Genomic DNA, 56863 nt, shown 5'->3' with positions numbered 1-56863 from the left:
GCTGCATCAATCGCCTGGAGCATCCCACGAGCGGCTCGATTGTCGTTGAGGGCGTGGATGTGTGTGCCAAGGGCGTCGACCTCAATAATGTACGTACGCACTTGGGCATGGTGTTTCAGCAGTTCAACCTGTTCCCGCACCTGTCAGTCAAAAAGAACGTCATGCTTGCGCAGCAAAAGGTGCTCAAGCGCAGTAAGGAAGAGGCCGAGAAGATCGCCATCGAGGAGCTGACCAAGGTCGGCCTGGCCGAGCGCATCGATTTTATGCCGAGTCAGCTTTCGGGCGGCCAGCAGCAGCGCGTCGCCATCGCCCGCGCCCTGTCGATGAACCCGCACGTGATGCTCTTTGACGAGGCCACGTCGGCGCTCGACCCCGAGCTCGTCCGCGATGTATTGGGCGTCATGCGCGACCTGGCACGTGACGGTATGACCATGATCGTGGTAACGCACGAGATGGGCTTTGCCCGCGATGTCGCCGACCGCGTCGTCTTTATGGACGGCGGCGTCATTGTAGAAGAGGGTACGCCGAGTGAGGTCTTCGACCACCCCAAGAGCGAGCGCACCAAGGCGTTCTTGGGCAATATCTCGTAGCCGGTTGATGTAACTGCCGTTACAAAAGAGCGGGGCTGGACTTGAATCCAGCCCCGCTCTTTTGTAGGGATGGGGATGCGCTTTGATGCAGGCTCTTTTGGAAGCCCTGGGTTCGTTACACGAGCTCGGCTCCGAGGGCCTTGCAAGCGGTCTCGCCCTCGTCGTCGGGTGCATCGTAGCAGATGACGGAATCGACGACGTTGACGCCCGCCTCGTCGGCGTCCGCCTTCCAGTTGTCCATCCATTCGCCCTCGGCCCACGAATAAGAGCCAAAGAGGACAACCTTCTTGTCGCCGAGGGTCTCCTTGACCTCGTCCCACATAGGCTGGAACTTATCGTACTCGAGTTCCTCGGAACCCATGGCGGGGCAGCCGAAGGCAATGGCGTCATAGCTGGCGGCCTTGTCTGCGGAGAAGTCGGCGCAGGAGATGACCTCCGCCTCGGCGCCGGCACCGGTTGCGCCCTCGGCAACGAAGTTTGCCATGGCCTCGGTGTTGCCTGTACCGCTCCAGTAGACGACGGCGATCTTGCTCATATGTTTTCCTTTCGGTTGTGCGGCGTGCGGCCGCGTTTTGTATGCTCTATCGGGTTGCCTGGACAAGTTGTCCCAGAGTGCAGCCCTGTTGATAGATGTAGGTAAGGTATTGCGTGCATGCGCGATAGGAATCGAAGGTCGTGAGCGCCTGCTCAACGTTTGTGTATACTTTCCATGCGCCAAAGACCTTATAGTTTTCGCCGTGCTGGACGATAAACTGATGGACATCTTCGTAGGGATAGCCCAAAAAATAGCCAATTTCGTGGGGGAACTCGCACATGCACCCCGTATCGCAGTGCCTATTTCGCGCGAGCGCGCAGACGCTGCCGTCATAGGCGCTCTCTGCGGCATTGCTGCTTGCCAGCGTGATGCGCGCGGCGAGATGCACCAGGGACGCGGGCAGGTTGCGGACATCGTAACCTTCGGCGGCAAGCGCCGTCGTGGCGCGGGGGTCGGAGAGGTATCGCATGAGGTCTGCAGGGCGGTACACATAGATGAGCGCTCCGCAGGGGCGCCAGACCAAAACGCTCATATGGATCCCGAGTGGCTGGAGCTCGCAGTTGCATTGGGCTATGACGGCGAGCAGGCGAGAGCGTCGCTCTTCGATATGGGCGGCGCTGGGTTTTCCGTTTTGGTTGGCGTAAACGCCGGGATAGGTAAAGAGCGAAGCCGGCTTGATACCTGCGAGCGTAGGGGAGCAGTTGCGCACGACAGCCGTTTGGTATGTTGGGATGTCAATGGTTCGAGTCACGATGCCCCTTTCGGGTCCTCAGTTGTTAGCCTAGGAAAACTTATACACGAAAGTAAGCCATGGTCAACAAAAAAGTTTGAAGAGGGAAACTAATTGACCGAACAGACATGATTTTGGGTTAAGATGGGGACACCCCATGGGGGTATCTAGATAGGGCTACTTGAAAGGGGAACGCATGAGTGACTTGCTCAGCCCTGCGAATCTCATCGTGCTTGCCGTGATTATCGTTGGCATGTTCTTTGGCCTGCGTCGCATTGTCGCTTCGACACACGGAAAGAGCTGCTGCAGCGATGGCGCGAGCGGTAAGAAGGCCAAGAAGGTAGTAGTTGCGGATACCGATCCGTCCCACTATCCCTATAGCGATGAGCTGCTCATCGGCGGCATGAGCTGTGACGGCTGCGCTCAGAACGTAGCCAATGCCCTCAATGCACTGGATGGCGTGTGGGCAACGGTGACGTATGCGGACCACACGGCACGCGTGCGCTCTAAGCAGCCGGTTGATCGTGATGTCCTCGAGGCGGCCGTGAAAGACGCGGGCTACTACGTCATGACGCTGTAAGCGTCGCTCTGGATGCGCTTCATTGGCTAGGCTCGTCCGCGCAGTTCGATGTCTTGGATGCCGTCTAAGTCGATGGCGATGTCTCGGAGCTTGAGGAGCTTGAAGGCGGGGAGCGCCTCGTCGAGGATGCCGGTGCGGCTGCGATAGCCGTATGTATCGTAATAGGTGACACGAACCAAGTCGCCACGTTTGAGACCCTCGAGTTTTTTAGAAAGCACGAGGGCTTTTTCTTCCGTGAGCTCACGTTTTGGCTCGATGGTGATTTCCTGCTTGCGCACGAGTTCGTAGTATCCCGTGAGGGCGGCAAAGGGCATAAACTGTGCGGCGCGGTCGGCGCGCGCGGCACCGTTGGCAGTGAGGTTGGGGTCGGCGGCGCGGCGTCTGCCCTCGGGGTCCGCCAGGCGCTCGAAGGCGGTCGGCGGGCGCATGGGCTGTTGTTTGGGTTTAGGCACGGTGTCCTCCAACTTGTTCGTTGCGTTCGCGCGCGGTGGCGCCGGCGGTAAAGCTTAATCCCTTGACGAGCGCGTTCTTGCCGTACTTGCCTTTCACGGCCAGGACGGCGCGCGCCAGGTCGCGCTCGCGCTCATCGGCCTCGATATCGCTGAACAGATCGATGGTGGCAAATTCCTCGGGCATGAGGTTGCCAAATCCCAGGTTGATGCGCTTGACCGGTCGTTTGGGATCGACAGTCTGCGCCCAGAGCTCATCGAAATAGCCCATGATCTTCTTAAACGAATTGGTACGCTCGGGCAGCTTTCGCGAGGCGTTAGAGTGCGCAAAGAGTGCGGCATAGCCACCGCGCGGTTTGCCGCCATGCTCTCCCACAAAGATGCCATCGATTGCCTGCGCTTCGCGCACCAGGCGACGCCGTTCGTCATCGCGCTGGACGGGCTTGGGCGCACGGGGCGCGAGCTCGGGGCCGGCGGATGCGGTGGGTTCGATACTCGATGTGCTCGAGCGCAGGTGCCCGCATCCGTCCACATACTGCGCTGTACCGCTGGCGTCGAGGCGGCGTATGTCGGCGCGTTCGCTCGCGTAGCCCACAAAGAGCGAGATGCTGTCACAGACCACGTGCTTATCGACCAAGTCTAAAACGGCGTTGTCGACCATCTCGCGCAAGACGGTATAGGCCTGTTCGTAGGCATAACCCTTCGAGAGCACCTGTCCTGTGGTGGTCGAAGTTGCTTGCGGGCGATAGGCTTGGATATCGGCGATGGTTGTCGGCTCGCGCCCGAAGGCATGGTCGATGAGATATTCGGCATTGACGCCGAGCTCGTCGTAAAGCAGGTTTTCGTCGAGCGCCGCGACGCCCATCAGATCGTAGACGCCGTATTTCTCGAGGCGGGCTGCCACGCCGGGACCGATGCCCCAGATATCGGTGATGGGACGATGGGGCCAGATATCCTTGCGAAAGGTCTCGTCGTCGAGTATGCCGATGCGGCTGGGTACGTGCTTGGCGGTAATGTCGAGCGCTACCTTGGCCTGGAATAGGTTGGGGCCGATGCCGACCGTCGCCGTGATGCCGGTGCGCGCGAGGACCTCGTCGCGCAGCGTGCAGGCGAACCCTTCCGCATCTGTGTGATAGAGGTCCAGATAGGGCGTCACGTCGATAAAGCATTCATCGATTGAATAGACGTGAATGTCTTGCGGACTTACGTATTCCAGATAGATGCCGTAGATTTGCGCCGACACCTCCATATAGTGCTGCATGCGCGGTACGGCCGTGATGTAGCCGATGCCATCGGGAATCTCGAATAGGCGGCAGCGATTGTGAATCCCTAAGTCCTTCATGGCCTGCGTGATGGCGAGGCAGATGGTCGTGCGCCCGCGCGATTCGTCGGCAACGACCAGGTTGGTGGTGAGCGGATCGAGCCCACGGTCGACGCACTCGACGCTGGCATAAAACGTCTTGAGGTCGATGCAGATATAGGTGTGCTGCTCGTGCGCCATCCGTGTCCTTTCATCAAACACATGTTCTTATCGAATACCTGTTCGATAATACCCGCTCGTCCGGACGTCGTCAAAACCTGTCAAAAAGGGACTGGTTTGTTTTGGTAGGTATGGTCGTGCGGTTGGATCGGGTTTTAACGCAGCTCTAAAGAGTGCGAAACAGCTCGGAAAACCTCGCTTCGTAGCATGAGCCTAACGATTGATACCGCCTATACGCACGGAAGGGTTGTGGAAAAGATGGTCAATTATGGGTTTGGTATGCCGACGCGCCTTGTTGCGGATGGAGACGTGGCTCGCTGGTGCGGACGATTGGTCGCTCACTATGGTGGCACCAAGGCGCTGGTCGTGTTGGGCGGTGACAAACATACGCACGATGAGCTCGTCTCGGCGGCGCTCGGCTCGCTTGATCGAGCTCTGCTCGAACGCGTGCTTTTTCGCTGCGGCTTGGTCGGGGGCGATGGGGGAGACGATTTGGTCGATGAGGCCGTAGCCCTGGCGACCGACGAAGGCGTGGACTTTGTCCTGGCGATTGGCGATGCCGATACTGCCGGCTTTGCGCGCGAGCTCGCGCGTCGCATGGCGGCGCTCGATGCCGGCGAAGACGGCTTTGTGCCTTATGGATGCATTGTCTCGGAGGGCAAGGTGCCTGCTGTCGTGGGCACCGGCGAGGTTCCCGTTTTTGCCATTATCGCGCCCGAACTGCTGGAGGGCATCGGGTCTCCTCTGCGTGAGTTACTCGGTAGCGTCTGCGCCGCGGCCTAATATTTGCCATAAAAGGACGGGTTATTTTTGGTTGGTAAAGCGTTTGACCTGCCAAAATAAGCCTGTCCCTTTTTGATCGGTTGCCGTTTGGGGGCCGATTGGCAACGCTCGCTGATTGTAGTCTTGACCTGCGCTAGAATAGTGGCATCTGAATGTCCGGGCGCATGGAGGCGTGCGCCCGTATGCTGAGGAGGACTCTATGGCAACTGTTGCCGCACCTATCGATGCTACGTCGACTGCCGCTTGGAAGGCACTCGAGGCTCATCAGGAGAAGCTCGAGGCCGATGGTATCAACCTCAAGGCCTGGTTCGCTGCCGATGCCGAGCGCGTGAACAAGCTGAGCTTTGACGCCGGTGACCTGCACTTCGATCTGTCGAAGAACCTGGTGACCGATGAGACCGTCAAGCTGCTGTGCGATCTTGCCCGCGAGGTGAAGCTCGAGGAGCGCCGCGACGCCATGTTCTCCGGCGAGCACATTAACACCACCGAGGACCGCGCCGTCCTGCACACCGCGCTTCGCCGCCCCGCAACCGAGAGGGGCCAGCTCATCGTCGACGGCCAGGATGTCGTCGCCGACGTGCACGAGGTCCTCGACCGCATGTATGCCTTCGCCGAGCGCGTGCGCTCCGGTGAGTGGAAGGGCGTTACCGGCAAGAAGATCGAGCACCTGGTGTCCATCGGCATCGGCGGCTCCGATCTGGGCCCGGTCATGGCCTACGAGGCTCTGCGTCCCTATGCCGACGCCGGTATCGACTGCCGCTATATCTCCAACATCGACCCCAACGACCAGGCCGAGAAGCTTAAGGGCCTGGATCCCGAGACCACGCTCGTGATCATCGTCTCCAAGACCTTCACCACGCTCGAGACCCTCACCAACGCCCGCGAGGTCAAGACCTGGATGCTCGAGCAGCTCAAGGCCCAGGGCGCCATCGACGGCTCCGATGAGCAGAACGCCGAGGCCGTGGCAAAGCACTTCGTTGCCGTTTCCACCGCACTCGAGAAGGTTGAGGCCTTCGGTATCGACCCCGCCAACGCCTTCGGCTTCTGGAACTGGGTCGGCGGCCGCTACTCCGTCGACTCCGCCGTGGGCCTGTCGCTGATCGTCGTGCTCGGTCCCGAGCGCTTCCAGCAGTTCCTCGAGGGCTTCCACGCTATCGACGAGTACTTCTGCAACACGCCGCTCGAGAACAATGCCGTTGCGCTGATGGGCCTGCTCAACGTCTGGTACGTCAACTTCTTCGGTTCCAAGAGCCACGCCGTGCTGCCGTACTGCCAGTACCTGCATCGTTTCCCGGCCTACCTGCAGCAGCTCACCATGGAGTCCAACGGCAAGCATGTCCGCTGGGACGGCAGCGCCGTGACCTCCGACACCGGTGAGATCTTCTGGGGCGAGCCCGGCACCAACGGTCAGCACGCCTTCTACCAGCTGCTGCACCAGGGCACCGTGGTGGTCCCGGCCGATTTCATCGCCTTCGCCAATACCGCCAACCCTGCGACCGACAGCGGCCAGGACGTGCACGAGCTGTTCCTGGGCAACTTCCTGGCCCAGACCAAGGCGCTCGCCTTTGGCAAGACTGCCGACGAGGTTCGTGCCGAGGGCACGCCCGAGCAGATCGTCCCGGCCCGTTGCTTTGAGGGCAACCGCCCGACGACCTCGATCTTCGGCGACACGCTGACTCCGTTCGCGCTCGGCGAGCTCATCGCCCTGTACGAGCACATCACGTTTGTCGAGGGCACGGTCTGGGGCATCGACTCCTACGATCAGTGGGGCGTCGAGCTGGGCAAGCAGCTTGCCAAGCAGATCACCCCGGCCTTCCACGACGACACCGCCAAGGCCGAGCAGGACGCTTCGACCCAGGCGCTCATCGAGTTCTATCGCGCGCATCGCAAGTAGTCGCTGCTGTTAACGCATCGCGCCTTATAGTCAGGGGCCCGTATCCTATCGGATGCGGGTCCCTTTGCTTTGCCGTGGTCCCGGGGCGCACGGCCTTTGTGGAACATCGCCGGGGCGCCGCGCGCTGCGAGAACCCTGCGCCTAGATCTCGGCCTCCGCATGGCCTCGCTGCGCCTCGGGCAGCTCCCCGTAGAGCGGATGGTCTTCGAGCCTAAAGCGCTCGACCTGTTCGGGAGTGCGACCGCGTACAAAGAGCCACGAGCGATCAATCGGCGTCGCCATGAGCGTACTGGGCAGCGCGTCGGCGCGGTCGGAAAACACCCGGGCACTCTCGGGATCCTGGAACGCCAGCACCAGATGCGTGTCGCAGTTGCCCATGATGGAGCGTGCGCGTGCCTCGCCATAGAGCGCATCGAGCTGGTTGGTCGACTGCAGCAGCAGCGTTGCCCAGATGTTGCGGCTTCGGATAATCGAGAGCACGTTGTCGATCTGGGGGATCTGCAGATTTGCGAAGTCATCGAGCATAAAGCGCACGGGCACGGGCAGGCTGCCGTCGGGCTGCCTATCGGCCTCACGAATGAGGCCCATAAACGCCTGCGAAATAAAGAGGCCGGTCAGCGGATCGAGATTGCGGTCAATATCGCTCACGGTTACAAACAGGGCGCAGGGGGTGTGTCCCATGGAAGCGAAGTCCACCTGATGGCACTTACGATAGAGCTGTGCCGCACCGTCGAATCCCAGACACATGACCTTTTCGGCAAGGATGCCGACGATGCTCGCGTGCATGCGCTCGGCATTTTGCGTAATGGCGTAGCGCCGCCATAGCGAGAGGGCATAGCTTTGGGGGTCGGTCGTGATCAGGTCGTCAAACAATCGACCCGTGGCACCGTCCTGCAGGTGCTCGATCAGCTTGATGACCGAGCTGATCGTCTGCTCGTCGGCGGGCAGCTGTTCGGTGACGTAGGCGATAAGACACGACAGCAGGTTTGCCGCCGCATGATCCCAAAAAGGCTGGTTGTTGTCCTCGATGGGGCAGATGGCCTTTGCCACCGAGAGGATGTCCTGCTGGTTGGGCCTGCCGTCCGCCTTGCGGCGAATGTGCCTCAGGGGGTTGTAGCCGCAGCGCTCGATGCCGGGCGCAAGGGCCGGGACGGTGTTGAGGTCGGCGAAGTTGAGACATTGCACGCGGTAACCGTGGGCTGCCAGCACAGGTCCCACTTCGCGACAGAGCGTGCCTTTGGTGTCGAGCACGATGTAGCTTGCGTTCATTTGCAGCAGGTTGGGCTTGAGGACGTTTCGGGTCTTGCCGGCTCCCGAGGGGCCGATCACAAGTGCGTTGTTGTTGAGTCCCGTTTGGCGGGTGTCGCAGGAAAGCGTTCGATCCTTGGCGAGAATGGTGGACGATGCGGACTCAGATGCGGCGAGGCGGCTGGCGAGGTTAGACATGGGCGACCTCCTTGGTGGTCGAGAGGATTTCGTGGGCAAAGCCGAGCTCGACGGCGCGCTCGGCCGAAAGGTAGGTGTCTTTTGCAGTGAGGGACTGGATGCGCTTGGGCGTGAGGCCGCTGCGGTCCGAGAGGATTTGCGTGAGGGTCTTGCGGGTCTGCATGAGACGCCGGCTGGTTTCCTGCAGCGCAAGTGCCGAGCCGCCTGCCCCCTGGGGGATCAGCGGGTCGTGAATCATGAGCTCTGCATGGGGCGCCATACGGCGATCGTCGCCGCCCATAAAGATCACGGCGCCCATGGACGCGGCGAATTCCAGGCAGACGGTGCGGATGGGGCACGATGCGAGGCGCATGGCGTCATAGATCGCAAGACCCGATCGCACGCTTCCGCCGGCGCTGGCGACAAATATGGTGATGGGGCGGCTGGGGTCGGTGGCATCGAGCAGGCGGATCTGCTGGCATAGGTCGTGGGCCATCGGGGTTTCGATGTTTCCCATGACGGAGAGCTCGCGACGGGCGAGCATCTCATCGTAAATGCTGGTGAGCGTGATACCTCGGGCGGATTCACGCATGGTGAGGGGGCTGATGATGGGGGAATGATTGGTGTCCATGAGGACTCCTTTCTGTTGGTTGTGTTGTGGAATAGGATTGTTGCCCGCGGAGGGGCTGGCGGGCTACAGGGTTCGTCCGAGCCTGAGATCGAGCTCGGTTGTGGGACAGGCTGCCTGTTCGTGCGGCTCGCAAGCGCCAAGGGCTCCAAAGCGATAGAGCGTTGCGGCGGGCGTGGTGTAGGCGAGCCGCAGATGATGCTCGACAGGGGCACATCCGTCATTTTTGTAATGAGCCGCGTAGTACTGCGCGATGCTGGCGTTCATCTCGCTGCCATTGCGATGGCGCTCAAACTGGCGTCTGCAGGTCTCGATGATCTTTGCTACCGACTTGGGTGCCGTCGCGGGAACAAGGGCGAGATAGCCCTCAAATAGCTCGTTGATGCTCAGGAGGCACAGCAGGTCGATCAGCGTCCTTATGTCTGCTCCCTCGGCAGAAAAATGCGCGGTCATGCGGTTATATCGGTTGCGGTCGACGATGGCCGCATGGGGTCTTGGAGTTTTCTGCCCCGTGATCCCGGACTTTTGCCGCGCCTGTGTATTGAGCTCGACGTTGCAGCGCTTGAGGCCGTCCAACGGAAGGAACAGTGCGGTGCGCAGGGTGTTCCGCTTGCTTTCGAGTTCATGACGCTCGTCGGGTTCCCATTCGAGCTTGAGTTTCGTGTCGAGCGCCGTAAGCATATGGGCTAGGCAGCCTACGGTAAGAACGTACGAATCGTTGTCGCGTTTTGGGGCATAGGGGTCTGTCAGCTTGCGAATGTCGGGGTCGCCCATGATCTTTGTGCAGCGCTTCAGCAGTTGAGGGTGGTCGGCCAAGATCGTCGCGAGCGGTAGCGACGCGTAGTTCTTGATGGTCGCGGCGGCAAAGGCGGCGTCATATTCGTTTGCATATGCTCGCTCAATGCGGGCATCCAGAATGCTTTTCTTATCGCCGCCTTCGGCGTGGTGGTTTGTCATAGCTTCTCCAATCGGTTGATGTTCGTGCTGTTTGTTGATGTGTTGGTTGTCGTGAGTGATGTGCTTGCCGTGGGTGATGTGCTGACGTTGGGGTGCTATGCGGTTTTCAATGAGCCCGTGAGGCAGTTGCTGCAGGGGCGGGATGGAACGGCCCATGCAAGGCGGAAGGCATCGTGCTCAAAATCGAGACAGCAATGCCCTGGGTGCCTCACATGTGGCAGTTACCTCATTAAGTTGTCATTGCGTTTGGGGCTGTACTTTGCCGATCTTCCTTCTCTTACACGCTAAAACTCAAACTTCATATGCTCGATCTACTTAAAACCGCAACGGCGGTCTTTTATCAACTTATATGTCGGAACGCGTCTTTGCAAGTACTTTTTTGCCTTTGTTTCAAATGGGGTGGTTTTGCAACCGTCATGCGCGCGCTGTGTGAACGTGCCCCGGCTCGGATAAGATAGTGCGCGATAAAAACGATGCAAGGAGGCATATATGGCAATCAAAGCCATCGCAATGGATATCGACGGTACGCTCACCAACGACCAAAAGGTCATCAGCCCGCGTACGCGCGAGAAGCTGCTCGCGGCGCAGGAGTCGGGCATTAAGCTCATCTTGGCTTCGGGTCGTCCCGCATGGGGGCTGCACGCCTTGGCGCAGGAGCTCGACCTTCAAAACCATGACGGTCTGCTAGTTGCCTTTAATGGCGCACATGTGGTCGACGCTCAGACCGATGAGGTTCTTTTTGACCAGGCCATGCCGGCTGACGAACTGCACCGTCTGATTGATCATCTGCGCAATTTCGACGTGATCCCCATCATCTCGCTCGGTCGCGATCTGCATGTCGAGGACTCGTATCGCTGCATGATCACACTGCCGGACGGTTCGCAGAAGAATATCGTCAAGTATGAGCGCGATGCGTGCGACCTTAAGATCCGTGAGGTCGAGAGCTTGCATGAGGTCGTGGACGCTTGTCCCGTGGACAAGCTGCTGACGGCGGGCGATCCAGCCTACCTGCAGGCGCATTACGAGGAGATGTATGCGCCCTTTAAGCAGACGCTTTCGGGCATGTTTACGGCCGACTGGTACTTTGAGTACACGGCGCCCGGTATCGACAAGGCCCGTGCGCTCGAGGGTGCCCTGCCCAAGCTCGGCATCGATGCCAGTGAGGTCGTATCGTTTGGCGACGGCCAGAACGACAAGTCCATGATTGAGTGGGCCGGCACAGGTGTAGCCATGGGCAACGCCGTCGATGAGGTTAAGGCAGTTGCCCAGATGGTGACCGCCAATAACAACGAAGACGGTATCGCGGTGGCACTCGATAAGCTACTGGGCTAGAATCGCCGATAATGCATGGTTCGGGCGCCTGCTTACAGGCGCCCTTTTGTTAGGGAGGGTGCCGTGTCCGCATTTCCGTTCGACGCCGTTATCTTTGACATGGACGGCGTCATTGTCGATACCGAGTATTACTACCTGGGCGAGACTGCCGCGTTTGCCAAGGAGCTTGGGTTGAACCTGACCCAAGAGGAGCTGAACGGGCAGGTCGGTACCTCGCATCAGTTCTTTCTCCGCATGCTGGTCGATTGGTTTGAGCGTGCCGGTAAGGGGCATTTTACTGGCGAGGAAGCGTTGGCCCGTTGGGACGAGTGGGCCCATAAGCGTCCGCGCGACTATCAGACTTTGATTAACCCAGGCGCCGTGGATACGATTCGAGAGCTGCCGCGCCGCGGCGTTCGCGTGGCGCTTGCCAGCTCGTCGCCCATGGATAGTATCGAGGAAGTGCTCAACGCGTGCGGGCTGTCGGATGCCTTTGAGTATGTGGTGAGTGGCGAGCAGTTTAAGGAGAGCAAGCCCGAGCCCGACATCTACCTGCATGCGCTGGACCTGCTGGGGCTGCCCGCGAATCGCTGCTGCTGCGTTGAGGATTCGGTGCCTGGCATCACTGCCGGCAAGCGAGCCGGCCTGACAGTCATTGCCAAGCGCGAGGAGCGCTTCGGCTTTAGCCAGGATGCCGCGGATAAGATTATCGATCAGCTGCCGGACCTGCTGGAACTCGCGTAGGACTTTGCCACCGCGTTCGTCTTGGTCGCATGTGGTATGGAGGACTTCTGGGGGCCACGGAGCGCCGATTTTTGAATAGTTGAGCGGTCCCGGGAAGTCGAATTGTTGTCTTCCCGGGACCCTGTGGGCAAAAAATGCCAAATATGAGTACTGTAACTATTTTAGTAACAGCAAAATCAAGCCTTTGAGGCCCTAGCTGAGTGCCTGGGAGCGATAAAAGCCTGTTTTAAACGGCTTTAGCCATACTAAAACACCTAGATAATGAACGGATGTACATTATCTAGGTGTTCATTTGTCGCAAAATAATGCTACTAGCATTGCAACAGTACTCATATTTGGTGTTTTTTGCCCACCGGGGTCAGCGGAAGTCAAATATGAAGCGCGAATTTTCCAAAACGATCGATTCGGCGCTCTCCACGACGCAGTTTTTAAGTTCGGCGATGTGCCGAGAGACGCTTTTCAGCGATGTGATGAGCTGCTGTGCGCTTGCATCTGCTTGCGGCCGGGCTGGTGCATCAGTCTCGAGCAGCAGGCGGTCGAGTGGAATCTGTCGGGCGTATTCGCGACCGCGCTTGGTGGCGAGCATCCGCTCATTCACGGAAAAATAGCAGCCTGCGTTTCGCGCGCGGACGAACTCGTTCGAGGTACCGCTAAACCAGTGGAAGATGATAGCGGGGGAGTCGGGGCTTGGGGTGAGCAATTCATGTGACCCGAGGACGTCCAGCACGGTTCCTGCCGAACGAACGGCGTGAATTGATATCACGCGCCCGGCAAGAGGGTGCTGCACGAGTGCATCGCAGAGCCGGTCAAATGCCTGTACTTGTAGCGGCTCGCTTCCGGCAAAACGAGCGGAAAAGTCGAGCCCGACCTCGCCGATCAAGCGTTCTTGTGCAGCGACTTCGCAAAGCAGATTGATTTCAGCGTTGCCACATCGTCCGTCGGCGAGCCACCAGGGATGGAGGCCGATGCCGGCAAAGATATTTGAACGGTTGCAAGCGCGCTTCTTGGCGCGTGCAAAGTCGCGCGGATCGACGCCGCAGTCAAATAGAACCAGGTCCAGCGTCGTTGCCTCATCGGCAACGGCGTCCGGGTGAGCCATTAGATCAAGATGGCAGTGTGCATCAAATAACCAGGGCTCCATCTCGGCGCGCTCCGCTAGTCCAAGCGCTGGCCATCGGCGCGCACGCGCTCGGTGCCGCGCCCGCTGATCTGGCGGATAACCTCGCCGGCAATCATCTGACCCATGATGGGTGGCATAAAGCTGGCGGTTCCGAGCTCGGTGCGCTCGTGGATGTTGGAAGGGTCGCGGGGCTGTGTCTTAACCGATTCCTCGCAGCTAAACAGTACATGTAGGCTCTTGATTCCGCGCTTCTTACATTCTTTGCGCATAATGCGGCTCATGGGGTCACGTACCGTATCGAAGATGTCGGCAAAGCGGAGACACTCGGGATGGAGCTTGTTGGCCCCGCCCATGGAACTGACCAAACGAATGTCGTGGTCCTGAGCATATTTGGCAATGGTGAGCTTGGCCGAGATGGTGTCGATGGCGTCGACGACGTAGTCGAGCTTGCCGTCCGTCTGCTCAAAAACGCTCGTAAAGAACTCGTCGATATTGTCGCTCAGCAGATATTCAGTTCGCTTGAGGACGGTGGTGGCGGGATTGATATCGTGGATCATGGCTTCCATAACATCGACCTTGCGCTTGCCGACGGTGCTGTGAAAGGCGATGGCCTGGCGATTGATATTGCTGGGCGCGATGATGTCCTTATCCAGAATGACGAAATGACCGATGCCGCCGCGGGCAAGTGCCTCGCAGCAATTGGAGCCCACACCTCCGCAGCCGAGCACCAGCACCGTAGCATCGGCGAGCTTATCGAGTGCCTCGCGGCCCATGATGATTTCGAGCTTGGTATCGCGCGTCTCGTTGGGAGTTGCGGCTGTGGTTTCAGTCATAGACATCCTCCGATGGGGAAGCGAATCGTGTTTTAGCTATCGTCATTATAGGTATTATCGCCATTCCATTTGAGCCCTAGGGGTTTGTTGAAATGAGGCAGGGATTCGCATAAGATGAAGCAGTTGGCACCCGTTGCCGCGGGTTGGCCAACTCCCAAACACGTTTGTAGCGTGAGAAGTGGCCGTCTTCGCATTACGCGGGGGCGGCTATTTTTTTGAGTACAAGATTAGATAGTTAGACAAACATCTAAATATCGAGTATAGTGTGCACGTCATGAGAGATGATGAGAGGAGGTCTTATGCCGGGAGAGGGTTTTAAAGCGCTGGCCGATCCTACGCGGCGGCGTATTTTGGAACTGCTGCGCGAGGGCAATTGTACGGCCGGGGAGCTTGCCGAGCATTTTGACATCAGCAAGCCGTCATTGAGCCATCACTTGGCGACGCTCAAAAACGCCGGGTTGGTGACCGACGAGCGCCATGGCCAAAACATCGTATACAGCTTAAACACCACCGTCATGCAGGATTTGATTGGCTGGTTTATGGGCTTTACAAACACGGAAGGTGATAAGGATGAATAACGAAAACAAGGGCATTCACCCCACGGGGGTATCGTCGCGCGTGTGGATTGCGCTGGTCGCTCTGTGCGTCGCCAATGTCGTAGCGCACCTCATGGTGATGCCGAGCTTGCCTGCGCAGATTCCCACGCACTGGGGCGCGAACGGCGCCGTCGACGGTTGGGGTCCTAGCTGGATGGCCTCCGCGCTCGGCGTGCTGCCTCTGGCGCTTCTCGCAATGTTCTGCGTGGTGCCGCGCATCGACCCCAAAGGTGAGGCATATCGAACCTCGGGCAAGTTCTACCAGGGCTTCGTAATTGCTTTCACGGTATTCATGTGTGCCATAAGCTGGTTGGGTGAGCTTACGGTCTGGGGCGTGGTGCCGGCGGTTGGTTCGGTTAACGTGCTGATTTCCGGTGTTGTCGGTTTGCTGTTCATCGGCGTAGGCAACTACTTGCCGCGTGTGAAGCAGAACTATACGCTCGGTATCAAGACACCTTGGGCGCTTGCCGATCCCGAGAACTGGCGCCGTACGCAGCGTTTTGGCGGCGCCTGCTTTATGGTGCTGGGTATTGGCCTGATTGTGATGGGCGTGGCAGGCAGCGTGCTTTCGAGTGAAGTCGTCGCCGCGGTGATTGCGGTTCTGGCGTTTGGTTCGGTCGGAGCCATCTACGTCTACTCGTATCTGCTGTGGCGCAAATCGCAGCGAGCCGCTCGTTAAGGTTGCGGAAAACTAGCGTACGCAGTTCATAGTATGTTCCGGGGGACTTTTCCCAGGTAGTATTAGGGGGTGTGGGCAACCATGCCCCTTTTTCGTTACGTTTCAGAGCTGGTTCCCTCATTTCGTTTCCACTAAAGCGAATCAAGAATAGGGAAACAGCAGGTAGAAAGGATAGAACAGACATATGGCGGAGTTTATCTACCAGATGTATCAGGCTCGCAAGGCCCATGGCGACAAGGTAATCCTTGACGACGTGACCCTGAGCTTCTACCCCGGTGCCAAGATCGGCGTCGTGGGTCCCAACGGCATGGGCAAGTCGACCCTGCTCAAGATCATGGCCGGCATCGAGGAGGTCTCCAACGGCGATGCCAGGCTCACCCCCGGCTACACCGTGGGCATCCTGCAGCAGGAGCCGCCGCTCGACGACGACAAGACCGTTATCGAGAACGTGCGCATGGCGTTTGGCGATATGATCGCCAAGGTCGATCGCTTCAATAAGATCGGCGAGGAGATGTGCGACCCGGACTGCGACATGGACGTCCTCATGGCCGAGATGGGCAAGCTCCAGGACGAGATCGACGCCGCTGATGGCTGGGATATCGATTCCAAGCTCGGCCAGGCCATGGACGCCCTGCAGCTGCCCGATTCCGACATGCCGGTCAACGTGCTTTCCGGCGGCGAGCGCCGTCGCGTGGCCCTGTGCAAGCTGCTGCTCGAGGCTCCCGACCTGCTGCTGCTTGACGAGCCCACAAACCACCTAGACGCTGAGTCGATCCTGTGGCTCGAGCACTTCCTTCACAACTACCAGGGCGCGGTGCTTGCCGTCACGCACGATCGCTACTTCCTGGATAACGTTGCCGAGTGGATCTGCGAGGTCGACCGCGGTCACCTTTATCCCTACAAGGGCAACTACTCCACGTATCTGGAGACCAAGGCCGCCCGTATCGAGGCGCAGGGCAACCGCGACGCCAAGCTCGCCAAGCGCATGGAGGCCGAGCTCGAGTGGGTACGCAGTTCGCCCAAGGCTCGCCAGGCCAAGAACAAGGCTCGTCTGGCTCGCTACGAGGAGATGGAGGCCGAGGCCCGCGCAAGCCAGAAGCTCGACTGGACCGATATCCGCATCCCTGTGGGCCCGCGTTTGGGTAACAAGGTGCTCGAGGCCCATCACCTGCACAAGGAATTCGACGGTCGCGTGCTCATCGACGACCTATCGTTCACCCTGCCGCGCAACGGCATCGTGGGCGTCATCGGCCCCAACGGCGTCGGTAAGACCACGCTGTTCAAGACGATTGTGGGTCTGGAGCCGCTGACTTCGGGCGAGCTCGAGGTGGGCGAGACCGTCAAGATTTCTTACGTCGACCAGAACCGTTCCGGCATCGACCCCGATAAGAACCTGTGGGAGGTCGTCTCGGATGGCCTGGACCACATGATGGTCGGCGAGACCGAGGTCCCCAGCCGCGCGTACGTGGCGAGCTTTGGCTTTAAGGGCCAGGACCAGCAGAAGCGCGCTGGCGTACTCTCCGGTGGTGAGCGCAATCGTCTGAACCTGGCGCTCACGCTCAAGCAGGGCGGCAACCTGCTGCTCCTCGACGAGCCCACGAACGATCTCGACGTCGAGACGCTGTCCTCGCTCGAGGCGGCGCTGCTCGAGTTCCCGGGCTGCTCGGTGGTCATTAGCCACGACCGTATGTTCCTGGACCGCGTCGCCACGCACATCCTGGCGTGGGAGGGCACCGATGAGAACCCGGGCAACTGGTATTGGTTTGAGGGTAACTTCGAGGCCTATCAGGCCAACCGCATCGAGCGCCTGGGCGAGGACGCAGCCCAGCCGCATCGTATCCACAGGAAACTTACCAGGGACTAGTTTGATGTGGCAAAGGGACAGCCCCTTTGTCACACGAACTTATGCTCAACCTGGGAAAATAAAAAACGCGGCGAACGTTTTTGTGACGTTCGCCGCGTTTTGCTATTCGTTGGATTCTTCAACCTTGTTGACGGTCCAGGTGGCTCCGAGGCCTCCGGTGGTGTTGCGGCGGATGCGCACGGTGACTTCGTGGCGCTCGCCGGCCTGCGTGTAGCGCAGGGGGAAGCTTGCGCGGTTTCGCGCGGCCTCGATGGTACCGCGCTCGCGGGCGATCCAGTAGTACTCGCCGACGATGCCGAGCGTGTCGGCGCCGTAGGGGAGATAAGTCGACAGCTGGTGTAGCAACGGGCCGGGGCAGAAGACCTCGGTTGCGAAATCGACGGGGAAGTCCTCGGGGATGGAGGGCACTGCGGGTACGGAGGTTGGGGCCGCTGCGGGTACCGAAGCCGGTGCCGGTGCGGGAATTTGGTCATAGACAGGTGCGGATGCGGACTCGATGGCGGGTGCAGACTCGGGCGCCGGTTCCGGCTTAACTGCGGAATCTGTCGGTTCCACGGAGACGGATGTGTCTTCAGTCTCGGTTTTGGCATCGGCTTGCGGGGCGTCCTCCGCCTCGACAGACGGCTTTGCCTCGACCGGTGTGGAGGCCATGGTGGTGATGCCGGCATTGGCGTTCTCGGGGTCATAGACGACCGTGAGCGAGATGGCGGGCTGCGGCGTCTCGGGCTCCGGTGCCGATTCGGTAGCGTCCTGTTCTGCGAGTTCTTCGGGCCGATCGTCCTCGGCCTCGTTGCCAAAGACATCGCTGTTTTGGAACGCAGGCGTCTCGGGTTGGTCAGCGGCTTCTTCGGTTGTCGACTTGGGAGCCTCGTCGAGCTCCGCAGTGGCTTCCTGCTCGGATATGACTTTGGGATCGGTCGTGGTGGCGATTTCGGTTTCGGCTTCTGCCGTTACCTCAATAGCGACTTCGATCTCTGTCTCGGGCTCGGGTTCCGGCGCGGCTTCAACCATGGTTTCTGGCTCGGGACGCTTAACGTGCTTGGGGCGCACGGCCTTGAGGTCCTTCTCACCGCGTTTCTTCTTTTTGTAGGACTGCTTGGCGCCCTTGGCAGCCTTGGGCTTGTCTTCGCCCTTGGCAAGGGCGGTATCCCAGGCCTCGTTGACGATGACGGTGGCATACAGGCGGCCGCCCTTAAAGACGGTCAGCTTAATGCAGTCGTTGAGCTCCTCGAGCAGCTCGCGCGTGGATTCGAAGCCCAGGTCATAAGCGGTCATGTCGCCGGCGGCGAGCGCCTCCTCGACCTGCGTCATAAACGTTTGCTTGCCGCATCCAATCGCATCGCGCAGTAGGCGATACAGATAGATGTGGTTGCCCAGCGAAAGCGTGGGCCTAACTATTGTCTTGCTCATGGCAAATCTCCTCTTTACACATGTAAAGCATCTTACCATCGCATGGCGTTCGCCATGGCGGCGCCCAAGGCAAACGGGCGCGAACCGCTTTCGATTCGCGCCCGTTGTACAGGTTACCTATCTGGGGATGCAGTGCCTAGTTGCCCGATGTCGTGCCTTGGCTTGAGCTGTCAGATGCCGTGCCCGATGTGGTGCCACTCGAATTGCTGTTGCTGCTGTTTGTTGTACCCGTTCCCGACGTGGTGTCGCTCGTCTGGTCGCCCGTGCTCGGCTGAGAATCGTCGGTCGTTTGGCTTGAGTCGGTCGTGCCGGACGGCGTGCCACTGTTGGCCGTAGAGGAATCGGTGCCCTGCGATTGGTTTTGGGTGTTCGAGGACGAATTGGCAGAGGCAGAACTGTCTTGCGTGTCGTCCGTCTGTGTCTGCTGATCCTGCGACTGGGTGTTGCCATTTGCATCGCTCTCGGTCGTGCGCGACGACAGGATTGGCTCGGGACGCTCGCCCAGACCCTCACCGGCAGTGGTGATAAGGATGGCGCCGGCGCAGGCGATGACCGCGACGATGGCGATAGCGATCGAGAAGATGATGACCTTCTTTTGCGTTTGGCTGCGCTCTGCAGCGGCCTTGGCGCGCAGGCTGTTGGGGGCGACGCGCGCCGTGGTCGCGCGCCCCGCAATCTGGCGCATCTCCTGTGTAGTCGCGGCGCCGCCCAGGTGCTCCTCGGCATCAAACTCAACGGGCTCATAGGCGCCGGCAGGGTAGTCGACAGCGGCATGCGTGCCCTTGATTGCTTCGGCGCTGGCGGAGATAAAGTGGCGATAGATCTGCGAGGACACAACGGTGATGACCGAGCTCACGGCGGCGCCGATTACCGATCCGGCGATACCGATCTTGGAGGCAAGCGCCACGCTTGTGGCCGCGGCTGCGGCGCCGGCGATGATCTGAGGAATGGAAATGTCATCGAACAGGCCCTTTTTGGGCGCGATGGCCATGGTCTGTCCGATGGAATGGTTTTCGTGAACGCCGTTGTTGAGCGCGGCCGGTGTCATGACGCGCGTGCGCGGCGCATCGGTGTACTTGGTTGTCATACGGGGCCCTCCCGATGTAAATCTGCTTCGTTTCATGCAGCCATCAGGGTACCCATCAGATGTGAATCGTACGTGACATTTAACAGATACCATCAACTCATCAATAGCTCACCAAGTTGGTGGGATGCGGTTGCACCCGGCGGTTGAACTACAATAGAGCTTGCTAATTGTTGTGAATGGCGTCTACGCACGGGAGCATTCTTATGAATCTTCACCTTTCTCAGTCTGATGGCTTTTTGCGTGTGGCGGCGGCGTCGCCGCGGATTCGCGTGGCCGATGTCGAGGGCAATGCCGAGGTTGCGCTGGCGGCTGTTCGCGAGGCTGCTGAGCGCGGCGTTCGTGCGTTGGTGCTGCCCGAGCTTAACCTGTGCGGCTATACCGCGGCCGATTTGTTCCATAACCGCACGCTGCTTCATGCCTGCGAGGCTGCTCTGGTGCATATCCTCGACGAGACTCGTGAGCTGCCGATTGTCTTTACTGTCGGTCTTCCCGTTACAGTTGCCGAGAATATCTACAACTGCGCCGCCGTGTGCTGCGCGGGCGAGCTTTTGGGTCTCACGGCCAAGAAGTATCTGCCCAACTATGGCGAGTTCTATGAGCGCCGTTGGTTTGCTCCGGCGCCTGCGGATCCCGTGTGGGTTGAATTTGCCGGTCAGGGTCCGGTCCCGCTGGGTTCGGGGCTTGTCTACCGTTGTTGTGATGAGGACGCCGAGGACCTGGTGCTGGGCGTTGAGGTCTGTGAGGACCTGTGGGTGCCGGCGCCCCCTTCGACCGAGATGGCGCTTGCCGGTGCGACGGTAATCCTCAATCCGTCGGCTTCGGACGAGATTATCGGTAAGGCGGATTACCGCCGCAGCCTCATTTCCAACCAGAGCGCGCGCCTGTACTGCGCCTATGCCTACGCGGACGCGAGCGAGGGCGAGTCCACGACCGATATGGTCTTTGCGGGCGAGAACCTCGTCTACGAAAACGGCTCCAAGCTCGCCGCGACCAAACTGCTTACCTGCGATATGGCCATCGCCGACGTTGACCTTGACCGCCTGGTGGCTGAGCGCCGTCGCTCGACGACGTGGACACGCGCGGACGATGCTCCGGAGCCCACGACCGTTGAGTTTTCGTTTGAGGGCGTGCTGGCCGAAGAACCTGTCCTGCGCGATGCCTGCGATATCGACCGCGTCTTCCCCCGCGCGCCCTTCGTGCCTGCCGACCATGGTGACCTGGCTGAGCGCTGCGAGACCATCCTCGACCTGCAGACCGCGGGCCTCAAGACCCGCCTTGCCCATACGGGTACCAAGGCGGCCGTCATCGGCCTTTCGGGCGGCCTTGATTCCACGCTGGCGCTCCTCGTGACCGTGCGTGCGTTCGACGCCTTGGGCCTGCCGCGCACGGGCATCACGGCCGTGTCCATGCCCGGCTTTGGCACGACGCACCGCACCAAGTCGAATGCCGAGTCGCTCGCTCGTGACTTGGGTGTGAGCTTCCGCGAGGTTTCGATCCACGCGGCCGTGGAGCAGCACTTCAAGGACATTGAGCACGATCCGACCGTGCAGGACGTGACCTACGAGAACAGCCAGGCCCGCGAGCGCACGCAGATTCTGATGGATCTGGCCAACCAGGCTGGCGGTTTTGTCATCGGTACGGGCGACCTGTCGGAGCTGGCGCTCGGCTGGGCTACCTATAACGGAGACCACATGAGCATGTATGCCGTCAATGCGAGCGTGCCCAAGACGCTTGTGCGTCATCTGGTACGCTATGCGGCTGATGTCTTTGGCGGGCGTATTGCCGAGGTTTTGCTCGATATCCTCGATACGCCGGTTTCCCCCGAGCTTCTGCCGCCCACGGGCGACGGCGAGATTGCGCAGAAGACCGAGGATTTGGTGGGCCCGTACGAGCTGCACGACTACTTCCTCTACTACCTGCTGCGTTTTGGCTTTGAGCCGGGCAAGATCTATCGCATGGCGCTCAAGAGCTTCGAGGGCGTCTACGACGCCAAGACCGTCCACACGTGGCTACGTACGTTCTACCGTCGCTTCTTTGCCCAGCAGTTTAAGCGCAGCTGCCTGCCCGATGGTCCCAAGGTGGGCTCGGTGACGCTCAGCCCGCGCGGCGATTGGCGTATGCCGAGTGACGCCAGCTCGCGTCTGTGGCTTGCGCAGATCGACGCGCTCAATCCAGTTGACTAAGGTTGGCTAAATTGAACCAATACGGGGGTTGCAAGCGTTACACTTTTGCAATCTGATGACCCGTATCACGCGGCGCTCTTGTCGGAGCGCCGCGTTTTTCATATCGAAAGGTGGCACCATGCAGGCATCGCAGCGTCTCGACCGCTTTGGCGCGGAGGTCTTCGCCTCGCTCAACAACAAGCTTCTCGCGCTGAAGGCTCAGGGCAAGACCATTTACAACATGAGCGTGGGCACGCCCGACTTTAAGCCGTACGACCACGTGGTCGAGGCGCTCACGCAGGCAGCCCAAGATCCCGAGATGTGGAAGTATGCCCTGCGCGACCTGCCCGAACTCAAGCAAGCCGTGTGCGATTACTATGAGCGTCGCTTTGGCGTTTCGGGCATTACGCCGTCTATGGTGCAGTCGTGCAACGGCACGCAGGAGGGCGTGGGCCATTTGGGCCTGGCCCTGCTCAATCCGGGTGACACCATTCTGGTTCCCGATCCGTGCTACCCGGTCTTTGAGGCGGGTGCCAAGATCGCCGATGCCAAGCTCGAATACTATCCGCTGGTTGCCGAGCATAATTACCTGCCCTATGTGGCGGGCATCGATCCCGAGGTTGCCGATCGTGCCAAGTATATGATCGTGTCGCTGCCCGCGAACCCGGTCGGCTCGGTGGGTACGCCCGAGGTCTACGAGGAGATTATCGCTTTCGCCCGCGAGCACGACCTGCTCATCGTCCATGACAACGCATACTCCGACATCGTGTTCGACGGCGAGCCGGGCGGCAGCTTCTTGCAGTATCCCGGCGCGCTCGAGGTGGGCGTTGAGTTCTTCTCGCTCTCCAAGTCGTTTAACGTCACCGGTGCGCGTATCGGCTTTTTGGTCGGCCGAGAGGATGTGGTCTCGGCCTTTGCCAAGCTGCGCGGCCAGATCGACTTCGGTATGTTCTTCCCGATTCAGAAGGCCGCCATCGCCTGCCTGAACGGTCCGCGCGATGAGGTCGAGGCACAGCGTCTGAAGTACCAGGAGCGCCGCGATGCCCTGTGCGACGGTCTTGAGGGCCTGGGCTGGGAGCGTCCCAACGCGCATGGCTCTATGTTTGTGTGGGCCAAGCTTCCCGGTGGTCGCACCGATTCCATGGCGTTTTGCGAGGAGCTCATGGAGAAGGCCGGCGTTGTGGTGACGCCGGGCGCGAGCTTTGGTCCTTCGGGCGAGGGGCACGTGCGCATGGCGCTGGTCCTGCCGCCCGACCAGATCGCTTTGGCTGTCGAGGCCATTCGCGAGGCGGGCCTGTATTAGAAAGGTATTTCGACTCGTCAATAGCTCGAAACCGATTTCGTGCAGTTATTTTACGAATACTGCAAACAATTTCGGTAAACGGTCGATTTTTGGCTGCGAATAGGAGCATAATCAAAGTCCCGATTGGATGTATTGGGATTACGGCAAGCCGCTCGGGTCGTTCCCGGGCGGCTTGTTTGTGGAGAGAGATGGGAGTTTCTAATGGTTAACGAGAAGAAGGTCGCTATTGTCGGCTGCGGTTTCGTCGGTTCGTCTTCGGCGTTCGCACTGATGCAGAGTGGTCTGTTCTCCGAGATGGTCCTCATCGACGTGGACAAGAACCGTGCCGAGGGTGAGGCCCTGGATATCGCGCACGGCATGACGTTTGCCGAGCCGATGAAGATCTACGCCGGCGATTATTCCGATGTCGCCGACGCCGCCATGATCGTCGTCACCGCTGGCGCTGCCCAGAAGCCCGGTGAGACTCGCCTGGACCTGGTCAACAAGAACGTCAACATCTTCAAGTCCATTATCCCCGAGATTAAGAAGTCCGGCTTTGACGGCATTCTGCTCATCGTCTCCAACCCGGTCGACGTGCTGACCTACGCCGCTATCAAGATGTCCGGCCTGCCCGAGGGCCATGTCATCGGCTCCGGCACCGTGCTCGACACCGGTCGTCTGCAGCAGATGCTCGGCGCCCACGTCGAGGTCGATCCGCGCGACGTTCAGGCCTACGTCATGGGCGAGCACGGCGACTCCGAGTTTGTCGCTTGGTCCAGCGCCCAGGTTGCCGGCGTGCCGCTGAACACCTTCTGCGAGCTTCACGGCCACCTGGAGCACGAGGCCGCCGAGAAGCGCATCGCCGAGGACGTCAAGAACTCCGCTTACACCATCATCGAGAAGAAGCACGCCACCTACTACGGCGTCGCCATGGCCGTCAAGCGCATCTGCACTGCCGTCATGCGCGACGAGCAGACTGTTCTGCCCGTTTCCTCGCTCATGGTGGGTGAGTACGGTCTGTCCGATCTTGCTATCTCCATGCCGACGGTCGTTGGCCGCGATGGCGTTGTCTGCCGCGTCCCCGTGCCGCTGAACGATGACGAACAGCATGAGCTCACCGCCTCCGCCAAGGCCCTCAAGGACATCATCGACGGCGTCGACTTCTCCTGCTAAATCAAGCTCGCTAGAGCGAAAAGCTACAATGAAGGCGTCTGAGCCCACACGGCCCGGGCGCCTTTTTGGTGCAAAGTAACCTGACCCCAATGCAGCATAGTTGATGGGAGGGCCATGTCGGATTCGCCTAATTTTTTGACCTATGCCCAGACGGCGTTTTATCCGTTTGAGGAGCAGCCGTTCTGTGCGGTGGATAGCCTGGTCTTTGCGTGGTTGTCCTATTTGCGTTTGCCGGGTGATATGGCGGAGCTGACGGACTGGCAGGGCCTAGACGTACGCGAGTTGCTGCGTGCCGAGTGCTACCGGGACATGATTGGTGACTTGTGGGACCCAGAGGGGAGCAGGGCCTTGTTGGAGGCCGTGGCAGCAAGCCCTCGTTACCGTGGCGTGCGCGTTTGCGGCTATCGTGCCGTGAGCGATGTGGTGGCGACAGAGCAGTTTGCAGCCATGGCGTTCCGGTTTCCGGCGGGGTTTAGTTATCTTTCCTTCCGGGGGACCGACAGTACGATTGTGGGCTGGAAAGAGGACTTTAACATGGCATTCCGGTGTCCTGTGCCGGCCCAGGAATCCGCGGCGCGTTATGTGGACGAGGCGGTGGATGCGATTGACGGGCCGCTTTTGTGCGGAGGTCATTCCAAGGGTGGAAACCTTGCGGTGTACGGTGCAGCGATGTGTTCCGATGTCGCCCGTGAGCGAATTGAACGGGTGTATTCCCATGATGGTCCGGGCTTCGTCGAGGAGTTTCTGAACGGCAACGCCTTTGCCGATCTTTCCGGTCGAATCGACAAGACGCTACCTCGGTCGTCGATCTTTGGCATGATGTTCGAGACACAGGAGGACTATGCCATCGTTGAGAGCACCGAGTTCAGCCTGCTGCAGCATAATCCCTTTAGCTGGGTGGTTGATGGTCGCGACTTCGTGTACTGTGAGCGCCTGTCCGCCGGTGCTCGATACGTTGATGGCTCCATTCGCGAGATGTTGCTTGCAGTGTCACCTAGCGAGCGCGAGCGTTTTGTAGATGCGTTGTTCTCCGTGTTTGAGGCTACGGGTGCTGAGCGGTTTGCGGATATCGCCGGAAATCTGCGCGAGAGCCTGCCCGTGATGCTCCAGGCTGCGCAAGGCTTTGACGAGGATACGCGACGCTTTGTCTCGCAGACCATCGCGGCAATCCTTAAATGCGCACTGCTGCCCAAACGACCTCAGATCGACATGCCCGCTGCCGGCAAGAGTTTGGCAGAACAGCTCGAGGCTTGGCAGTCCGAGCTCCTGCGCTAACCATTGGTGCAAAGCAACCTGTCCCCGATGCATCAAGCTTCGATGCGCCTGGGGCGGGCTCGACCGCTATACTGGTTCGTGCCGAAATCGATCTAGAACGGAATGCCGTATATGAAAATCAATCACGCGATTCTGCATATCCTGGACTTTGACTCTGCCGTCAACGTCATGAGCCAGCGCGAGCTCGATATCGAGAGCCGTACCGTGCGCAACTTTGTGACCACGCATCTGCGCCGCGCACGAACCTCGGCCGACAATAAGCGCGCCACGTTTGCCGAGAACTCTGCGTTTGGCGGCGAGCTCAAGGGCTATTTCTTTGGCGAGCGCGAGTTCGTAGACCTGTCGCAGCAGATTGCGGAGTTCATTTCCTCCGAGCTTACCAAGGCCGAAAAAGCCGAGTCCACCGATGTGCTCGTGGCCGACTTTGACGACGACGAGGATGCCCGCTGGTTTGCCGTGATGCTGCTGGGCTCCAAACAGGCCTTTATGCACGAGGTGGGCCGCGAGGAGGGGGAGGTGCGCAACGACATCGCGCGCCACTACGCTATTCTGCCAAACCCCTCGCAAAAGGTGCCGAGCTATGCCATCGTGCGTGCGAGCACCATGGAGATCGGTTACGTGGACAAGAAGCGCAAGATTGCCGGCGAAGACCGTATGCTCATTCCCGACGGTCTGCTGCAGTGCGATACGGGCGTGTCGGGCAAGGAGGTCATCGACACCGTGACGCGCGTGGTCGAGGAAGTCGCCGAGGAGCACGGTGCCAATACGGCCGTGGCGCTCGCCAAGGTCAAGGCTGCCGTTGCCGAGAAAGTCGAGGATGACGAGGAGCTGCCGCCTTGGGATATCGTCGATGAGGTCTTTGAGGACGAACCGGTTATCAAGGAGAGCGTGCGCGCGGCACTGACTGAGGAGAAGGTGCCTGAGCGCGTTCCCGTGGAGCGCAAGCAAGTTGAGCGCGCGGCCGTGCGCAATCACAAGATCCGTACCGACACGGGCATCGAGATCAGCTTCCCGGCCGAGATGGGTTCGAACTCCGAGTACATCGAGTTCGTCAATGAGCCCAACGGCCTCATCTCCATCGAACTCAAGAATATCGGGTCAATTGAGAATCGATAAACTGCGCTTGGACGCTGCAAAAAATAAAGGCCGAAGCCCCGGATGAGGGCTTCGGCCTTTTTACTTGGGGCTGAATTACGCTACTGGTTGAGCATAAGTCAGCGAAAACGCGGTTTGTCAAAACCGCGTAACTATTAAAGCTGGCGCAGGCCCTCTTCCAGGCCGGTCTTGCTGTCGGTCTTCTCGTCGCGCATCTTGATGACGCGGGCGGGGACACCGGCCACGACGGCGCCGGCGGGGACGTCCTCGACGCACACGGCGCCGGCGGCAACGACAGCGCCCTTGCCCACGCGCACGCCCTCCAGGACCACGGCGTTTGCGCCGATCATGACATCGTCCTCGATGATGACGGGCGTGGCACTGGCGGGCTCCACAACGCCTGCCAGCACGGTGCCGGCGCCGATGTGGCAGTTCTTGCCCACGGTGGCGCGACCGCCCAGCACGGCGCCCATATCGATCATGGAACCCTCGCCGATAACGGAGCCGATGTTGATGATGGCGCCCATCATGATGACGGCACGGTCGCCGATCTCGACGCGGTCGCGGATGATCGCGCCCGGCTCGATGCGGGCGTTGATGCCCTTAAGGTCGAGCATGGGCACGGCGGAGTTGCGGCAATCGTTTTCAACGTCGTAGTAATCGATGGAATCGGCATTGGCATCGAGGATGGCCTTAAGCTCATCCCAGTCGCCAAAGACGGTCTTGCCACGACGACCGCCGTAGACATGTGCGTTGCCCCAGGCAACCTTCATGCCCGGCTTCTCGCGCACGTACAGCTTGACGGGCGTCTTTTTGGGCGCGGTGGCGATGTAGTTGATAATCTCTTGTGCATCCATCTCGGCTGCGTTGCTCATTTGCTATCTCTCCTTTGGGTGGATTCGGTTGATACCCGGTTAGGCAAACATGACCTTGTCGAACGTATAGAAGCCGGGTTCGTGGGTGACGAGCTTCTGCGCGGCTGCCAAGGCGCCGTTGACAAAGATCTGACGGCTCGTGGCGCGGTGGGTGAGCGTGACCTCCTCGTCCTGGCCAAAGAAACTAACCTCGTGCACGCCGGCGACGGTGCCGCCGCGCAGCGAGTGCATTCCGATCTCCTTGGGGCCACGCGCGCCGCACATGCCCTCGCGGCCATAGACGGGGTGGTAGCCTGCCTCGGGTTCAGCTTCGACGACGGCGTCGAGCAGTAGCTTGGCGGTGCCGCTCGGGGCGTCGACCTTTTGGTTGTGGTGCGTCTCGACGATCTCGCAGTCAAAGCCGGGCAGCTCGCGTGTGGCCTGGGCCACTAGATGACGCAGGGCTGCGATGCCGATGGAGTAATTGCCCGAGTGCATAACGCGGGTGTTCTGGCCCAGCTCACGCAGGCGGTCCATTTGCTCAGGTGAATAGCCCGTGGTGCCGGAAACGAGTGCGGCGCCCGTGCGCTCGACATAGGAGACGACGGCATCGAAGGTCACGACGTTCGAGAAGTCGATAATCACATCGGCAGCCGGTGCGTTTTCGAGCTCGCTCAAATCGAAGCCAATCTGGGCCACGATATCAAAAACGGGCTGACCGGCGGCGTCGACAATGCCCTCGGCGGTAGTGCGGATGAGCGAGCCCATGCGGCCCGTTCCCATAATGACGGTCTTAATCAAGCAGACCAGCTCCCTTCAGAGCATCGGTAAGTGCGGAGCGCGTGTCGTCTGCCATGGGGCACAGCGGCATGCGGTAGTTTGCCTCGATCATGCCCATCTGGGCGAGCGCTTCCTTAACGGGGATGGGGTTGACCTCGCTAAAGAGGGCGTTGATGAGCGGTTGTGCGGCAATCTGGATATCGCGGGCGCGCGCTACGTCGCCGTCCAGATAAGCGCGGCACATGTCGTGCACGAGCTGCGGCTGTACGTCGGCCCACACGCTGATGGTACCCGAAGCGCCTAGGCTCATGAGCGGCACGGTGAGTGCATCCTCGCCCGAGTACATGCGGAAGTCGTCTGACAGCAGGTGGGCGATCTTGGCCGCGTAGGCGACGTTGCCCGAGGCCTCCTTGATGCCGATGATGTTGGGGTGCGCGGCCAAGCGCTCTACGTTGCGCTCGCTGATACCGCAGCCACAGCGGCCGGGGATGTTGTACAGGATGCAGGGGATGTCCACGGCATCGGCGACGGTCTTAAAGTGCTGGTAGATGCCCTCTTCGTTAGACTTGTTGTAGTAGGGGGTAATGAGCAGCAGGCCGTCGGCGCCCAGGCCTTGGTAAGTGAGCGACTTGGTGAGCATGGTTTGCGTGGAGTTGGAGCCCGAGCCGGCGATGACGGGGACGCGTCCTGCAACATGCTTGACAACGGCGGCGACGACGGAGTTGTCTTCGTCATCGGTCATCGTGGCGCTCTCTCCGGTGGTGCCCAGGGTGAGGATGGCGTCAGTGCCATTTTGCAGGTGGAAATCGATAAGGCGCTCAAGCGCGTCAAAGTCGACACTGCCGTCCTTTTTAAACGGCGTGACAAGGGCGACGATTGAGCCCTCGAGATTGCGGATATCCATGTTCTTCTCCTTCGCCTCCGCGATCTGGATGCGTTTGTTCCATTGGGCGGCGACGGCCAGGCGTTCGTCCTGGGCACGGCGACGGGCGCTTTCGGCGCGCGACTTTGCCAGCAGCTCGCGGCCGCACGGCAGCACGTCGAGCGTGGCAAAGTAGTCGCCCGGGCGCTCGGCGCGACGAATGAGGTCGGCCGAGCCATCGGGGCGCAGCAGGACCTCGGCGGAGCGCAGCCGTCCGTTGTAGTTGTAGCCCATGGAATAGCCATGCGCGCCGGTATCGTGGATTACAAGCAGGTCACCCATGTCGATATGCGGCAGCTTGCGATCGATAGCGAACTTGTCGTTGTTCTCGCATAGGTTGCCCGTGATGTCGTAGGTGTCCGTAGCGGGCGCTGTGGTCTTGTCGTCACCACCCGGCTGGCCCATCACCGTAATGTGGTGGTAGGCGCCATACATGGCGGGACGAATAAGGTCAACGGCACTGGCGTCCACGCCGATATAGTCCTTGTAGATCTGCTTCTCATGGATGGTCTTGGTGACCAGGCACCCATAGGGGCCCATCATAAAGCGGCCCATCTCGGTACAGATTGCCACATCGCCCATGCCGGCGGGAACCAGAATCTCGTCGTAGGCCGTGTGCACCCCTTCACCGATGGCGTGGATGTCGTTGGCCTGCTGCTCGGGCAGGTAGGGGATACCGACGCCGCCGGATAGGTTGATGAAGGCGACGTGTGCGCCGGTCTCGCGCTCCAGGCGCACGGCAAGCTCAAAGAGGATGCGCGCGAGCTTGGGGTAGTAGTCGTTGGTGACGGTGTTGCTGGCAAGGAATGCGTGGATGCCAAAGCGCTCGGCGCCCTTGGCCTTGAGCGTGCGGAAGGCCTCGAAGAGCTGCTCGGTGGTCATGCCGTACTTGGAGTCGCCCGGATTGTCCATGATGCCGTTGGAGAGCTGGAACAAGCCGCCTGGATTAAAGCGGCAACTGACCGTCTTGGGGATTGGCCCCGCAACGTGCTCAAAGAACTCGATGTGGCTGATGTCGTCAAAGTTGACGATGGCACCCAGTTTGTCGGCGAGCTCAAAGTCGGCAGCCGGCGTATCGTTGGACGAGAACATGATGTCGTGTCCCGTGATACCCAGCGAGCGGGCAATCATGAGCTCGGTATAGCTCGAGCAATCGCAGCCGCAGCCGTATTCGTTGAGAATGGAGATGAGCGCCGGGTTGGGGTTGGCCTTGACGGCAAAGTATTCCTTAAAGCCCGGGTTCCATGCAAAGGCGTCGCGCACTTCTTGCATGTTGCGGCGGATGCCCGCCTCGTCGTATAGATGAAACGGCGTGGGGAACTGCTCGACGATATGCTCGAGCGTCTCCTTGTCCACAAACGGCTGCTTGGCCGCATATGCCTCGTTGGGGGTCAATGCCATGTCCCGTAAACCTCGCTATCCAGACGGCGCCATCTGCGCATCGAATCCGCATAGCGTGGACCCAATGTCCGGATAGCGCTCCCGCATTGCTGCAGACAGTCCTGTGGGTGTTTCCCACAGGCCCACCAGGTTGTTCGTGCCCGAAAACCCAGTTCGGCGGGTTTCGCCTCCCCACGGGGTCAAAGCCTGCCGGCTCGCCCGCGGTTCTTCGTGCCCGCGCCTCTATCAAGTGGTAACGACCCTACCACGTTGCACTTTACCAAACAAGAGTATTCGTATATAACGTTTAAAAAATGCAGGGATATGCTGGAAATAAGGGTATGGCAATCTTGCGGCACAATAGATAGCAACCGGCGCACACCAATGAAAGGAACCTCTATGACCGAGCTCCAAGAACTCCGTCGCTATCGGCGCGACTTGCACAGGATCCCGGAGCTCGACTTCGATCTTCCGCAGACTATTGCCTATATCGAGGGCGTGTTGGCGTCGCTTGCCTGCGAGGTGACCCATCCGTGCCCCAGCTGCGTCTGCGCTTTCTTTGACGCTGGCGTTGGTGCCACGCATGCCACGGCGATTCGTGCGGATATGGATGCGCTGCCCATTGCCGAGGCGACGGGTACGGCCTTCGCCTCGTCTCATCCCGGCAAGATGCACGCTTGCGGGCACGACGGACACATGGCCATGGCGCTCGCCGCCGCGACGTATGTCGACCGCACGATTCGCGAGCAGCCGGGTTCACTTAAACGCAACGTGCTTTTTGTGTTCCAGCCGGCCGAGGAAACGACCGGTGGTGCCAAGACGGTATGCGAGAGTGGTGTGTTCGAGCGCTATGGGGCCGACCGCATTTTTGGCTTCCATGTGTGGCCCGATCTGTCTGCCGGCACGCTGGCGAGTTGTTCTGGTCCGCTGCTGGCGCGTTCGAGCGAGACGCATATCCATATTCACGGTACGAGTATCCATATTGCTAAGACCTATGGTGTGCCGGTTGAGGAGTCACACGATGCCGCGTTGGCGGCAGCGAAGTTTTTGGTTACCGAGCGCGAGCTGATGGACGAACTGGGCACCGACGAGCCCTGTATCGGCAAGTTTGGCCTGCTGCAGGCCGGTACCGTCTGCAACGCGGTGGCGGGGGAGGCCCATGTGGCCGGCAGCTTGCGTGTGTTTACGGACGGCATGTTCGACCGTGCACGCGAGGGTGTGCGCCGCGTGCTTGATGAGGCATGCACTGCAACGGGCTGCACGTACGATCTCGACTTTGCCGAGGGCTATCCGCCGGTCGACAACGACCCCGAGTTGTTTGATCGAATCGCGCCTGCTCTGCCCGAGTTACAGCTCGTGGACGAGCCGCTGCTGATTGCCGAGGATTTCGCGTTCTATCAACGTCATCTGCCGGGCGTATTTTTCCTGCTGGGCACGGGTATGCCAGAGGACCAAGACAACCCGAGTGATTCGGATGGCTGCCCCGCCTATGCCACAAGCGCTCTGCATACCGATAGTATGCTCTTCGACGAGGAAATCCTACTCAAAGGCCTCGATGTCTACAAACGATTGCTTTTGCTTGACTAAGGCGTGAAGGACTATTTGTTCTAGAAAATACGAACAAACGTACGATATAATAGAGATGTAAGTCTATAGAAACGTTTGACGTTACTAACGTAAGGCGATACTATGATTGCATCGTATAAAGATGAGGATACCGAACGCTTTGCCATGGGTGTGCGGGTCAGGAAGTTCGTGCCCTTTGAGCGTGTTGCGTTGAGGAAGATTCGCCAACTGCAGGTTTGTGCTTCGCTTGATGATCTTCGCGTTCCACCGGGCAACCGCCTGGAAGCTTTGAAGGGCGATCGTGCCGGGCAATATAGCATCCGTGTTAACGAGCGCTATCGGGTCTGTTTTGAGTGGAGACAGGAGATGGCTTGGAATGTCGAAATCGTCGATTATCACAAGTGATGAGACCTCGGCCGATTTGCTGTCGCCAGTGACTCCTGGTGAGCTTCTCAAAGAGGAGTTTCTTGTTCCCATGGGCATTTCTCAATATCGCCTTGCGAAAGAGACCGGGATTCCGGCTCAGCGTATCGGGCAGATTGTCTTGGGAAAACGTCGCGTGACGGCCGACACCGACCTCCGTCTTTGCCGTTATTTTGGCCTGACGGATGGTTATTGGCTGCGCGCTCAGATGGCGTTTGACCTTGAGGCCGAGAAAAGGCGGATCGAACCGGAACTCGATAAGATCGTTCCTGTTCAGCAGGCCATCGCACTGTAGTGCTCAGAGATGATGGGGGTGGCGCGGCGATGAAGCGACGCCGACAGTCTGCCGTATATAGTCCGGGTGGATGCGGGTGCGGTTTGCTGCTGCTTCCGGTTATTGCTGTGAGCATTGGCGTGATGTTTGCGCTTGCTGGGCTTGCCGCGGCGGCGCTCGTGCTGTTTATCACTGCCATCGGCGTGACGATTTGGCTCTGCCGCAATCGCGAGCAACGCCGTGCCGACGGTAAAACCAATGTCGGCTGGGTCGTCTTTCTGATCATTGCGTACCTGCTGAGTGTCAGCTACCTTGTTTTCTTTGTCCTGTTGATGATCAGTGCTTTTACCGGGGAATCTGTCACTGTGGGTTGATCACTGCTGGCAGACGGTCGCGCAAAGTGCGTTTGCTCGGCGTTTGGATAACTGCATTGGCCGTTTACCGCAACCTTAGCTCTCAGCTAATGAATTCAAGTTCAATCCTTCCTACGATGTGCTGTGTGCCGGCACGGTAGCCGGATCGTAGGAAGGATGAATAATGGCAAAAGAGGGAAAGAAGCCGATCGGCAAGATTGTCCTAGGCATCATCGTGGTGCTGGTTATTGTCGGTGCCGTGGGCTCTATGGGCGGCAACTCAACCGATTCGTCTGCGAGCGATTCGGCAAAACCTGCCGAGACGACACAGCAGGCTGAGGAGCAAAAAGAACCGCAAGAACCGTATACCATTGCTGACGAGGCTGAAGACACTTCCAATCAGTTTACCTATAAGATCACGGGCACGCTGACCAATAACACGGACAAGGAAAAGAGCTACATTCAGATTGAATATGTTCTGTATGATGCCGATGGCAACCAGGTTGGAACGGCTCTTGCAAACACCAATCATCTGAAGGCGGGCGGCTCCTGGAAGTTCGAGGCGCTGGGTACGGTGTCTCCCGACCAGGTTGCTAGCTGGGAGCGTTCGGACGTAAGCGGTTTCTAGCATGTTGCATGCACTGGGGGAGGTGAGGCCGTATGCCCGATAAAAAGCTGACTGACGAGTTACTCAATGAGCTTCTCGACGCGCCAAACATCGATGGCTATATCAAGGAGCACGACTTTGCCACCCCGTCGCTTTCGGACTACCTGAAGCAACTGCTGCAGGAAAAGGGCTTGGAGCGCTCGCGCGTGGTTCGTATGGCCGATCTCAATGAGACCTTTGGCTATCAGATCTTTACCGGTGCGCGTCATCCGAGCCGCAATAAGGTGCTGCAGATTGCCTTTGCGATGGCGCTGACGCTCAAAGAGACTAACCGTGCGCTGACGGCTGCCGGGGTAAGCGTCCTTAACTGCAAGGACCGTCGCGATGCGATCATCATCTTCTGTATCGATCGCGGGTGCAGCCTCCAAAAGGTCAACGAGGAGCTGTATCGCTTTGGCGAGGAGACGGTGAGTTAGCGGCTGATATCTGAGCCGGCGGAGCTGCCGAACAACGATGCAAACGAACGGGGCGCGGATGCCATGGGGTGTCTGCGCCCTGCGCTATGATGGAGGCTATGGATAATCAGACCCCAACATATTACGATGATGAGCTGACCGCAGCGCTTGCCGAGCACCTGGCGTCGCTCGATCGTGACGACAGCTATCGCGTGGAGCGTGTACTTAAGCGCTCGTCCGTTGAAACAACCGAGCTTGTGTACTTTGAAGGAACCGGCGGTGGTTCGCTCGGCCCCTTTGTCCGTAAACGCATCGATGCTTCGGCTCAAATCGGCGGGGCATACGAGCGTCTGTTTGCCGCTCAGCGGGCAGGCAGGCGTTTTGAGCACCTGCCCAGAATCGTCGATTGTCGTCGTGTGGGCGACGAGCTCAACGTGGTTATGGAATACATCGAAGGGGAGACGCTCGGGGCGCTGGTGTACCGTCTGGGAGCCACCCCCGATTATGCGCGTGAATTGTATCCTGCCCTATGCGATGCCGTGGGCGAGCTCCACACCGGTTTTGCAATGGCGGGGGAGACGTCGGCGCCGGTGATCCATCGCGACCTCAAGCCGTCGAATATCATCGTGACAGGTGCCAACTATACGCCTGATGACGGCCTGACGTTTTCATCGCTGGTGATTATCGACTTGGGGATCGCGCGCGTATGGCGCGATGGCGCCGATGCCGATACCGTCAAGTTTGGGACACGGCCCTATGCGCCGCCCGAGCAGTATGGGTTTGGGCAGACGAGCGTGCGAAGCGACGTCTACGCACTTGGCGCCCTGTTGTTCTTCTGCTTGACGGGAGTCGACCCTAAACCAGGGCTCGACATGCGCGAGCAATGCGAGGCGCGCGGCATTCCCACTCCACTTGCCGATGCCGTCTGCATGTCGATGGCGCTCGACCCGGCCAAGCGTTTTGCGAGCGCGGAAGCGTTGGGACGGGCGACGCGCGCGGCATACGATCTAAGTCGCCCCGTGCGGCCTCCTGCGCCTGTGCTTGTCCGTGCTCCGGCCTCGGAGACGGCGTTGACGTCCCAAGGGCTCCAGAACCCCGCAGGGCTTCCTAGGCCTGCCGCCTCCGCTGCATGCGGTCTGCTCTCTCGCGTTCCGGAGTCTCTGGGGCGTATTTGGAATACGCTCGTCTGCTTCTCACTGCTTGTGTTCTTTGCCGGAAGTCACTTTGCCGTCTTTCACCCCACGGGAGCAAACCAAAGCTACCCGACGTGGCTTCTCATAATCGAGTATTTTTTCTTTGTCGATGGCCTTATGGTGCTTATGCATTTTGCGCTGCTCGATAAGCGCCGTCTTCGTCGGCGATTCGCACTGCTCGACAGCTATCGCGGCAAGAAGCTCGCGAAACTCTGGCTCAAGGCATTGGGTGTGCTGCTCCTATGCATGATCGTCATAGTCGCGGTTGCCAATGCGACCGGCGTCGTCGATACCTCCGCTACCTAAAAGAAAAGGGCCCCATTGGGGCCCTTTGCAGTTGCACTTAGATGCGGTTCATCTGAGCGGCGACTTTGTTGTACCAGTCCTGCCACGTGGGCGGGCAGTACTTTTTGGCCGCTGCCGGGGTAAGGGTGGAGCCGTAGTTGGCCCCCAGATAGGCAACGTGAGCGGAGATGCCCTCGCTCCAGCTGCCAAAGCTGCGCCAACCGCCGCCACGTGCACTCCAGCCCCAGGCGTTATAAGAATTGGCGCAATAAGCACCCTTGGTGCTCTCGATGCAGGCGATGGCGGGGGACCAACGGGGGTCGACACCGGTATTCCAGGCGGCGACGGCAAAGTTATAGCCCTGGCCTGCCATGGGGGAGCCGGCGAGATAGTTGTCGATGCGGCTCGTCCACTCATTAATGAACGAATCGTAATCGGAGCTACCGGTATTGGAGCTGTTCACCGTGGTGTCGATGGTGGTGTTGGTGTTGGTGGCCTGGCTGCTGGAATTGCTGCCGCTTACGCCCTCGCCCGAGAGCTTCTCGGCGGCAGCGGCCTTATCGGCCTCAAGCTTGGCAAGCTCGGCGGCATTTTCCTGCTCGGCTTTTGCCTGTGCCTCGCTGCGGAGCTGCTGGGCCTGCGCCAGCGCATCCTCGGCGTTTTTCTGCTCTGCCTCAAGCTGAGACTTGGCCTGCTGGAGCTCAGCCTTGTTCTGCTCGAGTTCGGTTTGCATGTTATTGAGCTCTTCGATCTCGTCGACGCTCGAACTCGTGATCTGGTTGGTGTATTTGCAGGTCGTGATGAACTCACCCAGGCTCTGCGCGTTGACCAGGAAGCTCACGATGGGATTGGTGCCCTTCTGATACTTGTACAGATCGCGCATGGCAGAGCTTGCCTTGGCCTGCTGCTCGGGAAGCTTGGCCTCGATTTCCTCGATGCTTGCCTCATTGGAGTCAATCTGCTTTTGCAGGTCATCGAGTTTGGTGCGGGCGTCGTTGTAGGCGCTCGTGGCGGCTTCGATCTTCTGCTGGGCTGCGGAAAGCTGGTCCTGCGTTGCCTGCGAGGCGGCATACGCCGCAACGGGGGAGAGCATCGGTGTGGCCGTCAGCGCAACGGCGAGCGCGGCGCTCGTGATGATACGAGCCGGCTTCGACGCAATGAGCGCTGCGGTGCGATGATTCGAATGCTGCATCCAGTCCCTCTGCAATCAATCGTAGGTTATGGTTCGAACGGTATTCTACTACTGCTTTCGACCTCAACTTGAACCTTAAAGGTTCCAAAGGGTCAAGTTGAACTTGAGGCTTTGGCTTTGACCTGCAGTTATGATGAATTGTTGAGAAACCATAGAGTTCAACTTTAACGTTACGGAACCCTGTTTGTGAGGATTTTTGGCTGTAAAAATTGCCCTCACGTGGGGTTTTGCAACTACAGGGTTCCTTCGAGACGAGCCTGCTCAATCTCTTCGAGGGCCTCGGCAGGGGTGAACGAACAGGTGCCGTCACCGAGTTTGACTACATGGATTTCGTCGCCGGCGTTGACCTCTCCGCCCTTTAGTACCACGCCGAAAACGCCCTCGTGGGGAAAGATACAGTCGCCGGCGAGATAGTAGATGGCGCAACGGGTGTGGCAGACCTTGCCGATTTGGCTGATTTCGACAAGCACCTCGCTGCCAAGCTTGAGCTGCGTGCCCAAGGGGAGCGAGAGTAGATTGATGCCTTGCGTGGTGAAGTTCTCCCCAAAGTCACCCTTGCGTACATCGAGCCCGCGGGCCTGCGCCGTCTGGATGGACTCTGCGGCCAAAAAGGAAACCTGACGGTGCCAATGCCCGGCGTGTGCGTCGGAGGCGAGGCCAAACTGCTCGATGACGGTGTCGTGCCCGTCGGCGACGGGTGACTTACGCGTGCCTTTGTGCTCCGACGTGTTGATTGAGACGATGCGGGCGGGCCCGTTGTAAGCATCGTTTGCGGTGCGTAGGGGAGCTGCCGTCTGGGCACGATCCGCAAGTTCGCGCTTAGCGGCGTCAATGATGGGGTTGTTGATCGGATGAGCCTGGGGCACGGTGCACCTTTCGACGGAGCGGGCAACATGTTGAATCCTACAACAACGGTGGGTTCATTGCCCATTGTCATACAACGGTGAGCGCCGTCTTCGTGCTGGACGATTACGTTGAGTGCCATAGATACGGTGGAGCTTTGGGCGCCGGCGGCTTGGCACGCTAAAATAAATCAGTTGCGCAAAGACCGCCCGTTGTGTGGGCAGTTCATGATAGGAAGTTTCCATGGCATTGCAATTTACAGAGCGCGAGTTCATTCCCGTGCTGCTCGGTGGCGACATCAACGCCTATTCGGTGGCGCGCGCCTTCTACGAGGAGTACCAGGTCAAGAGTCTGGTCTTTGGCAAGTACCAGACGGGTCCCGCGTACCGCAGCCAGATTATCGACTACACGCCCAACGTGGATATCGACACCATGCCCGTGATGCTCAAAACCGTCAACGGCATTGCCCAAGCGCATGCCGACAAGACGATTGTCCTTGTGGGCTGTGGCGACAACTATGTTGCCCTCGTGGCTCAGGCCAAGGATGCTCATGAGCTGGCGGATAACATCGTCGCTCCCTACGCACCCTACAGCATGCTCGAGCAGTGCCAGAAGAAGGAGATCTTCTACGAGCTGTGCGAGAAGCATGGCGTGCCCTATCCGCATACCTTTACCTTCACCATGGCGATGCTGAACGCCCAAGGCGAGGCGCCTGCCGAAGTGCTCGACCAGATCGATTTTCCCTACCCGATGATTCTGAAGCCTTCTGACGGCATCATGTGGTGGCAGCACGAGTTCGAGGGCCAGAAGAAGGCTTATGAGATTGCCGACCGCGCTGAGTTGGAACAGGTCATTCGCGATTCGTATGCCAGCGGCTACACCGACGATCTGATCTTGCAGGATCGCGTGCCCGGCAACGACGAGTACATGCGCGTGCTCACCAGCTATTCCGACCGCAACGGCAAGGTCCGCATGATGTGCCTGGGTCACGTGCTGCTCGAGGAGCATCAGCCCCATGGCGTCGGTAATCACGCCTGCATCATCACCGAGCCCAATGACGAGCTTATGGATGGCGTGCGCAAGTTGCTCGAGGACCTTCACTTTGTGGGCTATTCCAACTTTGACGTTAAGTACGACGAGCGCGACGGCTCGTTTAAGTTCTTCGATTTCAACACGCGTCAGGGTCGCAGCAACTACTATGTCACTAACAGTGGCTTTAACGTTGCCAAGTATGTGGTGGACGAGTATGTGTTCAACCGCCCGTTTGAGCCGGAGTTTGTGACGGCGCAGGACGAGGCGCTGTGGATGGTCGTCCCCATGGGCGTCGTCGACAAATACGTCAAGGATCCCGAGCTGCGCGCTAAGGTGCATCGCCTGGACAAGGAAGGCAAGGGCGCCGACCCTTCGTTTATGAAGGGCGACTTTGTCTTTAACCGCTGGCTGCGCATGTGGCACACCAAGCTGCGCCACTTTAAGCTGTTCAAGACGTATTACAAGTAGATGAGCACGGCGCCCGTCCGGTTTGCATCGGGCGGGCACGGGTATGATACGCGCAATTGTGCAAGCGTCACCAAGGAGGCGGCGATGGAAAAGCTGGGAGTTATCGGTGGCATGGGCGCCGAGGCCACGTCGTATTACTACGACCAGGTGGTGCGTCATACGGCTGCTGCCTGCGATCAGGAACATATCGACATGGTGGTGCTCTCCAAGTCGACCATGCCCGACCGCACGTTGGCCATTAAGACCGGCGAGCATGCCAAGCTGCTGGCGACCATGAAAGAGTGTGCCCAGGCACTCGAGTCGCTGGGCTGTGCGCACATTGCCATTCCCTGCAACACGTCACACTACTTCTACGACCAGATCCAGTCGTTTACGAAGGTGCCGATTATCCACATGCCGCGTGAGTCGGTGCGCTATGCTCTGGCCGGTGCGGTGATGGGGGAGTGCGAGTTCGATCCCAACCTGAGTATGCCGGCCGAGCCGGTGCACAAGATTGGCATTATGGGAACCGATGGCACCGTGGGCGCGGGCGTCTACGGCCGCGAATGTAAGGCTGCGGGTGTTGAGGTCGTCTATCCCAGCGAGAAACGTCAGAACGATGTGATGTCGCTTATCTACGATGATGTGAAGGCCGGACGTGAGCCCGATATGGATAAGTTCGACCGCGTGATGTGGGAGTTCGCCCGTAGCGGCTGCGACCGCGTCATTCTGGCCTGCACCGAGCTCTCGGTGCTGCAAAAGTACCGAGAGATGCCCGAGATCACCCTCGACGCCATGGATGTCCTGGTGCGCGAATCCATCATCCGCAGCGGCGCCCCCTACCGCCTCTAGCTTCCGACCTGCCAAAAAGGGACAGGTTTATTTTGGTAGGTTTTATCTGGTGAAACAGTAAAGGCCTCGGCTCGTTTGGTGCGAGCCGGGGCCTTTTGCGTTTGATTGCTGCTATCGCGCAGCGGAGCTTAAAGGGCAAGCTTGACGTTTGCCCAGATAAAACCGACCAAAATAAACCTGTCCCTTTTTGGTCGGTTAGAACAGGAAGCCGATGGCGATGAGGGTGATACTGACGATGAGCACGGCGATGTCCAGGCCCTTGATGGGGTAGCGCTTGTACGAGCTGGCGCGCGTGCGCAGATAGAAGCCGCGCTGTTCTGCCGCCAAGGCTGTGGCATCGGTCTTGCCCACGCTCGAGATGAGCAGTGGCACGCACAGTGGCAGCATGAGCTTAAGTTTCTTGATGGGGTTCTTGGTGTCGTACTCGACGCCGCGTGCGGTCTGCGCCTCCATGATGGCGTTCATCTCCTGACCAAACACCGGCACAAAGCGCAGCGCCGTGGTAAAGGTGAAGGCATAGCGATACGGTACGTGCAGCACCTCGACGCAGGCGTTGGCAAGGTCGTTGAGCTTGGTCACCATGAGCATGAGGATGAGTGGCAGCGCCACGCCCAGCAGGCGCAGACAGGCCTTCGATCCTGTGATGAGGCCCGTGTCGGTGATAAAGCCCCACACCACGTTGCCATCGCGCATAAAGGCCAGCTGGAGCACCAGCATGATAAGCGCGAGCGGAATCAGCAACTTGAGCAGCGAGAACAGACGGTCGACGACGCCGGCATAGGCACCCAGCGCAAGGGTGAGTGCCAAAAAGCCCAGCAGCGCTACGTAGGTGTCGGACAAGAAGATGCCGACGATGATGGCGGCGGCGAGGCCCAGTTTGACGACGGGGTTCAGGCGATGCAGTAGCGTATCGCCCGGCATGTAGTCGATGACGTTAACCACGGTGGACCATCTCCTTGGTAATTCGAACGACATCGGTGACCTCGCTCACCTGCGCAAAAGCGGGCGAGACGGAAGATGCCAGACGGCGCGAGAGTTCAATAACCTGTGGAGGCTCCACGTAGGCACGCCGCATGAGATCGATGTTCGAGAATAGCTCGTGCGTGCGGCCGCGGTCGAGGATGCGGCCGTCGGCCATTACCACAATGCGCTCGGCAAAATCCGAGACGACTTCCATATCGTGGCAGACCATGATAACGGCGCAACCGCGCTCGGCCATGGTGCGCACCGTTTCCATGACGGTCATGCACTCGCGGTAATCAAGGCCGCTCGTGGGCTCGTCGAGCACGACGATCTTGGGCTCTACGACCACGACAGAGGCGAGTGCCACCATTTGTCGCTGACCGCGCGAGAGCGAGAAGGGCGCCTCGTCGGCCGGCAAGCCAAAGCGGTCGATGACGAGCTGGGCGCGACGCAAGGCCTCGGCGCGGTCCATGCCGCCAAGCTCCAAGCCAAAGGCGACCTCGTCGAGCACGGTGTCCTTGCAGATCTGACGGTCAGGGTTTTGGAAGAGGGTCGCGACCTCGCGGGCAATGCGGCTCGTGGGAACGGTTGCAGTATCCAGTCCCGTGACGCGCACGCTGCCCGAGGCGGGCTTGAGCAGGCCCGTGAGCAGCTTGGTGAGCGTGGTCTTGCCGGCACCGTTTTGGCCGACGATACCCACGAGCTCGCCGGGATAGAGGGTCAGGTTGAGGTCGTGGACGGCGGCGCCGCCATTGGGATAGGCAAACTCAACATGATCGAAGGTGAGCACGGGCTCGGCGTCCTTGGCATGAGGGCGCAACGACGGTGCATGCGGGGAACCAGCGGGCGCCTGGGCTTCGATAGCCGCGCGTGCGGGGTCGACGATGCCCGAAATCAGGCGCTCGGCCTCATCGACATCCAAGCAAGGGGTGCCGCTTACCAGGCCATTGGTTTCGAGGCTATTGAAGATACGCGTGACGCGAGGGCAGTCGACGCCGATGGCACGGAGCTCGTCGGTATGCGCGAAGACCTCGTGCGGCTCGCCCTGTAGCGCGATTTCGCCATGATTGAGCACGAGCACGCGGTTGCAGTACTCCGAGAGCAGGGCGACCTTTTGCTCAACGACGACGATGGTGATGCCGAGTGCACGGTTGGCCTCACGCAGGGTCTCGAAAACCAGCGTGGAGCTGGCGGGGTCGAGCGCCGCGGTGGGTTCGTCGAGCACGAGCACACGCGGACGCATGGCGAGGATGGCGGCGATGGCAACCTTTTGCTTTTGGCCGCCCGAAAGCGTGGCGATCTCGCGGTCGCGCAGGTCGGTGATACCCACGGTCTCGAGGGTTTCGGTGACGCGCTGCTCAATCTGGTCGTGCGGCACGCCAAAGTTCTCGAGGCCAAAGAGCATCTCGTCCTCGACGACCGAAGCGACCATCTGCGTGTCGATGTCCTGCAACACGCTGCCGACGATCTGCGACACATCGGTGAGCGAAACTTCACAGGTGTCGTGGTCGTCAACCATGACGGACCCAAAGAACGTGCCGGTGTAGTGGTGGGGCACGGCACCCGACAGACAGGCGGCAAGCGTGGACTTACCGGCGCCCGAGGGCCCGATGATGCCGATGAAATCTCCCTTGTTCACGCTGAGCGAGATGTGGCTGAGCGCCTGCTCGGTCTGCGTGCCATAGGAGAACGAGACATCGTCGACGTTGATGATCGTTTCCATGGATACCTTTCATAGTCATTGGGGACGTTCTTTAATGACTAGTCGTTTAAGAACGTCCCCAAGAGCTAGCTGTTTGGGACAGTCTTTGCTGGTGGAGCGTTGGGGTGGCTCGTAAAGCCGAGCAGGTTAGTTGAGCTTCAGAGCCCTCTGGATGGGCAGGTAGAGAGCGCCGACCAGGATGGCGTTAAACACGGCGGTCATGGCGACGACGGGCAGCATAGCGGCGGCGAGCTCGCCTACCACGCCGAGCATGGCCATCTTGATGACCATGAAGATGACGCCCGAGACAAAGGTGGTCACGAACGTTGCGACGATGGCGATGGCGGGCTTGACCTGACCGTTCTTGCCGGCGGCGTTGACGATGCCGGCCATGAGCATGGCGGCGATGCCCTCGGCGGCAAAATCGACGAACGGCGAAGTAGTGGTGATCTGGATTACGGCAGCCGAGATGAGGCCAATGACGAGCGCCTGGCCGATGTTGGGGCGAACGACCAGGATGGTGAGGCAGAAGGCCGAGATGATGAACTCGGGGCTGATCATGCCGCCCGAGATGCCTGAGATTGCCTTGCCGACGGTGAAGTTGAGGATGAAGCCGGCAGCGAGCAGGATGGCGAGCAGGACGAGAGCGCGGACATCGAGTTTGCCGCGGTCGGCGGTCTGGACGGTGCGGGGCTGGGCGGCGGTGGTGTTCTGAGACATGGTGAAAATCCTTTCGGAATGGGAGTGCAAGAGAAAAGCGGAGGCGCGTGATGCGAATGCGATCGGGCTCGAGATAGAAAAAGGCCCCCGGTCGAAACCGGAGGCCTTCCAATCACCTAGAGCGCAAAAACAGGCGTGAGGGACTCACTGTCGACCGATCGTATTCGCATCACGCCACCACCAGTTGTTGAGAGAGTTCATCGTGTTCTTCATGTCGGTGGCTCCTTTCGTGATGCCATGGTACAGTCGCACCTAGTTGCTGTTGCGCTGCACTATAGCACAGCGAAGTGTGTGCGGGGAAATCTTTTTTAAAAAGATTTCAGGCGGGTTTCCCACCGGTCAAAAGAGCGGGCTGAGCGGGCGAGGCTGCCATTGCTGCCTTGCCCGCTCAGCTAAGACGTTACTCCTTATTGCGACGGTAGAGGAAGTAACCGCCCGCGGAGATGACGGCAACGCCAGCGATGGCGAATGCAGCCACCACGCGGCCATCAAAACGATCACCGGTGGTGGGCAGGCCGCCCTTGGTGTTCGTCTTGTTGGTGGTTACCGTAGTCGTGGTGTCCGACTTGCCAGGCTTCTCGGGCTTGGTGGTGGGCTTCTCGGGCTTAGCGGGCTGCTCGGGGGTACCGGGCTGCTCAGGAGTACCAGGCTGCTCGGGAGTGCCAGGCTGATCCGGGGTTACCGGGTCGGTGGCAAGAGCGTCCTTGGCGTAGGTGATGGACACCTTGAGGCCGTTAGTCTCGGTGTTCAGGTCGCTCGGGGTGAAGGGCTGGTCGAAGTTTTCGGCCTTCTGATAGGCGCGCATCTCCTGGAGCAGGGCCTTGCACTTGACGTAGGTGTTCTCAGTGGCAGCCTTGCCGGCCTTGTTGGCCAGGGCAGTGCGGCCCTCGGTGGTCGTCTCGGCCAGCATGGCGGCGTCAACTTCCTTGTTCTGCTCGATGAGCTCGTTCTGGAGCGCATCGAGGTAGGCACGGACGCTGATACCAAGGGTGTCAGGGTTCTCAAAGCAGAGCGAGCTGATGTCCATGAGGACGTAGTTGATTGAGTTCTCGGGCTCCTCGTTGTACACGACGTCAGTCTGTTTGCAGTGATCGAAGGAGACGGTCTGATCGCTGAAGTACGGGCTGACCTCAGTTATCAGAGCGGAGTACAACGGGATGGCGACGGAGTACGCGGCGCGGGAGAGCATTTCCCACTGGATGGTAGCGACCTGGGGGTCAAGGCCACGACGAATCTGGAAGAGGTTGATCTCGGTGTTGCGCTCGGTGCCGATGGCGTAGACGCCGTCGGTGTTGGCGTTAAGGCCGGGGACATTTTCGCCGCGGTTGCCAAAGGCACGAATCAGCTCAAAGGTGCTCCAGCCAGACTTGCCAGGCTTGAAGAACAAGGGCTGGATCTCGCTGACGGATGCGCCGGTACCGTCCTTGTCTTTAACAATGGTGTAGTCCTCGTCCTTGATTAGCGGGTTCATGAAGTAGTCTCGGCCCTGGACATAGCGAGTCCACTGATGCCTGCCGCTTTCATTGATTCTCTCGCCATAGGTCTTGGCAACGTCGAATTTGCCGTCGGTGTACTCGGCAAAGCCCTTCTCCACGGGCATGGACTCGATGCCCTCGGAGTGCAGGCAGTTCTCGGTGTCATTGAGGTTGACATCGTAGTTGAGGCTCCCGATATTAGGGTTGAGCGACGCGACGTCGTCAGCGAGCTTCATGGCGATCCACTGATGGGCGGAAAGTGTGGCGAACAGCCAGGTCTCGTTGTTGTCGGCGATGATGATCTGGTCGTTGGTGCAGACGCCTTGATCATCGATCAGGCTGCCGAGAAGCTCGACGCCCTCGCGGGCCGTGGCGCTCTCGCCCAGGATGATGCTGCCGTAACTGTACTCGCCCAGACCCACTTCCTCATCGATGGGGTCTGCTGCAGCGGCCTCCTCGTTATAGGAGGTGCTTAGCGTGGCGGAGCAGGAGACGCCCTTCTCGTTGATGCCGGCCTCGGAGTAGGCGTCGGTGCGACCCATCCAGTTGGAGGGGTGGTCGCGTACATAGCTGTAGCGATAGGTAGGCTTGTTCGAAGTGTATTCAAAAGCAGATTCAATCGAGCTGTACTTAAAGCCAGGTTCGTGGGCAGGTTCGATGCCGTAGTGCTTAAGATAGCGCTTGCCAAAGTCCTCGGCGCGGCCGTAGTACGTGTTGCCGTCGGCTGTTAGATCTTTGCCCATGTACATCTGCGTGCAGGCGAGCGCAGACGTCGGCATGGACATGATGGTTGCAGCTCCAAAGGCGAGGCCTATGCCAAGCTTTTTGAGCGCGTTGACGGGGTGAGTTTTCCTCATTTTCCCTCCCAGCGTGCGAAAGCCCTCCGTTGCCAGAGGGCTTCAGCCAATAAAGACACCCCATTAGCGTAACGAACTGGAAACAATATTCATCTATGAAAGAAACTTACTCGATAAGCGTAATGAAATATGCGATGAGCGGTTAATTATACTCAGTTTGTAGCTTTACTTTAATAAAGACGCCCTGTAATTACTGTAGCCGAATAAAGTAGCTGGAATGCTCGAAATGAAAATCCCCCGCTGTTTGGCAAATGCATAAACAACGGGGGAGACGATAATTGGATGAATATCATACCAATGTGGAATTACTTCTTCCGGCGGTGGATCACGTTGATCGCATAGCCGACGAGCATGGCCAAGACGATGACAATAAAGCCGATCAGGGGATTGTCGTTCATGGGGTCCTCCTATTTACCAAGCGGTGAGAATTCATCGACGATGAGGTCGAGGCATTGCGGAAGTGCGCGGGCACCAAAGACGCCCGAGTTGCTGGAGATGATCTCGCCATCGAACTGCATGCCCAGCGATGGGGTGCAGGTGATCTTGGCTTCCTTGGTCTGGATGATCTTGAACTGCGGGCGCCCGAGTACCTTGCCGGCGGGGTCGAGTGCGGCGGTGATCACAGTCGGTAGAAGCTGCACAGTTTTTACGGGTTCGATGACCGCAATGTCGACCATGCCATCGTTCATGCGGCAGTCGGGGAACAGGTTGATGTCGTTTTGGATGACCGAGGTATTGCCCGCCATGCAGCAGATGCCGTCGAGCTCCTCGACAATGCCGTCGTGCTCAATCGTAAAGTGCGCCACCGTGGGGTTGGGCGTGGCGAGCGCGGAGAGGAAGTAGGCGATCTCGCCGATGTCGTTTTTGGTGGGAGCGGCCTTCATCATGATCTCGGCGTCGAAGCCCGAGCCGGCAATGATGATAAAGCCGTGGCGCTTCTCGTTGCCGTCCTCGTCGAGCCAAAAGAGCTCGCCCATGTCCACTTTGACCGTGCGACCGGCGCGGCAAGCCTTGGCAAGCGCCGCTGCCTCGGGGGCATTACCGATGTTGTTAAAGAACAGGCAGGCCGTACCGGAGGGGAAGACGAGCGTGGGGACACCGCATCCGCGCATCTGGTCGAGCACGTTGGAGACGGTGCCGTCGCCGCCCGAAACGACCACGCGATCAAACTCGCGCACGTCTGCCACGGCGTCCTCGGGCTCCATGCCATCGCCGATAAAACGCATCACGACCTCGTCGCCGCCCTGCGCGAGGGCGTGCGTGAATGCGTAGATTTCATCTGAGCTGGGGCCCGATGCCGGGTTGTGGATGATAAGGCAGCGCATACTTACGTTCCCGTTCTGTGACTAACCGAGTATAGTTGTAAGGCAATGCCGATATCCTACCCGTGTTTTTCGGGCCTAACCTTATTCGATGGGTTGATATGTACATTTCCACACATCAGGCTCTACTCGACTTTTGCCAGCGCGCCCGTGAGTTCGACGCGATTGCCGTCGATACCGAGTTTTTGCGCGAGCGCACGTTCCATCCGCGCCTGTGCCTGGTTCAGATTGCCACCCCTGCCGAGAGCGTCGCGGTCGATCCCCTGGTGATTGACGACCTATCGCCGCTGGCCGAGCTTATGGCCGACGAGAGCGTGACTAAGGTCTTTCACGCCTGCTCGCAGGATATGGAGGTTATGCTCCATACCGTGGGCGTGCTGCCACGACCGATTTTCGATACGCAGGTTGCCGCCGCCTTTTTGGGCGAGCGCCAGCAGATTTCGTATGGCGCGCTTGTTCAGACGTTTTGCGGCGTCTCGCTGCCCAAGACCGAGTCGCTGACCGACTGGTCGCGTCGCCCGCTGACCGATAAGCAGATTGAGTACGCGATTGATGACGTCAAGTACTTGATCGTCGCCTATACCGAGATGATGAGTCGCCTGCGCGAGCTGGGCCGGGTGGACTGGGTGCTCGACGAGTTGCGTCCGCTGGCCGACGAGTCGCATTATCGCGCCGATCGTCACGAGGCATTCCGCAAGGTCAAGCGCATCAACTCCTGCAGCCGTCACCAGCTGGGTATCGCGCGCGAGCTCGCCGCTTGGCGCGAGGATCGCGCCGAGCGCCGCAACATCCCGCGCAAGTGGGTCATGTCCGACGACACGCTGCTGGCGCTCGTCAAGCGCAATCCCGTGCGCGTCGAGGAGTTCCGCAGCATCCGCGGCACCGACCAGCTGGGGGAGCGCGATGTGGACGGCGCGCTCATGGCCATCAAGCGCGGCGCGAGCTGCCCGCACGATCGCCTGCCGCTCATGGTGCGCGGGCATCGCCAGATTTCGCCGGAGTTGGAGAGCGTGACCGACCTTATGTATGCGCTTATTCGCTTGGTCTCCGAGCGCTCGGGCGTGGCGACCTCGGTCATTGCCTCGCGCGATGACCTGGCCGACTACATCGAGCATCCCGAGCAGAGCCCCCTGCGCGAAGGTTGGCGTTTTGAGCTCGTGGGTTCGCGTCTGGACGATTTACTCTCGGGCAATATGGGGTTGACGGTCAAAGATGGCAAAATTGAATTGCTATAGGTATATAGTTACGCGGTTTTACCAAACCGCGTAACAGCTCGACGCTGCAAACGGCCGAGAGCGGCAATCTGACGTTCAATCGTCGCTCGCGTACCAAAGTACGCGACGCTTCTCTTTCACGTCACCTTGCTCGCTCTCGACCGTTTTCGCTGACATTGCCAAAACATCGATGTTGATTTGCTGGTCAGTCGAGTGGGTAGAATGCCTCCAACGTGTAACTCGATTCGGAGGAATTCGCATGCCTTATTACTATGGATACGGCTTTGGCATCGACCCGCTGTACCTGCTGGTTGTTCTTGTCTGCACAGTGCTTGGCCTTGCCGCGCAGAGCTATATCAACTCGACGTACAAGACGTGGTCTAAGGTGCGCTCGGACGGCGATACGGGCGCCACGGTCGCTCGTCGCATGCTCGATGCCAACGGTTGTAGCGCCGTGGGCATAAAGGGCGTTGCCGGCGAGCTTACCGATCATTACAACCCGCAGGATAACAACCTGTATCTCTCGGATGCCAACCGTTCGGGCGGGTCGGTCGCAAGCGTTGCCGTCGCCTGCCACGAGGCGGGCCATGCCGCCCAGCGTCAAAGTGGTTATGCCATGATGAAGGTACGCACCGCTTTGGTCCCCGTCGTCAACTTTACCCAGAACACCTGGACGATCGTACTGCTCATGGGCCTGTTCATGAACATCGCGGGACTCACGACCCTCGCGCTGGTCTTCTTCTCGTTTAGCGTGCTGTTCCAACTGGTTACGCTGCCGGTTGAGATTGATGCTAGTCGGCGCGCCGTGGCGTATATTGAGCAGTCGGGTATGAGTTCCAAGCAGGTCAACGGTGCCAAGAAGGTCCTGACGGCAGCCGCGCTTACCTATGTGGCTGCAGCGCTCACTTCGATCATTCAGCTGCTCTATCTTATGGCTCGCTACAACAGAAACTCCAACCGATAACAAATTGGCTTGACAGGCGCCGCGGAGATTTGTGTCCCCGCGGCGCTGTACTATGTGTTGGACTTGAATTTGCGCAGGGCCGGAGCCCTTGTGCGCGATAACGAAAGGAGGCTGCGTGGCAGGCTGGAATCTGACCGGCAATGCCGTTTCCGCCGAGTTCGACGGTTCGGACGAGCAGGAGCGTAAGGAGCTCAGCGTGAGCCAGGCGGTAGAGATCGCCGCCGGTGCTCTCGATGCCATTCCGCAGCTGAGCGTTCTGGGCGAGGTCACGGGCTTCCGTGGCCCCAATGCCCGAAGCGGCCACTGCTACTTCCAGATTAAGGACGACTCGGCCGCCGTTGACTGCATCATCTGGAAGGGCGCCTACCTTAAGCGCACCTTCGACTTGCGCGATGGCATGCAGGTGAGCTTTAAGGGCAGCTTCAATCTCTATAAGGCCACGGGCCGCATGAGCTTTGTCGCTCGCTCATTCTCGCTGGCGGGCGAGGGTCTGCTGCGTCAACAAGTGGCGCAACTGGCCGAAAAGCTACGCCGCGAGGGCCTGATGGACGAAGCGCGCAAGCGCCGCATTCCGGTGTTCTGCTCCCACGTGGCGGTTGTCACCTCGCTTTCGGGTGCCGTAATCGACGACGTCAAGCGTACGCTGCGCCGTCGCAACCCGCTCGTCGAGCTCGTCTGCGTGGGCGCCAAGGTTCAAGGCGAGGGTGCGCCGGCCGAGCTCATTGAGGGCCTGCGCCGCGCCGCTGCCATTACGCCGGCGCCCGATTGCATTTTGCTCGTGCGTGGCGGCGGTTCCTTCGAGGACCTCATGACCTTTAACGATGAGGAGCTCGCCCGCGCGGTGGCAGCCTGTCCCGTGCCTGTGGTGACGGGCATTGGGCATGAGCCCGATACCTCGATCTGCGACATGGTGAGTGACCGTCGCGCCTCCACACCCACGGCGGCGGCCGAATCGGTGGCGCCGGCTATGACGGAGTTGGCTGATGTGCTCGAGGCGCGCCATCAGCGTCTGGGCGCCGCGATGGCTTCGATGATCGGGTCGGATCAGGTCGATCTGGAAATGCTCGACCAACGCGGCCGTCGTGCCTGGGACACCTATACGGCTCGTCTGGGCGACGCGCTCGATGCAGCCGCGTGCCGCCCGTGCCTCAACGACCCCACATTTATGGTCGAGCGTCGCGAATCGGAGCTTGCGCTGACTGCCGATCGCCTGTCGGGCGCCATAGTACGCTCGGTCGGGTCCTTTCGTTCCAACTTTGAGCACCTGCCCGAGCGTCTGGTTGCAAGCACCTCGGGGCTCGATGGCAAGCGCCATGCGCTCGCGCTTGCGAGTTCTCGTCTAGAGCATCAGGGGCGCACGATGCTCAGCAAGCCCGCGTCCGACTTGGGCCGAGCGGCCGCGTCGCTCGATGCCCTGTCGCCGCTCAAGGTGCTTGCCCGCGGTTACTCCATCGCGTACAGCGATGATGGGGTTGCTACGAGCGCCAAGACCTTTAAGCCCGGCGACGCCATCCGCGTGCGCATGTCAGACGGTAACGTTTCGGCAACCGTCAACGCGGTCGAGTAGACCGCGTTTCACAGTGATAGACCCTTAGGAAAGGAAACAGATATGGCAGAGAAGACCCCGGTGGAGCAGCTTACGTACAAGCAGGCCTCGCAGGAGCTGGAGCTCATCATCCGCAGCCTTGAGTCGGGCGATATGGAGCTCGAGGAGTCGCTCGAGAGCTATACCCGCGGTGTCGAGCTCCTCAAGAGTCTGCGTACCCGCCTGTCCGATGCCGAGCAGAAGGTCTCGGTGCTCCTTAAGGACGTTGATGGCAACGACGTGCTCGCCGACGGCGAAGCCGCCAACACCGACGACAACCTCTCGTTCTAGCCAACTTACAGCCTGCTTTGGGGTAGTCTTTTTGGGACGGGGCTTTTTTGACTACCCTTGCGCGACGGCTCGCCGAGCGTTTGCGTTTGCGAAAAAGTAGTCAAAAAAGCCCCGTCCCAAAAAGACTACTTTGGTCTGTGAGAAAGGAACCAACCATGTGTGATTGCATTTTCTGCAAAATCGCCAACCACGAGATCCCCTCGACCGTTGTCTATGAGGACGACCAAGTCATCGCGTTCGACGACCTCAACCCCCAGGCGCCGGTCCATACGCTCGTGATCCCCAAGAAGCACTACAGCGATATCGCCGACAACGTGCCCGCCGAGACCATGGGCGCCATGGCTCACGCCATCCAGGAGGTCGCCAAGGCCAAGGGTCTGGAGGACGGTTTCCGCGTCATTTCCAACAAGGGTGTCAACGCCGGCCAGACCGTCATGCACTTCCACATGCACGTCCTCGGTGGCAAGAGCCTGGGCGAGAACCTCATCTGAGGGCGCGTAGCCCGTCGACTTGGCTGCCTTTGGAGTAATCTATGCAGCTTTCTCAACTCGAATACCTTCAAGCGGTAGCGAACTATGGCGGCGTGCGCAAAGCAGCTCGCGCCGTTCATGTGAGTCCGCAAGCCGTTTCGTCGGCAATCAAAAAGTTGGAATCTGAGTATCAGATTGTTTTGCTCGACCGATCGGCGGGGGAGGCTGTTTTGTCTCCGGCGGGCAGAGAATTTGCGCGTCGTGCACGCGTGATCCTGGCACAAGTCGACGATCTCAAAAAGTACGCACAATCGAGGGGCGACGGCGTCTCGCCCGACGGCCACTTCCGTCTTTACGCCCCCTGCCTTCATGGACGGGGGCGCCTTTTTGCCGAAAACTGGTATGACTCGTTTGAACGCTCGCACCCTCAGATTCATCTTGATGTGTGGCATCAGCCAACGGCAACATGCTTTGAATCACTTGTGCTTGGCATTTCGGACGCGGCTATCTCGTTTGAGGAACCACGGGACAGCGTCCTTTCTTCAAAATATTTGGGTGAAAAGGAGCTCAAGGTTCTTTCATACCCAGCGGGTCATCAATCTGTTGACGCTATGACCATTCGTGAGTTACTGGGCGGCAGGCTCGCTGTTCCCATTAATTTGTCACCCTGTCTCAATGCGATTAACCAATGCCCTGAAGCCCAGCTCGTCAATTTTCGCTTCCGTGATGTCGAATACGGAAGCAGGGCTCAGGCTGAGTTTCTTCAAGCCGGGGGATTGATATTGGGTTTTTCTGGCTCTTCTCTCGCATCGGATGGATCGGAAGTGAGCGAGTACTCCATTGAAGCCTCACATGACGTAGCCTTGCCCATCTACTTTTGCTATCGACAAAATGCCTGGACCGATCGACACCAGACGGTCTTTCTTCACCTATTGCGTCATCTCGCTTCGTGAGGCCATTTGGCCTCGTGTCGTCAAGTGAATGTTGACGTTCTGCAACACATAGCTGACAGCTTTGCCCTCATGCTTTTCCAAGATTCCGATTTAGATTGCTGACTCTTGGAGGGCGGAGCATGAAAAACCGTACGGTTTTGCTTTATATGACGTTCGTTTTTCTGTCGAACTTCAGCACCATTTTGTATTTTCTGACGGTTTACCTTGAATTCGTCGGATTCTCGATGGTGGCGATTTCTAGCATGATGATTGCATATCAAGTGAGTAAGTTCATCCTCGAAGTACCCACTGGCTATATTGCTGATAGGTTTGGACGAAAGACAAGCGGTCTCGTTGGCGGCGTGGGGATGCTTGGATACTACGCCGCCCTGCTTCTCGTCCGTTCCCCTCTGCTTTTAATCGGTGCGTTCGCTCTCAAAGGTTTTGCCGTTGCATGTCTGAGCGGATCCATAGAAGCGATTTACATTGACAGCGTCTCTCAGGACCAGCTCGTAAGACTTAATGTCGTTGAGCGATTTGTTTTCTATGCCTCTTATGCCATCTCCGCTTGCGTGGGCGGTTTCATTTCGTCTGTCGGTGCATATCTCATTGGTCTTTCGGCAGATATCATCGCAATGGTGTTGACGTTGGTTGTCGTTGTCTGCATTCCTGAGATGCGAAGAGGGGGCACTGCGGGGGCACCTGAGCGTGGAATTAGCCCGAAGATGATCGGTGCCGCTATTGCGTGTAATGGCATTCTTCGTTCAGCGTTCATCATGGACTGTTCTCAGGCATTTGCTTTTGTCGCCCTGGAAGACTTTTTCTCACTGCTGCTTGCGGGTCGCGGAATGAATGCCGTCGCTTCGGGTGTGACCATTGCGGTCCAGCTCCTTGCCTCGGCCTCCATGGGGCTTATTGTGCCCAGTGTGATTGCTCATGTCGACAAGGGCCGTTTTGCGCGTATTTGCGGCATCATTCGCTTAGTATTGACAGCTTTGTTTTTGATCCCCCTTGCTCCGGCTAATTTGCTGCCCGTGTTCTATGTGCTGCAGACGGTTGCGTACTCGTTGTTTGCCCCAATCAAATACTCAGTTTTCCAAAATGCTGCCGATTCATCGATGCGCTGTTCACTGATTTCGGTTCAAAGCCAGATGGTGGCGGTGGGTGCTGTTCTTTTCTATCTGCTCAACTCTGTGCTGAGTAGCGTTGCGGGCATTAGAGTCGTATTGCTTGTTGCGCTCGGGATTTCTTCTTTGGTGTATATCCCCGCGCTATTTTGTCTTACAAGTCAAAGGCCATGAGTATTTAGGCACCGATAACTTATATATCAACGCAATAAACCCGAGCGCGAGGGCGTTTGGGTTTATTATTGAAACGTATGTAATCTGGCGGCGCCACACCGCCTGTTAGTAGGGAGACACATGAACGTTCTGGTCGTCAACGCAGGATCTTCGACCCTTAAGTATCAGGTCATCGATACCAAGTCCCATAAGGTGTCCGCGAAGGGCTCCTGCGAGCGCGTCTGCTTTACCGGCGGCACCTTCACCCACGCTGCCAACGGCTCCAAGAAGGTGACCGAGAACATCGAGTTCCCCGACCACAAGGTCGCCATCGAGGTCGTCCTGAAGGACCTCGAGGCCAACGGCGTCAAGATTGAGGGCATCGGCCACCGCATCGTTCAGGGCGGCTGGTACTTTGGCGATTCCTCCCTCGTCGACGAGGACGTTCTCGCCAAGATCCGCGAGGTTGCCCCGCTCGCCCCGCTGCACAACAACCCCGAGGCTAATGTTATCGAGTACTGCCTGGAGCAGTATCCCGACCTGCCCAACGTCACGGTCTACGACACCGCTTTCCACTTCAACATGCCCGAGGTCGCCCGCACCTACGCCCTGCCCAAGGACGTCTGCGACAAGCTGCACATCCGCAAGTATGGCGCTCACGGCACCAGCTACCGTTACATCTCCAAGAAGGTCGCCGAGATGACCAACGGCGAGGCCCGCAAGGTCGTCGTGTGCCACATTGGCTCCGGCGCTTCTCTGTGCGCCATCGAGGACGGGAAGTGCATGGACACCACCATGGGCTTGACGCCGCTCGACGGCGTCATGATGGGTACCCGCTGCGGTTCCATCGACCCGGCTACCGTGTGCTACCTGCAGCGCGAGGGTGGCTACACCTTCGACGAGGTCGACGAGATGATGAACAAGAAGTCCGGCCTTTTGGCTGTGACCGGCGGCAAGACCAACGACTGCCGCAACGTCGAGGAGCTCGCCGCCGCTGGTGACCCCGATGCTCAGCTCGCCTTCGACATGTTTGTCTACAAGATTGCCGCCAAGGCTGCCGAGATGGCTACTTCCATGTGCGGCATGGACACGCTGGTCTTCACCGCTGGCATCGGTGAGCACGCTCCGGCCGTTCGTGCCGGCGTTGCCGACCGTCTGGCCTTTATGGGCGTCAAGATGGATCATGCCCGCAACGCCCTGCGTGGTGACGGCGCTTGGTGCCTGTCTGCCAAGGATTCCAAGGTCAAGATCTTCGTCATCCCCACGGACGAGGAGTTCATGATCGCTTCCGACGTCGAGCGCATCGTCAACGGCAAGTAATTGCAAGAGGGAGGGGCTGGACGACCGAGCGCCGTTCGGCCCCTCTTTTGTGCTCGTTGGGCGATATGCTTGATAGCTATTTATCAAGTTGTGATAACTTCTTATTAAAATGCGGCCGCCTTAAGGGGTCTGCGTCGACCGTATTGCACTGCAAAGGAGTCTCATGAACGTACTTGTTGTCAACGCCGGCAGCTCAAGCCTTAAATATCAGCTTTTGGATACCGATACCCGAGAGGTTTTCGCCAAGGGCAACTGCGAACGTATCGGTTCGGACATGGGCATCTTTGGCCACTCCGAGAACGGTGGCGCCAAGCAGACCGAGGAGGTCCCTTTCCCCGATCATCGCTCTGCTATCGCTCGCGTGCTCGAGGAGCTCGAGAAGACCGACTTTACGATTGATGGCATTGGCCATCGTATCGTTCAGGGCGGCTGGCACTTCGATGATTCCGCAGTTGTCGACGACGAGGTTATGGCCAAGATTCTTGAGGTGGCACCGCTTGCTCCGCTGCACAACTACGGCGAGGCCGCAGCAATCGAGTATTGCCGCGAGAAGTATCCGGAGCTGCCCAACGTCGCCGTCTTCGATACCTCGTTCCACATGACCATGCCCGAGGTCGCCTATACCTACGCGCTGCCCAAGGACGTGTGCGACAAGTACCACGTGCGCAAGTACGGCGCCCACGGCACGAGCCATCGCTATGAGTGGATGATGGCCAAGGAGATCCTGGGTTCGCGCTGCCACCGTCTGCTTTCGTGCCATTTGGGTAACGGTGCTTCGCTCGCTGCTATCGAGGACGGCGTGTGCCGCGACACCACGATGGGCCTCACGCCGCTCGACGGTCTGATGATGGGCACTCGCTGTGGTTCCATTGATCCTGCCACCGTGTGCTACCTCCAGCGCGAGGGCGGCTACAGCTATCAGGAAGTCGATGACATGATGAACAAGCAGTCTGGTCTGCTTGCCATCTCGGGCATCTCCAACGACGCCCGCGACATCCGTACACGCGCCTCCGAGGGCGACGAGCGCTGCCTGCTCGCCTTCGATATGTTCGCCTACAAGGCCATGCAGCAGGCTGGCTCCATGATCGCTTCCATGGCGGGCGTGGACACCATCACCTTTACCGCCGGCATCGGCGAGAATGACTGGTCGATCCGCAAGGCCTTCTGCGACTGCTTTGAGTGGCTGGGCGTACGCATCGACAATAACAAGAACCGCGAGGCCGTGGGCAACGGCCCGCAGGTCATCAGCGCCGCCGGTTCCGCCGTCACGGTCATGGTCATCCCCACCGACGAGGAATACATGATCGCCCACGACGTCGAGCGTCTGACCAAGAACAACTAACGCGTTCGCTTGCGATTGAACGAAAGGCCTCCTGAGCAGCAGCTCGGGAGGCCTTTTTGCTAGCAGGCGGAAATTCCAGTCCCAAAGTGATCACCACCAGCAACGCCTGCGCTCCCAGTAACGGCACCCGACCATTCAGATCCTCAGCTCCAGCTCGTAGCCAAGCCGCCGTCCACTCCAGATGCCCTGAATGCCACGTGACGGTAGAAGGCAGCGCAGGTTAACCCCTGAAAACACTCCGCACTGATATCTTCTGTATTGAAGACGTCGATGATGCACCCGTATA

Annotated in this window: 53 protein-coding genes and 1 riboswitch (1 of these 54 cut by a window edge); of the genes, 32 read left to right on the top strand and 21 right to left on the bottom strand. The window is 59.2% G+C overall.

Annotated features, from left to right (window positions below; all coding sequences use genetic code 11):
• Nucleotides 1-590 carry the 3' portion of an amino acid ABC transporter ATP-binding protein gene (locus DWY05_RS03890; protein ID WP_117820719.1) on the top strand. It extends 160 nt beyond the left edge of the window, so the window shows 590 of its 750 coding nt (coding positions 161-750); its start codon lies off the left edge, out of view; the stop codon is at nt 588-590.
• A 115-nt stretch (nt 591-705) separates the two neighbouring features.
• Here the strand turns inward: DWY05_RS03890 and DWY05_RS03885 are convergent, their stop codons facing one another.
• Both DWY05_RS03885 and DWY05_RS03880 read right to left on the bottom strand, forming a co-directional pair.
• Nucleotides 706-1125, bottom strand: coding sequence for a flavodoxin (locus DWY05_RS03885; RefSeq protein WP_117820718.1), 420 nt, complete (start codon nt 1123-1125; stop codon nt 706-708).
• Between the two features lie 46 nt (nt 1126-1171).
• A complete protein-coding gene (locus DWY05_RS03880) occupies nt 1172-1876 on the bottom strand; it encodes a DUF3793 family protein (RefSeq protein ID WP_158558685.1) in 705 nt (234 codons plus the stop codon).
• Nucleotides 1877-2051: 175 nt separating this feature from the next.
• Here DWY05_RS03880 and DWY05_RS03875 point away from each other — a divergent pair, with 175 nt between their 5' ends.
• Nucleotides 2052-2435 (top strand): heavy-metal-associated domain-containing protein, encoded by a 384-nt coding sequence (locus DWY05_RS03875; protein WP_117820716.1) that lies wholly within the window; start codon nt 2052-2054, stop codon nt 2433-2435.
• A gap of 26 nt (nt 2436-2461) precedes the next feature.
• Here the strand turns inward: DWY05_RS03875 and DWY05_RS03870 are convergent, their stop codons facing one another.
• On the bottom strand, nt 2462-2887 hold the full coding sequence (locus DWY05_RS03870) for a hypothetical protein (RefSeq protein WP_233503988.1): 426 nt from the start codon (nt 2885-2887) through the stop codon (nt 2462-2464).
• Nucleotides 2880-4385, bottom strand: a complete 1506-nt coding sequence (locus tag DWY05_RS03865) for a DNA repair protein (protein ID WP_117820714.1) — start codon at nt 4383-4385, stop codon at nt 2880-2882. The genes DWY05_RS03870 and DWY05_RS03865 overlap by 8 nt, the downstream gene beginning before the upstream one ends.
• A 237-nt stretch (nt 4386-4622) precedes the next feature.
• On the opposite strand from DWY05_RS03865, the gene DWY05_RS03860 reads away from it, so the two are divergent.
• Together DWY05_RS03860 and pgi are read left to right on the top strand one after the other, a co-directional pair.
• Nucleotides 4623-5147 carry an iron-containing alcohol dehydrogenase gene (locus DWY05_RS03860; RefSeq protein WP_158558624.1) on the top strand — a complete coding sequence of 175 codons (525 nt, stop codon included), beginning with the start codon at nt 4623-4625 and terminating at the stop codon, nt 5145-5147.
• A 199-nt stretch (nt 5148-5346) separates the two neighbouring features.
• Nucleotides 5347-7041 (top strand): glucose-6-phosphate isomerase, encoded by a 1695-nt coding sequence (pgi, locus tag DWY05_RS03855; RefSeq protein ID WP_117820712.1) that lies wholly within the window; start codon nt 5347-5349, stop codon nt 7039-7041.
• 141 nt (nt 7042-7182) lie between these two features.
• On the opposite strand, the gene DWY05_RS03850 is transcribed toward pgi, so the two are convergent.
• The 3 genes from DWY05_RS03850 to DWY05_RS03840 form a co-directional block, all read right to left on the bottom strand.
• Complete coding sequence (locus DWY05_RS03850; protein ID WP_117820711.1) at nt 7183-8487, bottom strand: VirD4-like conjugal transfer protein, CD1115 family; 1305 nt, start codon at nt 8485-8487, stop codon at nt 7183-7185.
• Nucleotides 8480-9097, bottom strand: a complete 618-nt coding sequence (locus DWY05_RS03845) for an ATP-dependent Clp protease proteolytic subunit (RefSeq protein WP_022094432.1) — start codon at nt 9095-9097, stop codon at nt 8480-8482. Before DWY05_RS03845 ends, DWY05_RS03850 begins: the two co-directional genes overlap by 8 nt.
• 63 nt (nt 9098-9160) lie before the next feature.
• Nucleotides 9161-10051, bottom strand: coding sequence for a hypothetical protein (locus DWY05_RS03840; RefSeq protein WP_117820710.1), 891 nt, complete (start codon nt 10049-10051; stop codon nt 9161-9163).
• A 489-nt stretch (nt 10052-10540) separates the two neighbouring features.
• Here DWY05_RS03840 and DWY05_RS03835 point away from each other — a divergent pair, with 489 nt between their 5' ends.
• Together DWY05_RS03835 and DWY05_RS03830 are read left to right on the top strand one after the other, a co-directional pair.
• Complete coding sequence (locus DWY05_RS03835) at nt 10541-11383, top strand: Cof-type HAD-IIB family hydrolase (protein WP_117820709.1); 843 nt, start codon at nt 10541-10543, stop codon at nt 11381-11383.
• 63 nt (nt 11384-11446) lie between these two features.
• Nucleotides 11447-12106 (top strand): HAD family hydrolase, encoded by a 660-nt coding sequence (locus DWY05_RS03830; protein ID WP_370448084.1) that lies wholly within the window; start codon nt 11447-11449, stop codon nt 12104-12106.
• A gap of 358 nt (nt 12107-12464) precedes the next feature.
• Here the strand turns inward: DWY05_RS03830 and DWY05_RS03825 are convergent, their stop codons facing one another.
• The gene (locus tag DWY05_RS03825) at nt 12465-13247 is read right to left on the bottom strand and encodes a TatD family hydrolase (RefSeq protein ID WP_117820707.1); all 783 of its coding nucleotides are present in this window, start codon (nt 13245-13247) and stop codon (nt 12465-12467) included.
• Between the two features lie 14 nt (nt 13248-13261).
• A complete protein-coding gene (locus DWY05_RS03820) occupies nt 13262-14059 on the bottom strand; it encodes a ThiF family adenylyltransferase (protein ID WP_117820706.1) in 798 nt (265 codons plus the stop codon).
• Nucleotides 14060-14358: 299 nt separating this feature from the next.
• Here DWY05_RS03820 and DWY05_RS03815 point away from each other — a divergent pair, with 299 nt between their 5' ends.
• The 3 genes from DWY05_RS03815 (at nt 14359) to ettA (ending at nt 17198) form a co-directional block, all read left to right on the top strand.
• On the top strand, nt 14359-14637 hold the full coding sequence (locus tag DWY05_RS03815) for an autorepressor SdpR family transcription factor (RefSeq protein WP_022094448.1): 279 nt from the start codon (nt 14359-14361) through the stop codon (nt 14635-14637).
• The gene (locus DWY05_RS03810) at nt 14630-15334 is read left to right on the top strand and encodes an SdpI family protein (protein WP_117820705.1); all 705 of its coding nucleotides are present in this window, start codon (nt 14630-14632) and stop codon (nt 15332-15334) included. The genes DWY05_RS03815 and DWY05_RS03810 overlap by 8 nt, the downstream gene beginning before the upstream one ends.
• A 184-nt stretch (nt 15335-15518) precedes the next feature.
• Nucleotides 15519-17198: an energy-dependent translational throttle protein EttA gene (ettA, locus tag DWY05_RS03805; protein ID WP_117820704.1), complete on the top strand. Its 1680-nt coding sequence runs from the start codon at nt 15519-15521 to the stop codon at nt 17196-17198.
• A gap of 102 nt (nt 17199-17300) precedes the next feature.
• On the opposite strand, the gene DWY05_RS03800 is transcribed toward ettA, so the two are convergent.
• A complete protein-coding gene (locus DWY05_RS03800) occupies nt 17301-18608 on the bottom strand; it encodes a hypothetical protein (protein WP_117820703.1) in 1308 nt (435 codons plus the stop codon).
• Between the two features lie 136 nt (nt 18609-18744).
• Nucleotides 18745-19695 carry a hypothetical protein gene (locus DWY05_RS03795; RefSeq protein ID WP_117797996.1) on the bottom strand — a complete coding sequence of 317 codons (951 nt, stop codon included), beginning with the start codon at nt 19693-19695 and terminating at the stop codon, nt 18745-18747.
• Nucleotides 19696-19898: 203 nt separating this feature from the next.
• On the opposite strand from DWY05_RS03795, the gene DWY05_RS03790 reads away from it, so the two are divergent.
• The 5 genes from DWY05_RS03790 to DWY05_RS03770 all read left to right on the top strand — a co-directional run bounded on the left by DWY05_RS03790 (nt 19899) and on the right by DWY05_RS03770 (nt 26703).
• Complete coding sequence (locus DWY05_RS03790) at nt 19899-21878, top strand: NAD(+) synthase (protein WP_233503987.1); 1980 nt, start codon at nt 19899-19901, stop codon at nt 21876-21878.
• Nucleotides 21879-21996: 118 nt separating this feature from the next.
• Nucleotides 21997-23160 carry a pyridoxal phosphate-dependent aminotransferase gene (locus DWY05_RS03785; protein ID WP_117820701.1) on the top strand — a complete coding sequence of 388 codons (1164 nt, stop codon included), beginning with the start codon at nt 21997-21999 and terminating at the stop codon, nt 23158-23160.
• Between the two features lie 201 nt (nt 23161-23361).
• Nucleotides 23362-24312: an L-lactate dehydrogenase gene (locus tag DWY05_RS03780; RefSeq protein ID WP_117820700.1), complete on the top strand. Its 951-nt coding sequence runs from the start codon at nt 23362-23364 to the stop codon at nt 24310-24312.
• 114 nt (nt 24313-24426) lie between these two features.
• Nucleotides 24427-25587, top strand: coding sequence for a DUF2974 domain-containing protein (locus tag DWY05_RS03775; protein WP_117820699.1), 1161 nt, complete (start codon nt 24427-24429; stop codon nt 25585-25587).
• A gap of 111 nt (nt 25588-25698) precedes the next feature.
• Complete coding sequence (locus DWY05_RS03770; protein ID WP_022094136.1) at nt 25699-26703, top strand: nucleoid-associated protein; 1005 nt, start codon at nt 25699-25701, stop codon at nt 26701-26703.
• Between the two features lie 134 nt (nt 26704-26837).
• Here DWY05_RS03770 and dapD read toward each other — a convergent pair whose 3' ends face one another.
• Genes dapD through dapA form a run of 3 tightly spaced genes read right to left on the bottom strand, consistent with a single transcriptional unit; the run spans nt 26838 to nt 30639 of the window.
• Nucleotides 26838-27557, bottom strand: a complete 720-nt coding sequence (gene dapD / locus DWY05_RS03765; protein WP_117820698.1) for a 2,3,4,5-tetrahydropyridine-2,6-dicarboxylate N-acetyltransferase — start codon at nt 27555-27557, stop codon at nt 26838-26840.
• Nucleotides 27558-27596: 39 nt separating this feature from the next.
• Entirely contained in the window at nt 27597-28337 is a 741-nt protein-coding gene (gene dapB / locus DWY05_RS03760; protein ID WP_199409557.1) for a 4-hydroxy-tetrahydrodipicolinate reductase, read from the bottom strand.
• Nucleotides 28330-30639: a 4-hydroxy-tetrahydrodipicolinate synthase gene (gene dapA, locus DWY05_RS10085; RefSeq protein ID WP_117820697.1), complete on the bottom strand. Its 2310-nt coding sequence runs from the start codon at nt 30637-30639 to the stop codon at nt 28330-28332. The genes dapB and dapA overlap by 8 nt, the downstream gene beginning before the upstream one ends.
• A 65-nt stretch (nt 30640-30704) precedes the next feature.
• Nucleotides 30705-30872: riboswitch (Lysine riboswitch) on the bottom strand.
• 145 nt (nt 30873-31017) lie between these two features.
• Here dapA and DWY05_RS03750 point away from each other — a divergent pair.
• From DWY05_RS03750 to DWY05_RS03720, 7 genes are all read left to right on the top strand, one after another.
• A complete protein-coding gene (locus DWY05_RS03750; protein WP_117820696.1) occupies nt 31018-32205 on the top strand; it encodes an N-acetyldiaminopimelate deacetylase in 1188 nt (395 codons plus the stop codon).
• Nucleotides 32206-32307: 102 nt separating this feature from the next.
• Nucleotides 32308-32589, top strand: a complete 282-nt coding sequence (locus DWY05_RS03745) for a type II toxin-antitoxin system RelE/ParE family toxin (RefSeq protein ID WP_117635415.1) — start codon at nt 32308-32310, stop codon at nt 32587-32589.
• Entirely contained in the window at nt 32561-32902 is a 342-nt protein-coding gene (locus DWY05_RS03740; protein ID WP_117635414.1) for a HigA family addiction module antitoxin, read from the top strand. The genes DWY05_RS03745 and DWY05_RS03740 overlap by 29 nt, the downstream gene beginning before the upstream one ends.
• Before the next feature lie 83 nt (nt 32903-32985).
• A complete protein-coding gene (locus tag DWY05_RS03735) occupies nt 32986-33255 on the top strand; it encodes a hypothetical protein (protein ID WP_117820695.1) in 270 nt (89 codons plus the stop codon).
• 163 nt (nt 33256-33418) lie between these two features.
• Nucleotides 33419-33862 carry an FxLYD domain-containing protein gene (locus DWY05_RS03730; RefSeq protein ID WP_035137903.1) on the top strand — a complete coding sequence of 148 codons (444 nt, stop codon included), beginning with the start codon at nt 33419-33421 and terminating at the stop codon, nt 33860-33862.
• 32 nt (nt 33863-33894) lie between these two features.
• A complete protein-coding gene (locus tag DWY05_RS03725) occupies nt 33895-34317 on the top strand; it encodes an XRE family transcriptional regulator (RefSeq protein WP_117757340.1) in 423 nt (140 codons plus the stop codon).
• A 98-nt stretch (nt 34318-34415) separates the two neighbouring features.
• Nucleotides 34416-35795 (top strand): protein kinase, encoded by a 1380-nt coding sequence (locus DWY05_RS03720; protein WP_158558684.1) that lies wholly within the window; start codon nt 34416-34418, stop codon nt 35793-35795.
• A 37-nt stretch (nt 35796-35832) separates the two neighbouring features.
• Here the strand turns inward: DWY05_RS03720 and DWY05_RS03715 are convergent, their stop codons facing one another.
• Nucleotides 35833-36966 (bottom strand): glucosaminidase domain-containing protein, encoded by a 1134-nt coding sequence (locus tag DWY05_RS03715; RefSeq protein WP_117820693.1) that lies wholly within the window; start codon nt 36964-36966, stop codon nt 35833-35835.
• A gap of 233 nt (nt 36967-37199) precedes the next feature.
• The gene (locus DWY05_RS03710) at nt 37200-37832 is read right to left on the bottom strand and encodes an MOSC domain-containing protein (protein WP_199409555.1); all 633 of its coding nucleotides are present in this window, start codon (nt 37830-37832) and stop codon (nt 37200-37202) included.
• Between the two features lie 220 nt (nt 37833-38052).
• Here DWY05_RS03710 and DWY05_RS03705 point away from each other — a divergent pair, with 220 nt between their 5' ends.
• Both DWY05_RS03705 and DWY05_RS03700 read left to right on the top strand, forming a co-directional pair.
• Nucleotides 38053-39309 (top strand): ATP-grasp domain-containing protein, encoded by a 1257-nt coding sequence (locus tag DWY05_RS03705; RefSeq protein WP_117820692.1) that lies wholly within the window; start codon nt 38053-38055, stop codon nt 39307-39309.
• Nucleotides 39310-39393: 84 nt separating this feature from the next.
• Complete coding sequence (locus DWY05_RS03700) at nt 39394-40140, top strand: aspartate/glutamate racemase family protein (RefSeq protein WP_040358337.1); 747 nt, start codon at nt 39394-39396, stop codon at nt 40138-40140.
• A gap of 195 nt (nt 40141-40335) precedes the next feature.
• On the opposite strand, the gene DWY05_RS03695 is transcribed toward DWY05_RS03700, so the two are convergent.
• The 5 genes from DWY05_RS03695 to DWY05_RS03675 form a co-directional block, all read right to left on the bottom strand.
• Nucleotides 40336-41082 carry an energy-coupling factor transporter transmembrane protein EcfT gene (locus DWY05_RS03695; protein WP_117820690.1) on the bottom strand — a complete coding sequence of 249 codons (747 nt, stop codon included), beginning with the start codon at nt 41080-41082 and terminating at the stop codon, nt 40336-40338.
• Nucleotides 41075-42826 carry an ABC transporter ATP-binding protein gene (locus DWY05_RS03690; RefSeq protein ID WP_117820689.1) on the bottom strand — a complete coding sequence of 584 codons (1752 nt, stop codon included), beginning with the start codon at nt 42824-42826 and terminating at the stop codon, nt 41075-41077. Before DWY05_RS03690 ends, DWY05_RS03695 begins: the two co-directional genes overlap by 8 nt.
• Before the next feature lie 126 nt (nt 42827-42952).
• Nucleotides 42953-43525, bottom strand: coding sequence for a hypothetical protein (locus tag DWY05_RS03685; protein ID WP_117820688.1), 573 nt, complete (start codon nt 43523-43525; stop codon nt 42953-42955).
• 400 nt (nt 43526-43925) lie between these two features.
• On the bottom strand, nt 43926-45857 hold the full coding sequence (locus DWY05_RS03680; RefSeq protein WP_117820687.1) for a C69 family dipeptidase: 1932 nt from the start codon (nt 45855-45857) through the stop codon (nt 43926-43928).
• A 407-nt stretch (nt 45858-46264) separates the two neighbouring features.
• Complete coding sequence (locus DWY05_RS03675; protein ID WP_117820686.1) at nt 46265-47182, bottom strand: diacylglycerol kinase family protein; 918 nt, start codon at nt 47180-47182, stop codon at nt 46265-46267.
• Between the two features lie 98 nt (nt 47183-47280).
• On the opposite strand from DWY05_RS03675, the gene rnd reads away from it, so the two are divergent.
• The 9 genes from rnd to DWY05_RS03630 all read left to right on the top strand — a co-directional run bounded on the left by rnd (nt 47281) and on the right by DWY05_RS03630 (nt 56577).
• Entirely contained in the window at nt 47281-48414 is a 1134-nt protein-coding gene (gene rnd / locus DWY05_RS03670) for a ribonuclease D (RefSeq protein ID WP_117820685.1), read from the top strand.
• A gap of 238 nt (nt 48415-48652) precedes the next feature.
• A complete protein-coding gene (locus tag DWY05_RS03665) occupies nt 48653-49357 on the top strand; it encodes a zinc metallopeptidase (RefSeq protein ID WP_117735251.1) in 705 nt (234 codons plus the stop codon).
• 115 nt (nt 49358-49472) lie between these two features.
• A complete protein-coding gene (gene xseA, locus DWY05_RS03660; protein ID WP_370448083.1) occupies nt 49473-50924 on the top strand; it encodes an exodeoxyribonuclease VII large subunit in 1452 nt (483 codons plus the stop codon).
• Nucleotides 50925-50966: 42 nt separating this feature from the next.
• Nucleotides 50967-51233 (top strand): exodeoxyribonuclease VII small subunit, encoded by a 267-nt coding sequence (gene xseB, locus DWY05_RS03655; RefSeq protein WP_006234311.1) that lies wholly within the window; start codon nt 50967-50969, stop codon nt 51231-51233.
• Between the two features lie 155 nt (nt 51234-51388).
• Nucleotides 51389-51724: a histidine triad nucleotide-binding protein gene (locus DWY05_RS03650; RefSeq protein ID WP_117820684.1), complete on the top strand. Its 336-nt coding sequence runs from the start codon at nt 51389-51391 to the stop codon at nt 51722-51724.
• A gap of 41 nt (nt 51725-51765) precedes the next feature.
• Nucleotides 51766-52656 (top strand): LysR family transcriptional regulator, encoded by an 891-nt coding sequence (locus tag DWY05_RS03645; RefSeq protein ID WP_117820683.1) that lies wholly within the window; start codon nt 51766-51768, stop codon nt 52654-52656.
• A 119-nt stretch (nt 52657-52775) separates the two neighbouring features.
• Nucleotides 52776-53936 carry an MFS transporter gene (locus DWY05_RS03640; protein WP_117820682.1) on the top strand — a complete coding sequence of 387 codons (1161 nt, stop codon included), beginning with the start codon at nt 52776-52778 and terminating at the stop codon, nt 53934-53936.
• A 120-nt stretch (nt 53937-54056) separates the two neighbouring features.
• Complete coding sequence (locus DWY05_RS03635; RefSeq protein ID WP_117820681.1) at nt 54057-55235, top strand: acetate/propionate family kinase; 1179 nt, start codon at nt 54057-54059, stop codon at nt 55233-55235.
• Nucleotides 55236-55398: 163 nt separating this feature from the next.
• Nucleotides 55399-56577, top strand: a complete 1179-nt coding sequence (locus tag DWY05_RS03630) for an acetate/propionate family kinase (RefSeq protein ID WP_117820680.1) — start codon at nt 55399-55401, stop codon at nt 56575-56577.
• The last annotated feature ends 286 nt before the right edge of the window (nt 56578-56863 follow it).

Source organism: Collinsella sp. AF23-4AC (genome assembly GCF_003462685.1).
GTDB lineage: Bacteria > Actinomycetota > Coriobacteriia > Coriobacteriales > Coriobacteriaceae > Collinsella.
This window is presented reverse-complemented; position numbering and strand designations above follow the sequence as displayed.

Coding starts and splice junctions, on each gene's coding strand:
- DWY05_RS03885 (WP_117820718.1), bottom strand. CDS start 1,125: ATGAGCAAGATCGCCGTCGTCTACTGGAGCGGTACAGGCAACACCGAG.
- DWY05_RS03875 (WP_117820716.1), top strand. CDS start 2,052: ATGAGTGACTTGCTCAGCCCTGCGAATCTCATCGTGCTTGCCGTGATT.
- DWY05_RS03865 (WP_117820714.1), bottom strand. CDS start 4,385: ATGGCGCACGAGCAGCACACCTATATCTGCATCGACCTCAAGACGTTT.
- DWY05_RS03860 (WP_158558624.1), top strand. CDS start 4,623: ATGGTCAATTATGGGTTTGGTATGCCGACGCGCCTTGTTGCGGATGGA.
- pgi (WP_117820712.1), top strand. CDS start 5,347: ATGGCAACTGTTGCCGCACCTATCGATGCTACGTCGACTGCCGCTTGG.
- DWY05_RS03850 (WP_117820711.1), bottom strand. CDS start 8,487: ATGTCTAACCTCGCCAGCCGCCTCGCCGCATCTGAGTCCGCATCGTCC.
- DWY05_RS03845 (WP_022094432.1), bottom strand. CDS start 9,097: ATGGACACCAATCATTCCCCCATCATCAGCCCCCTCACCATGCGTGAA.
- DWY05_RS03840 (WP_117820710.1), bottom strand. CDS start 10,051: ATGACAAACCACCACGCCGAAGGCGGCGATAAGAAAAGCATTCTGGAT.
- DWY05_RS03835 (WP_117820709.1), top strand. CDS start 10,541: ATGGCAATCAAAGCCATCGCAATGGATATCGACGGTACGCTCACCAAC.
- DWY05_RS03825 (WP_117820707.1), bottom strand. CDS start 13,247: ATGGAGCCCTGGTTATTTGATGCACACTGCCATCTTGATCTAATGGCT.
- DWY05_RS03820 (WP_117820706.1), bottom strand. CDS start 14,059: ATGACTGAAACCACAGCCGCAACTCCCAACGAGACGCGCGATACCAAG.
- DWY05_RS03815 (WP_022094448.1), top strand. CDS start 14,359: ATGCCGGGAGAGGGTTTTAAAGCGCTGGCCGATCCTACGCGGCGGCGT.
- DWY05_RS03810 (WP_117820705.1), top strand. CDS start 14,630: ATGAATAACGAAAACAAGGGCATTCACCCCACGGGGGTATCGTCGCGC.
- ettA (WP_117820704.1), top strand. CDS start 15,519: ATGGCGGAGTTTATCTACCAGATGTATCAGGCTCGCAAGGCCCATGGC.
- DWY05_RS03800 (WP_117820703.1), bottom strand. CDS start 18,608: ATGAGCAAGACAATAGTTAGGCCCACGCTTTCGCTGGGCAACCACATC.
- DWY05_RS03795 (WP_117797996.1), bottom strand. CDS start 19,695: ATGACAACCAAGTACACCGATGCGCCGCGCACGCGCGTCATGACACCG.
- DWY05_RS03790 (WP_233503987.1), top strand. CDS start 19,899: ATGAATCTTCACCTTTCTCAGTCTGATGGCTTTTTGCGTGTGGCGGCG.
- DWY05_RS03785 (WP_117820701.1), top strand. CDS start 21,997: ATGCAGGCATCGCAGCGTCTCGACCGCTTTGGCGCGGAGGTCTTCGCC.
- DWY05_RS03780 (WP_117820700.1), top strand. CDS start 23,362: ATGGTTAACGAGAAGAAGGTCGCTATTGTCGGCTGCGGTTTCGTCGGT.
- DWY05_RS03775 (WP_117820699.1), top strand. CDS start 24,427: ATGTCGGATTCGCCTAATTTTTTGACCTATGCCCAGACGGCGTTTTAT.
- DWY05_RS03770 (WP_022094136.1), top strand. CDS start 25,699: ATGAAAATCAATCACGCGATTCTGCATATCCTGGACTTTGACTCTGCC.
- dapD (WP_117820698.1), bottom strand. CDS start 27,557: ATGAGCAACGCAGCCGAGATGGATGCACAAGAGATTATCAACTACATC.
- dapA (WP_117820697.1), bottom strand. CDS start 30,639: ATGGCATTGACCCCCAACGAGGCATATGCGGCCAAGCAGCCGTTTGTG.
- DWY05_RS03750 (WP_117820696.1), top strand. CDS start 31,018: ATGACCGAGCTCCAAGAACTCCGTCGCTATCGGCGCGACTTGCACAGG.
- DWY05_RS03745 (WP_117635415.1), top strand. CDS start 32,308: ATGATTGCATCGTATAAAGATGAGGATACCGAACGCTTTGCCATGGGT.
- DWY05_RS03740 (WP_117635414.1), top strand. CDS start 32,561: ATGTCGAAATCGTCGATTATCACAAGTGATGAGACCTCGGCCGATTTG.
- DWY05_RS03730 (WP_035137903.1), top strand. CDS start 33,419: ATGGCAAAAGAGGGAAAGAAGCCGATCGGCAAGATTGTCCTAGGCATC.
- DWY05_RS03725 (WP_117757340.1), top strand. CDS start 33,895: ATGCCCGATAAAAAGCTGACTGACGAGTTACTCAATGAGCTTCTCGAC.
- DWY05_RS03720 (WP_158558684.1), top strand. CDS start 34,416: ATGGATAATCAGACCCCAACATATTACGATGATGAGCTGACCGCAGCG.
- DWY05_RS03715 (WP_117820693.1), bottom strand. CDS start 36,966: ATGCAGCATTCGAATCATCGCACCGCAGCGCTCATTGCGTCGAAGCCG.
- DWY05_RS03705 (WP_117820692.1), top strand. CDS start 38,053: ATGGCATTGCAATTTACAGAGCGCGAGTTCATTCCCGTGCTGCTCGGT.
- DWY05_RS03700 (WP_040358337.1), top strand. CDS start 39,394: ATGGAAAAGCTGGGAGTTATCGGTGGCATGGGCGCCGAGGCCACGTCG.
- DWY05_RS03690 (WP_117820689.1), bottom strand. CDS start 42,826: ATGGAAACGATCATCAACGTCGACGATGTCTCGTTCTCCTATGGCACG.
- DWY05_RS03685 (WP_117820688.1), bottom strand. CDS start 43,525: ATGTCTCAGAACACCACCGCCGCCCAGCCCCGCACCGTCCAGACCGCC.
- DWY05_RS03680 (WP_117820687.1), bottom strand. CDS start 45,857: ATGAGGAAAACTCACCCCGTCAACGCGCTCAAAAAGCTTGGCATAGGC.
- DWY05_RS03675 (WP_117820686.1), bottom strand. CDS start 47,182: ATGCGCTGCCTTATCATCCACAACCCGGCATCGGGCCCCAGCTCAGAT.
- rnd (WP_117820685.1), top strand. CDS start 47,281: ATGTACATTTCCACACATCAGGCTCTACTCGACTTTTGCCAGCGCGCC.
- DWY05_RS03665 (WP_117735251.1), top strand. CDS start 48,653: ATGCCTTATTACTATGGATACGGCTTTGGCATCGACCCGCTGTACCTG.
- xseB (WP_006234311.1), top strand. CDS start 50,967: ATGGCAGAGAAGACCCCGGTGGAGCAGCTTACGTACAAGCAGGCCTCG.
- DWY05_RS03650 (WP_117820684.1), top strand. CDS start 51,389: ATGTGTGATTGCATTTTCTGCAAAATCGCCAACCACGAGATCCCCTCG.
- DWY05_RS03645 (WP_117820683.1), top strand. CDS start 51,766: ATGCAGCTTTCTCAACTCGAATACCTTCAAGCGGTAGCGAACTATGGC.
- DWY05_RS03640 (WP_117820682.1), top strand. CDS start 52,776: ATGAAAAACCGTACGGTTTTGCTTTATATGACGTTCGTTTTTCTGTCG.
- DWY05_RS03635 (WP_117820681.1), top strand. CDS start 54,057: ATGAACGTTCTGGTCGTCAACGCAGGATCTTCGACCCTTAAGTATCAG.
- DWY05_RS03630 (WP_117820680.1), top strand. CDS start 55,399: ATGAACGTACTTGTTGTCAACGCCGGCAGCTCAAGCCTTAAATATCAG.